Source organism: Sporobacter termitidis DSM 10068 (assembly GCF_900130065.1).
Classification (GTDB): domain Bacteria; phylum Bacillota; class Clostridia; order Oscillospirales; family Oscillospiraceae; genus Sporobacter; species Sporobacter termitidis.
The window spans coordinates 1-54,454 of the sequence record NZ_FQXV01000002.1 but is presented as its reverse complement, the minus strand read 5'-3'; the positions used below and the strand labels follow the sequence as shown (position 1 = coordinate 54,454).

Annotated in this window: 70 protein-coding genes and 1 riboswitch (1 of these 71 cut by a window edge); of the genes, 55 read left to right on the top strand and 15 right to left on the bottom strand. The window is 57.3% G+C overall.

Annotated elements, in window-relative coordinates; genetic code table 11:
• Positions 1-673, top strand: partial view of a DNA/RNA nuclease SfsA gene (gene sfsA, locus BUB60_RS03855; protein ID WP_073076345.1) — the 3' portion only. 47 nt of this gene lie to the left of the window's left edge; only the last 673 of its 720 coding nucleotides appear in the window; its start codon lies beyond the left edge, outside the window; it ends in the stop codon at positions 671-673.
• Between the two features lie 30 nt (positions 674-703).
• Here sfsA and BUB60_RS03850 read toward each other — a convergent pair whose 3' ends face one another.
• The 5 genes from BUB60_RS03850 to BUB60_RS03830 form a co-directional block, all read right to left on the bottom strand.
• The gene (locus BUB60_RS03850; protein WP_073076344.1) at positions 704-1,528 is read right to left on the bottom strand and encodes a CPBP family intramembrane glutamic endopeptidase; all 825 of its coding nucleotides are present in this window, start codon (positions 1,526-1,528) and stop codon (positions 704-706) included.
• 100 nt (positions 1,529-1,628) lie between these two features.
• Complete coding sequence (locus BUB60_RS03845; RefSeq protein ID WP_073076343.1) at positions 1,629-2,501, bottom strand: helix-turn-helix domain-containing protein; 873 nt, start codon at positions 2,499-2,501, stop codon at positions 1,629-1,631.
• Positions 2,502-2,564: 63 nt separating this feature from the next.
• On the bottom strand, positions 2,565-2,885 hold the full coding sequence (locus BUB60_RS03840; protein WP_073076342.1) for an MGMT family protein: 321 nt from the start codon (positions 2,883-2,885) through the stop codon (positions 2,565-2,567).
• Positions 2,882-3,931, bottom strand: a complete 1,050-nt coding sequence (locus BUB60_RS03835; RefSeq protein ID WP_143162257.1) for a serine hydrolase domain-containing protein — start codon at positions 3,929-3,931, stop codon at positions 2,882-2,884. The genes BUB60_RS03840 and BUB60_RS03835 overlap by 4 nt, the downstream gene beginning before the upstream one ends.
• Before the next feature lie 179 nt (positions 3,932-4,110).
• Entirely contained in the window at positions 4,111-4,920 is an 810-nt protein-coding gene (locus tag BUB60_RS03830) for a MerR family transcriptional regulator (RefSeq protein WP_073076340.1), read from the bottom strand.
• A 349-nt stretch (positions 4,921-5,269) separates the two neighbouring features.
• On the opposite strand from BUB60_RS03830, the gene BUB60_RS03825 reads away from it, so the two are divergent.
• The 7 genes from BUB60_RS03825 (at position 5,270) to mobB (ending at position 11,140) form a co-directional block, all read left to right on the top strand.
• Positions 5,270-6,157 carry a cyclase family protein gene (locus BUB60_RS03825; RefSeq protein ID WP_073076339.1) on the top strand — a complete coding sequence of 296 codons (888 nt, stop codon included), beginning with the start codon at positions 5,270-5,272 and terminating at the stop codon, positions 6,155-6,157.
• A 78-nt stretch (positions 6,158-6,235) separates the two neighbouring features.
• Complete coding sequence (locus BUB60_RS03820; RefSeq protein ID WP_073076338.1) at positions 6,236-7,201, top strand: 3-hydroxyacyl-CoA dehydrogenase family protein; 966 nt, start codon at positions 6,236-6,238, stop codon at positions 7,199-7,201.
• A gap of 36 nt (positions 7,202-7,237) precedes the next feature.
• On the top strand, positions 7,238-8,149 hold the full coding sequence (locus BUB60_RS03815) for a beta-keto acid cleavage family enzyme (RefSeq protein ID WP_073076337.1): 912 nt from the start codon (positions 7,238-7,240) through the stop codon (positions 8,147-8,149).
• Between the two features lie 72 nt (positions 8,150-8,221).
• Positions 8,222-8,869: a CoA transferase subunit A gene (locus tag BUB60_RS03810; protein ID WP_073076336.1), complete on the top strand. Its 648-nt coding sequence runs from the start codon at positions 8,222-8,224 to the stop codon at positions 8,867-8,869.
• A 14-nt stretch (positions 8,870-8,883) separates the two neighbouring features.
• On the top strand, positions 8,884-9,549 hold the full coding sequence (locus BUB60_RS03805) for a 3-oxoacid CoA-transferase subunit B (protein WP_073076335.1): 666 nt from the start codon (positions 8,884-8,886) through the stop codon (positions 9,547-9,549).
• 195 nt (positions 9,550-9,744) lie between these two features.
• On the top strand, positions 9,745-10,653 hold the full coding sequence (locus BUB60_RS03800) for a LysR family transcriptional regulator (protein WP_073076334.1): 909 nt from the start codon (positions 9,745-9,747) through the stop codon (positions 10,651-10,653).
• Between the two features lies 1 nt (position 10,654).
• On the top strand, positions 10,655-11,140 hold the full coding sequence (mobB, locus tag BUB60_RS03795; RefSeq protein WP_073076333.1) for a molybdopterin-guanine dinucleotide biosynthesis protein B: 486 nt from the start codon (positions 10,655-10,657) through the stop codon (positions 11,138-11,140).
• Between the two features lie 242 nt (positions 11,141-11,382).
• Here the strand turns inward: mobB and BUB60_RS03790 are convergent, their stop codons facing one another.
• The 4 genes from BUB60_RS03790 to BUB60_RS03775 form a co-directional block, all read right to left on the bottom strand.
• A complete protein-coding gene (locus BUB60_RS03790; RefSeq protein WP_084726226.1) occupies positions 11,383-12,093 on the bottom strand; it encodes an MBL fold metallo-hydrolase in 711 nt (236 codons plus the stop codon).
• A 135-nt stretch (positions 12,094-12,228) separates the two neighbouring features.
• Entirely contained in the window at positions 12,229-13,596 is a 1,368-nt protein-coding gene (locus BUB60_RS03785; protein WP_073076331.1) for a sugar ABC transporter substrate-binding protein, read from the bottom strand.
• A gap of 61 nt (positions 13,597-13,657) precedes the next feature.
• Complete coding sequence (locus BUB60_RS03780; protein ID WP_159435338.1) at positions 13,658-14,695, bottom strand: ABC transporter permease; 1,038 nt, start codon at positions 14,693-14,695, stop codon at positions 13,658-13,660.
• The gene (locus BUB60_RS03775) at positions 14,679-16,217 is read right to left on the bottom strand and encodes a sugar ABC transporter ATP-binding protein (RefSeq protein ID WP_073076330.1); all 1,539 of its coding nucleotides are present in this window, start codon (positions 16,215-16,217) and stop codon (positions 14,679-14,681) included. Before BUB60_RS03775 ends, BUB60_RS03780 begins: the two co-directional genes overlap by 17 nt.
• A gap of 385 nt (positions 16,218-16,602) precedes the next feature.
• Here BUB60_RS03775 and BUB60_RS03770 point away from each other — a divergent pair, with 385 nt between their 5' ends.
• A complete protein-coding gene (locus tag BUB60_RS03770) occupies positions 16,603-17,142 on the top strand; it encodes a stage V sporulation T C-terminal domain-containing protein (RefSeq protein WP_073076329.1) in 540 nt (179 codons plus the stop codon).
• Positions 17,143-17,351: 209 nt separating this feature from the next.
• Here BUB60_RS03770 and BUB60_RS03765 read toward each other — a convergent pair whose 3' ends face one another.
• Positions 17,352-18,071 carry an alpha/beta hydrolase gene (locus BUB60_RS03765; RefSeq protein ID WP_073076328.1) on the bottom strand — a complete coding sequence of 240 codons (720 nt, stop codon included), beginning with the start codon at positions 18,069-18,071 and terminating at the stop codon, positions 17,352-17,354.
• 216 nt (positions 18,072-18,287) lie between these two features.
• Here BUB60_RS03765 and BUB60_RS03760 point away from each other — a divergent pair, with 216 nt between their 5' ends.
• The 4 genes from BUB60_RS03760 to BUB60_RS03745 all read left to right on the top strand — a co-directional run bounded on the left by BUB60_RS03760 (position 18,288) and on the right by BUB60_RS03745 (position 21,707).
• On the top strand, positions 18,288-18,965 hold the full coding sequence (locus tag BUB60_RS03760) for a response regulator transcription factor (RefSeq protein WP_073076327.1): 678 nt from the start codon (positions 18,288-18,290) through the stop codon (positions 18,963-18,965).
• Between the two features lie 30 nt (positions 18,966-18,995).
• A complete protein-coding gene (locus tag BUB60_RS03755; protein ID WP_073076326.1) occupies positions 18,996-20,363 on the top strand; it encodes a sensor histidine kinase in 1,368 nt (455 codons plus the stop codon).
• Entirely contained in the window at positions 20,363-20,908 is a 546-nt protein-coding gene (gene yfcE / locus BUB60_RS03750; protein WP_073076588.1) for a phosphodiesterase, read from the top strand. The genes BUB60_RS03755 and yfcE overlap by 1 nt, the downstream gene beginning before the upstream one ends.
• A gap of 160 nt (positions 20,909-21,068) precedes the next feature.
• Positions 21,069-21,707 (top strand): DUF3786 domain-containing protein, encoded by a 639-nt coding sequence (locus tag BUB60_RS03745; protein ID WP_073076325.1) that lies wholly within the window; start codon positions 21,069-21,071, stop codon positions 21,705-21,707.
• Positions 21,708-21,782: 75 nt separating this feature from the next.
• Here the strand turns inward: BUB60_RS03745 and hpf are convergent, their stop codons facing one another.
• Both hpf and BUB60_RS03735 read right to left on the bottom strand, forming a co-directional pair.
• The gene (gene hpf, locus BUB60_RS03740; RefSeq protein WP_073076324.1) at positions 21,783-22,331 is read right to left on the bottom strand and encodes a ribosome hibernation-promoting factor, HPF/YfiA family; all 549 of its coding nucleotides are present in this window, start codon (positions 22,329-22,331) and stop codon (positions 21,783-21,785) included.
• A 404-nt stretch (positions 22,332-22,735) separates the two neighbouring features.
• Positions 22,736-23,578 (bottom strand): fumarate hydratase, encoded by an 843-nt coding sequence (locus BUB60_RS03735; protein WP_073076323.1) that lies wholly within the window; start codon positions 23,576-23,578, stop codon positions 22,736-22,738.
• A 145-nt stretch (positions 23,579-23,723) separates the two neighbouring features.
• Between BUB60_RS03735 and BUB60_RS03730 the strand changes: the two genes are divergently transcribed.
• Entirely contained in the window at positions 23,724-24,557 is an 834-nt protein-coding gene (locus tag BUB60_RS03730; RefSeq protein WP_073076322.1) for a deoxyribonuclease IV, read from the top strand.
• A gap of 107 nt (positions 24,558-24,664) precedes the next feature.
• Here the strand turns inward: BUB60_RS03730 and BUB60_RS03725 are convergent, their stop codons facing one another.
• Together BUB60_RS03725 and proS are read right to left on the bottom strand one after the other, a co-directional pair.
• Entirely contained in the window at positions 24,665-25,927 is a 1,263-nt protein-coding gene (locus BUB60_RS03725; protein ID WP_073076321.1) for a DUF2225 domain-containing protein, read from the bottom strand.
• 75 nt (positions 25,928-26,002) lie between these two features.
• Positions 26,003-26,086: riboswitch (cyclic di-GMP riboswitch) on the bottom strand.
• Positions 26,087-26,177: 91 nt separating this feature from the next.
• A complete protein-coding gene (proS, locus tag BUB60_RS03720) occupies positions 26,178-27,614 on the bottom strand; it encodes a proline--tRNA ligase (RefSeq protein WP_073076320.1) in 1,437 nt (478 codons plus the stop codon).
• Between the two features lie 170 nt (positions 27,615-27,784).
• Between proS and BUB60_RS03715 the strand changes: the two genes are divergently transcribed.
• The 41 genes from BUB60_RS03715 (at position 27,785) to spoVAC (ending at position 53,154) form a co-directional block, all read left to right on the top strand.
• Complete coding sequence (locus BUB60_RS03715; protein ID WP_073076319.1) at positions 27,785-28,090, top strand: carboxypeptidase-like regulatory domain-containing protein; 306 nt, start codon at positions 27,785-27,787, stop codon at positions 28,088-28,090.
• Positions 28,091-28,227: 137 nt separating this feature from the next.
• Positions 28,228-29,196, top strand: a complete 969-nt coding sequence (dusB, locus tag BUB60_RS03710) for a tRNA dihydrouridine synthase DusB (RefSeq protein WP_073076318.1) — start codon at positions 28,228-28,230, stop codon at positions 29,194-29,196.
• Between the two features lie 4 nt (positions 29,197-29,200).
• Positions 29,201-29,824 carry an RNA polymerase sigma factor gene (locus BUB60_RS03705; RefSeq protein ID WP_073076317.1) on the top strand — a complete coding sequence of 208 codons (624 nt, stop codon included), beginning with the start codon at positions 29,201-29,203 and terminating at the stop codon, positions 29,822-29,824.
• Positions 29,817-30,716 (top strand): zf-HC2 domain-containing protein, encoded by a 900-nt coding sequence (locus tag BUB60_RS03700; protein WP_073076316.1) that lies wholly within the window; start codon positions 29,817-29,819, stop codon positions 30,714-30,716. Before BUB60_RS03705 ends, BUB60_RS03700 begins: the two co-directional genes overlap by 8 nt.
• A gap of 206 nt (positions 30,717-30,922) precedes the next feature.
• The gene (locus tag BUB60_RS03695; RefSeq protein WP_073076315.1) at positions 30,923-31,768 is read left to right on the top strand and encodes a DegV family protein; all 846 of its coding nucleotides are present in this window, start codon (positions 30,923-30,925) and stop codon (positions 31,766-31,768) included.
• Between the two features lie 17 nt (positions 31,769-31,785).
• Entirely contained in the window at positions 31,786-32,883 is a 1,098-nt protein-coding gene (gene ychF, locus BUB60_RS03690) for a redox-regulated ATPase YchF (RefSeq protein ID WP_073076314.1), read from the top strand.
• Complete coding sequence (locus tag BUB60_RS03685) at positions 32,880-33,605, top strand: heparan-alpha-glucosaminide N-acetyltransferase (protein ID WP_073076313.1); 726 nt, start codon at positions 32,880-32,882, stop codon at positions 33,603-33,605. The genes ychF and BUB60_RS03685 overlap by 4 nt, the downstream gene beginning before the upstream one ends.
• 26 nt (positions 33,606-33,631) lie before the next feature.
• Positions 33,632-36,052: a ferrous iron transport protein B gene (feoB, locus tag BUB60_RS03680; protein WP_073076312.1), complete on the top strand. Its 2,421-nt coding sequence runs from the start codon at positions 33,632-33,634 to the stop codon at positions 36,050-36,052.
• A 451-nt stretch (positions 36,053-36,503) separates the two neighbouring features.
• The gene (gene rpsJ / locus BUB60_RS03675; protein ID WP_073076311.1) at positions 36,504-36,824 is read left to right on the top strand and encodes a 30S ribosomal protein S10; all 321 of its coding nucleotides are present in this window, start codon (positions 36,504-36,506) and stop codon (positions 36,822-36,824) included.
• A gap of 130 nt (positions 36,825-36,954) precedes the next feature.
• Positions 36,955-37,650, top strand: coding sequence for a 50S ribosomal protein L3 (rplC, locus tag BUB60_RS03670; RefSeq protein WP_073076310.1), 696 nt, complete (start codon positions 36,955-36,957; stop codon positions 37,648-37,650).
• A 15-nt stretch (positions 37,651-37,665) separates the two neighbouring features.
• Positions 37,666-38,289, top strand: coding sequence for a 50S ribosomal protein L4 (gene rplD, locus BUB60_RS03665; protein WP_073076309.1), 624 nt, complete (start codon positions 37,666-37,668; stop codon positions 38,287-38,289).
• Complete coding sequence (rplW, locus tag BUB60_RS03660) at positions 38,289-38,585, top strand: 50S ribosomal protein L23 (RefSeq protein ID WP_073076308.1); 297 nt, start codon at positions 38,289-38,291, stop codon at positions 38,583-38,585. The genes rplD and rplW overlap by 1 nt, the downstream gene beginning before the upstream one ends.
• 15 nt (positions 38,586-38,600) lie before the next feature.
• Positions 38,601-39,437 carry a 50S ribosomal protein L2 gene (gene rplB / locus BUB60_RS03655; RefSeq protein WP_073076307.1) on the top strand — a complete coding sequence of 279 codons (837 nt, stop codon included), beginning with the start codon at positions 38,601-38,603 and terminating at the stop codon, positions 39,435-39,437.
• A 22-nt stretch (positions 39,438-39,459) separates the two neighbouring features.
• Positions 39,460-39,732, top strand: coding sequence for a 30S ribosomal protein S19 (gene rpsS / locus BUB60_RS03650; RefSeq protein WP_073076306.1), 273 nt, complete (start codon positions 39,460-39,462; stop codon positions 39,730-39,732).
• Positions 39,733-39,746: 14 nt separating this feature from the next.
• Positions 39,747-40,082: a 50S ribosomal protein L22 gene (gene rplV, locus BUB60_RS03645; protein ID WP_073076305.1), complete on the top strand. Its 336-nt coding sequence runs from the start codon at positions 39,747-39,749 to the stop codon at positions 40,080-40,082.
• 10 nt (positions 40,083-40,092) lie between these two features.
• Positions 40,093-41,082, top strand: a complete 990-nt coding sequence (rpsC, locus tag BUB60_RS03640; protein ID WP_073076304.1) for a 30S ribosomal protein S3 — start codon at positions 40,093-40,095, stop codon at positions 41,080-41,082.
• Positions 41,082-41,507, top strand: a complete 426-nt coding sequence (rplP, locus tag BUB60_RS03635) for a 50S ribosomal protein L16 (RefSeq protein ID WP_073076303.1) — start codon at positions 41,082-41,084, stop codon at positions 41,505-41,507. Before rpsC ends, rplP begins: the two co-directional genes overlap by 1 nt.
• Before the next feature lies 1 nt (position 41,508).
• Positions 41,509-41,703, top strand: coding sequence for a 50S ribosomal protein L29 (rpmC, locus tag BUB60_RS03630; protein ID WP_073076302.1), 195 nt, complete (start codon positions 41,509-41,511; stop codon positions 41,701-41,703).
• A 13-nt stretch (positions 41,704-41,716) separates the two neighbouring features.
• Entirely contained in the window at positions 41,717-41,980 is a 264-nt protein-coding gene (gene rpsQ, locus BUB60_RS03625; RefSeq protein ID WP_073076301.1) for a 30S ribosomal protein S17, read from the top strand.
• 12 nt (positions 41,981-41,992) lie between these two features.
• The gene (gene rplN, locus BUB60_RS03620) at positions 41,993-42,361 is read left to right on the top strand and encodes a 50S ribosomal protein L14 (RefSeq protein ID WP_073076300.1); all 369 of its coding nucleotides are present in this window, start codon (positions 41,993-41,995) and stop codon (positions 42,359-42,361) included.
• Between the two features lie 12 nt (positions 42,362-42,373).
• Positions 42,374-42,682: a 50S ribosomal protein L24 gene (gene rplX / locus BUB60_RS03615; RefSeq protein WP_073076299.1), complete on the top strand. Its 309-nt coding sequence runs from the start codon at positions 42,374-42,376 to the stop codon at positions 42,680-42,682.
• Between the two features lie 18 nt (positions 42,683-42,700).
• Positions 42,701-43,243, top strand: coding sequence for a 50S ribosomal protein L5 (gene rplE, locus BUB60_RS03610; RefSeq protein WP_073076298.1), 543 nt, complete (start codon positions 42,701-42,703; stop codon positions 43,241-43,243).
• A gap of 14 nt (positions 43,244-43,257) precedes the next feature.
• Positions 43,258-43,443: a type Z 30S ribosomal protein S14 gene (locus BUB60_RS03605; RefSeq protein WP_073076297.1), complete on the top strand. Its 186-nt coding sequence runs from the start codon at positions 43,258-43,260 to the stop codon at positions 43,441-43,443.
• A 287-nt stretch (positions 43,444-43,730) separates the two neighbouring features.
• A complete protein-coding gene (rpsH, locus tag BUB60_RS03600) occupies positions 43,731-44,126 on the top strand; it encodes a 30S ribosomal protein S8 (RefSeq protein WP_073076296.1) in 396 nt (131 codons plus the stop codon).
• A 12-nt stretch (positions 44,127-44,138) separates the two neighbouring features.
• A complete protein-coding gene (gene rplF, locus BUB60_RS03595; RefSeq protein ID WP_073076295.1) occupies positions 44,139-44,684 on the top strand; it encodes a 50S ribosomal protein L6 in 546 nt (181 codons plus the stop codon).
• Between the two features lie 16 nt (positions 44,685-44,700).
• Positions 44,701-45,060 carry a 50S ribosomal protein L18 gene (gene rplR / locus BUB60_RS03590; protein WP_073076294.1) on the top strand — a complete coding sequence of 120 codons (360 nt, stop codon included), beginning with the start codon at positions 44,701-44,703 and terminating at the stop codon, positions 45,058-45,060.
• Positions 45,061-45,077: 17 nt separating this feature from the next.
• Entirely contained in the window at positions 45,078-45,602 is a 525-nt protein-coding gene (gene rpsE, locus BUB60_RS03585; RefSeq protein WP_073076293.1) for a 30S ribosomal protein S5, read from the top strand.
• Between the two features lie 13 nt (positions 45,603-45,615).
• Entirely contained in the window at positions 45,616-45,795 is a 180-nt protein-coding gene (gene rpmD / locus BUB60_RS03580; RefSeq protein WP_073076292.1) for a 50S ribosomal protein L30, read from the top strand.
• 15 nt (positions 45,796-45,810) lie between these two features.
• Complete coding sequence (rplO, locus tag BUB60_RS03575; protein WP_073076291.1) at positions 45,811-46,251, top strand: 50S ribosomal protein L15; 441 nt, start codon at positions 45,811-45,813, stop codon at positions 46,249-46,251.
• Positions 46,252-47,538: a preprotein translocase subunit SecY gene (gene secY, locus BUB60_RS03570; RefSeq protein WP_073076290.1), complete on the top strand. Its 1,287-nt coding sequence runs from the start codon at positions 46,252-46,254 to the stop codon at positions 47,536-47,538. It begins immediately after the preceding gene.
• A gap of 11 nt (positions 47,539-47,549) precedes the next feature.
• Positions 47,550-48,212 carry an adenylate kinase gene (locus BUB60_RS03565; protein ID WP_073076289.1) on the top strand — a complete coding sequence of 221 codons (663 nt, stop codon included), beginning with the start codon at positions 47,550-47,552 and terminating at the stop codon, positions 48,210-48,212.
• A complete protein-coding gene (gene map, locus BUB60_RS03560) occupies positions 48,181-48,936 on the top strand; it encodes a type I methionyl aminopeptidase (RefSeq protein ID WP_073076288.1) in 756 nt (251 codons plus the stop codon). Before BUB60_RS03565 ends, map begins: the two co-directional genes overlap by 32 nt.
• A 2-nt stretch (positions 48,937-48,938) precedes the next feature.
• Positions 48,939-49,226 carry a KOW domain-containing RNA-binding protein gene (locus tag BUB60_RS03555; RefSeq protein WP_073076287.1) on the top strand — a complete coding sequence of 96 codons (288 nt, stop codon included), beginning with the start codon at positions 48,939-48,941 and terminating at the stop codon, positions 49,224-49,226.
• A 1-nt stretch (position 49,227) separates the two neighbouring features.
• A complete protein-coding gene (gene infA, locus BUB60_RS03550) occupies positions 49,228-49,446 on the top strand; it encodes a translation initiation factor IF-1 (RefSeq protein WP_073076286.1) in 219 nt (72 codons plus the stop codon).
• 131 nt (positions 49,447-49,577) lie between these two features.
• Positions 49,578-49,691: a 50S ribosomal protein L36 gene (gene rpmJ, locus BUB60_RS03545; protein ID WP_008982609.1), complete on the top strand. Its 114-nt coding sequence runs from the start codon at positions 49,578-49,580 to the stop codon at positions 49,689-49,691.
• Positions 49,692-49,732: 41 nt separating this feature from the next.
• Entirely contained in the window at positions 49,733-50,101 is a 369-nt protein-coding gene (rpsM, locus tag BUB60_RS03540; protein ID WP_073076285.1) for a 30S ribosomal protein S13, read from the top strand.
• A gap of 13 nt (positions 50,102-50,114) precedes the next feature.
• Positions 50,115-50,516 (top strand): 30S ribosomal protein S11, encoded by a 402-nt coding sequence (gene rpsK / locus BUB60_RS03535; RefSeq protein WP_073076284.1) that lies wholly within the window; start codon positions 50,115-50,117, stop codon positions 50,514-50,516.
• Between the two features lie 15 nt (positions 50,517-50,531).
• Complete coding sequence (gene rpsD, locus BUB60_RS03530; protein ID WP_073076283.1) at positions 50,532-51,158, top strand: 30S ribosomal protein S4; 627 nt, start codon at positions 50,532-50,534, stop codon at positions 51,156-51,158.
• Between the two features lie 73 nt (positions 51,159-51,231).
• A complete protein-coding gene (locus BUB60_RS03525; protein ID WP_073076282.1) occupies positions 51,232-52,182 on the top strand; it encodes a DNA-directed RNA polymerase subunit alpha in 951 nt (316 codons plus the stop codon).
• A gap of 30 nt (positions 52,183-52,212) precedes the next feature.
• A complete protein-coding gene (gene rplQ / locus BUB60_RS03520) occupies positions 52,213-52,557 on the top strand; it encodes a 50S ribosomal protein L17 (protein WP_073076281.1) in 345 nt (114 codons plus the stop codon).
• Positions 52,558-52,719: 162 nt separating this feature from the next.
• Positions 52,720-53,154, top strand: a complete 435-nt coding sequence (gene spoVAC, locus BUB60_RS03515) for a stage V sporulation protein AC (RefSeq protein ID WP_084726224.1) — start codon at positions 52,720-52,722, stop codon at positions 53,152-53,154.
• A gap of 69 nt (positions 53,155-53,223) precedes the next feature.
• Here the strand turns inward: spoVAC and BUB60_RS03510 are convergent.
• Positions 53,224-54,454 (bottom strand): 5-bromo-4-chloroindolyl phosphate hydrolysis family protein (locus BUB60_RS03510; RefSeq protein WP_073076279.1); only part of this gene is annotated, 1,231 nt, incomplete at its 5' end.

The following is a 54,454-nucleotide window of genomic DNA, read 5'->3' as shown; positions in this document are numbered from 1 at the left end:
CAGGTTTATTGCCAATATTGAGATTGACGGCGGGAGCGAGGTCTGCCATGTGAAAAATACGGGCCGCTGCCGGGAGCTGCTGATACCCGGGACGGCAGTGTTCGTGCAGGATTTCGGCGGCCCTCTGGGCCTGCCGCGCGCCCGGAAAACAAAGTATGACCTCATCGCCGTACAGAAGGGCGAGCGGCTGATCAATATGGATTCCGCCGCGCCGAATAAGGTCTTCGCCGAGTGGGTACGTGCCGGGGGACTGTTCCGGGAGGTCACGCTTCTCCGGCCGGAGTACCGCTATGGCAGCTCACGCTTTGATTTTTACATCGAGGCCGGCGGCCGCCGCGCCCTGGTGGAGGTCAAGGGCGTCACGCTGGAGGAGGACGGCGCGACCCGCTTTCCGGACGCACCCACGGAGCGGGGCGTCAAGCACCTCCGGGAGCTTGTTTCCGCCGCGGCGGCGGGCTACGATGCGTACGCTGTCTTTGTCATCCAGATGAAAGGCGTGCGTTATATGGAGCCCAACTGGGCCACGCACGAGGCCTTCGGCAGCGCGCTGCGGGATGCATATCAGGCGGGGGTCAACGTCCTGGCCGTCGATTGTTTTGTGACCGAGAACAGTATCACGGCGGCGGAGCCTGTGGAGGTGCGATTGGGCAGGGGCGTAACGCGCAACCATTAACTTACGGTGAGTTCTTATGACGCACCTGTTCTATAGGCTGCCGGCCTCGCTGTCCGTCATTGGTGATACGCGCGCCGGCCTGCCGTATAACACCTTTTTATAGTTTACCAGTATGGCGATAACCGCAGCTGCGAGATAAAGCGCGGAGGTAACAGCGAACGACGCGATCGACTGTTCGAGCGCAACGAGGCCCATCAGGAAATTCATCAAAAAGTGAATCAGTATGGGGATGAGTAAATTGTGGCTCAAGCTATAAAACATTGTTATAAGAATAGATGCCGAGGTTAAGGATACGGTGAACAGCAGCCCATACCCGGCCACCTCCCAGCCTGCGTATCCGCTTAAAAACCATAGCGGCAGATGCCAGAAAGACCAGACGATTCCGACGATTATCGCAGCTTTCAGCGGGCTGTACTTTTTTGTAAGCGCATTGAGCAGATAACCGCGCCAGCCGAGCTCTTCGCCTGTGGCTCCTGTTATAATCGAATTCAGCAGCAAAGCGCCAACGGCGCCTGGCGCTATCAATAATTTTTGAAGGGGAAGCTTGTCGGTTATATTGAAATACAGCAAGGTACCCACGCAGGTGAGGCCCAATACGGCAAGTATCCACAGGACTACTGAAATTTTAATTTTTCCCGAAAACTGGCGTTTTAGAAAAGGCAGCAGCTTTTCATTTTTATACAGCTTACCAAACATGAATAAAATGACGATTGTCGGAGACCATGCGGAAATTATCTGCAAAACCGACGCAACCTCATCAAGCTGCAGTACCATTAAAAACAAGCCTATGACGCCAATAAACGCCCAAAAAAATAAATATGTAAAGATTACATATTTCATAGAAGCATTTTTCATGCGATCACCTTCAAAATACGTCGTACAACAAGTAAATTTGCTGCCGGTTTGATTTTAAAGGTGGGGGTAACCCCCAGGTCAAGAGCTTTTTTAAGTTTTTTTAGTCTTCTTCAATTGGCGCCCATGCCTCGAAGAACAGGCGCTCCTTTTGGTCCTGAAAAGCCACTAAAGCTATATTAATATATACAACACCCTTGAGCTTAACATTGTGTGCATCCGCCCACCGATATCCGCGTTCATGGATTTCACCGATCATTGCGTCGTCCGCGTCATTAAATCTGCCTGATTCCGTCACGGTATACATGCAGCTGCCGATATCCAGCAGTCCCGGCGGGGCTTTCCGCTCAGGCGCGAGCTTATTGACGATATACATTTTTGTACCGGTATAGCCGGTGCGGTCAAATGTGATTTCCCTGAGCATCTTGCCAAATAAGTCCTCGGCATTTTGGTCCATGATGCCAAGGGCTTTTTCGGGGTACTCTTCAAATGCCGTTATGGCCGAGAGCTCTCCCAGTATTTCATATACAGGCGCTTTCCGAATGGAAAAAACATTAAGACTGCTCTCAAACTCCGCATGGAAATCGCTCGTTTCCTGAAGCATTTTCAGAATTCTCTGCTCTTCCCTGAGCTTGTTTTCTATTTCCACCCGTTTACGCTCAAGGACACCATATATCTCAGATAAGGATAAGCCCTCTATTATTTGATGTATTTCGCTCAGGGTCAACCCGCGTTTTTTATAAAAATCAACGATAAGCAATCGGGTAAAATCGTAAGTGCTGAACTCACGATAGTTGTTATCCTTATTCTGACGCGGCTTTAGTAACCCGATCTTCTCATAGTGCCGAATTGTTTCTCTCGTAAGACCCAAGCTGTTGTACAAGTCTCCCGCGCGAAAAACCTTTTTGGCATTTTCGTGGTCCAGCCGATTGATGCCCTTAGCTTTCAGAAGATTATTCCCGGCGTCATTTTCCACAAATACAGCTCCTTAATAATTGCGCGGCTCCGGGCCGTGCCGATACGGCTTGAGGCTGCGGCTTCAGCCGTCGTGCGGCCCGTACCACATGAAACGCTCCAGGTCCACGTTGCCGTCGGGCGTAAACGCCACGCCCTCCATTTCTAAAAGCAGCCGGTGCGATTCCTTCCCCAGCGGCATGAAAGCGTCGGCCAGGCCGCCGAAGCGGTTCACTACCCGGTGGCACGGCACATCGGCCCCGTCGGGACAGCCGCTCATGGCATAGCCCACGACGCGCGACAGCCGCGGGTTGCCGATGAGAAAAGCGATGCGCCCGTACGTGGTCACCCGTCCGTACGGAATCTGCCGGGCTATATTATAGATTTGTTCAAAGGTGTTGTTCATGCGTCTTTGTTGTGATTGGGCGCGCCGCTTTCATTTTGCAATGTCTTCATCAGCTTCACACCCATGACGGTTGACGGTATTCGGTATTTTGGCGAACAGTTTGACAGTATAACGACACCGATTTGCTTTTCCTTGTCAAAAGCTGCGTAGCTGTTGAAATAACTCGTCCCGCCGTTATGCCAGATAATATTGTTTTTTGTATCGATAATCCAGCCGATACCGGCGGCGTCAAGCCGGATGTCCAATTTTTCATACTGCTTTGGCGTGGCGCCGATTTGGGCCAGGATATCATGCCCCTGAGCCAAATAGGGAAGTTCGCCGGACATCTGCAGCTTGATATAGCGCATCATATCACTGACGGTCGATGTCAGAGCGCCGGCAGGCGCGTAAGCGTCGTCTTCTTTCCAGCGCCAATAACCGCTGAGGTCACCCGTCCCGTCGCTTACCCTGGTGTGCTCAAGCCTGAGATCATTGGCGAGATAGTCGTCCATGAGCTTTGTATAGCTTGCGCCGTATACCTTTCCCAATACTTCTCCGATGGCGGCCATGCCGAAATTGGAGTATTTATAAGCGTAATCCTTGTCCTCCAGCGCGATATCCGCCAGCCTCTTGACGAGCATCTCACGATCAATGCCATAATAACTGTTCTTCTGCCCGCTAAGAAAACCGGTGATCATCGGCCACTCAAGATAATATTCTTTATAGCCGGAGATATGGGTGACAAGTCGGTTCAGCGTCGGATAATAACCTCCGCCGGGCAGGGCGATATATTTGCTGATTTCATCGTTTAAATTGACTTTCCCCTCGCTGATGGCCTTGCAGAGCAGTGCCGCGGTAAAGGTTTTTGTCAATGAACCGATTTCATAAACATGGTCCTCGCCTGGCAAAACCGAACCGTTTTTTCCATAGACGGTATACGTCGTTTCCCCGTTCCGGATGATGCCGACGGTAATAAGCGCTTTATCGTTATTCCGGGTTGTATAGGCCATCATTTCATCAAAGGTCATGGAAGGCAGCAGGCTCATCCGATATGAAGCATATGCCATAAAGGCGCCTGCGCCAAGACAGAGAATTATGACGGCAATAATAATCAGCCGAATGGCTTTCTTTTTTATAAGCTTCACGAATTACACCGTCAATTCCGTAAAATCCGGGCGTTCAGGGCGCAGATATATTATGCCGTCAGGGCGGGGTTTCAAGGACTGGCCCGGCATTATTGAGACGGTCAGTTCTCTTCTATCGGCAGCCAGACTTCAAAAAAACCTGTAATCTCGTCGTTTTCAACGACGCTGCAGGCGAGGTTGCCGAAGGCGGTGCCGGCGACCTTCAGGCTGTTCTTTTCGGCATATTCAGTGAGAAAATCCAGGTGGCGCGCCGTAAACCGGTCCTTGCCCGTCGAGGTGAACGCCGAATGAATGCAAAGCTGGGAGGGGATGTGCTTGACAGGGGAGCTGATCTCGATATTGAATTCCTCGACGTACTGCATGCCGATGGAAAAGCCCCAGGCGTAATCGTCGCCCTCGCCCATGAGGCCGTCCTCCGGGACCTCGAAGTACCGCCGCGAAAACGGCATAAACTTAAGCCACTGCCTGTTCAGCGTCTGCAGCTCGGAGTCGTTGTCGTAGATGGTGTTATAGCGGTTTAAATAGCGGACAAACTCGGCGCTGCGGCGGATGTCGCACTGGCCGAGATAGCCGCGCAGGCTCTTGAGGCTTTCGGCATATTTTTGGATACGCTGCAGGAGCAGCTCCTGGTAATGGATGGCGGCAAGGAGCTCATCGCCCCGGGCGGAGAGATTGTCCACCAGCGCGTCGTATGTATTCTGCGATACGATGTGCGCCACCTGCTCGATCCCAAAACCGAAATTTTTAAACCAGAGGCAGTCAATGAGGAAATTGATATCCCAGGTATCGTAATATCTGTAATTATTGTACGGGTCCTTCTGCGGCGAGACGACGCCCTTTTCCTCGTAATACCGGATCAGGTCGGGTGAAATCCCGAGGATTCTGGCCACATCCCCGATCTTGTAACGCACTGGCTTAAACCTCCTTTACGGCAACACATATGACAAAAACGCGCCTTCAGGCGCCTTTTCCGGTCAGATGCGTAATTTTGCTGACATTGCTAATATTATATCAGGATAAACGCCTGATATAATTTACCGCCGGCGCGGGACGGGCCGCGGCTTAAATTACAGCGTATGGGCACATTGTGCCCATACGCGCGTATAATAGCCGCTCTTACAGCCATTATAATCTGATATTTATTGAAAGTCCAATAAAATTAAATAAATTCCCTTGACTTTGGAATAGTCCCAAGGTTTAGAATCTTAATAGTTATACGCGCAGTTAACAAAATTCTACAATATTATTGGAGGTTATCATATGGCTTACATGCCGCTCGACAAGAGCAAGATGTATCTTGACAGGAACAAGATGACGAAGATTTACGATCTGTCGCAGCCCTGGGGCGTCGACACCCCGCTGTGGCCCTTCCCCGGTCCCCGTCAGGACCTCATCTTCCCCCGCGGCCAGTATCTCGGACGTTTTCACAAGAGAACGATGACCTACACCGGCACGCTTCACGCCGGCACCCACATGGACGCGCCGAACCACGTGCTCCACGAGGAAGAGGTTGACCGCGAGAGAAACGGCTATTCCCTCAACGAGATCCCGCTGGAGTACTGCGTCGGCACCGGCGTCATCCTCGACATGCGTTACCTGAAGGACGAGTTCGAAAAGAAATGGAAGACGGGCTTTGAGGACGGCCTCTGGTATGAGCTGCAGCCCGAGGACTTCGAGAAAGCCGCCAAGAAGGACGGCCTCGAGATCCGCGAAAACGACTGGGTCGTTGTGAACACAGGCTTCCAGCACTACTGGAGAAAGAACAACGACAAGTATTACAACTACTATCCCGGCATGGGCCCCACCGTCGCCAAATGGCTCGTGCACGAAAAGAAAATCAAGGGCATTTCCGGCACATGGGGCGCCACTGACGCGCCGCTGTGGCACCATCCGCTCAAGGAGCAGATGCCTTGGCTCGATACGGCTTACCGTCAGGCAACCGGCAAGGATCCCACCAAGGAGTTCCCGGATTATGAGCCTTGCCACAGAATTTTCATGCAGGCGGGCTGCTGCACCGTCGAAAACGCCGGCGGCGATATCGACGACTGCACCGGCAAGCGCATGATCGTTGCCGCGTTCCCGTTCCGCTGTGAAATGGCCGACGGCGGTTTCGTCCGGCTGGTTGCTTGGGAACAAGGGGCTTTCTAAGCATAATATGACACTTTTGCCCCACAAGCGCTCCTTGTGGGGCAAAATTTTCAAAAAGAGGCTAAAGAGGTTTATTAAATGAAAACTATCAACGACATAAAAAAGATCGCCGTTCTCGGCGCGGGAACCATGGGACCGGGCATCGCCCAGACTTTTGCGATGGGCGGCTATGAGGTAACGATGTGGACCCGCAGCGAGGCTACCCGCGAGAAAGCCAAAGACGCGCTTAAATCCAGCCTGAAGACCTTTGCCGAAGAAGGCGAAATCAAGGCCGCGGATATCGACGCCATTTATGCAAGGATCAGCTTCAAGGAAAACGTTGCGGAAGCTGTCAAGGGCGCCGATTTTATTATGGAGACCATCGTTGAGAAGAGGGAAGCCAAGGAAGAGCTTTACGCACAGCTGGCCGAAATCCTGCCCAGCGACGTTATCGTTGCCTCCAATACCTCCGCGCTCAACATTTTCGAGGTCATTCCGGCGAAGCTGCTGCCCCAGCAGATCATCTGCCACTGGTATGCGCCGCCTCAGCTCATTCCTCTTGTTGAGGTCGTCAAGAGCGAGCAGGCTCCTCAGGAGTATGCGGACATCGCCGTCAGCATGCTCAAAAAATGCGGAAAAACCGCCGTTCTGATGAAGAAGTTTATCCAGGGCTATATCGTCAACCGCCTTCAGCAGTGCCTCAACCGCGAGGTGTTTTACCTTATGGATAACGGCTACTGCGACGCGGAGGCTATCGACCTCGCCGCAAAGGCGTCCTTCATTCCCCGCGCCGTTGTTCTCGGCCTCCTGAAGCGCGCTGACTTCGGAGGACTGGACATGACCGCCAACAACTACAAGAACCGCAGCTACACCATGCCGGAGCATGGAGACGAGCTGCCAACTTCTCTTGCCAAGCTGGTTGAAGCCGGCGATCTGGGAATCAAAACGGGAAAGGGCTTCTACGATTACGAGGGCGTCGACATCGGCGCGCTCAAGACGAAGCGCGACAAGCAGCTGTTTGAGGTTTTCCGCCTTGCCAAGAAGTTCATGGATGACCCTGTGTGATCCATTAAATCATAATTTGAAAGGAATACAATAGTCATGCCGAAGAGCAATAAAGTCATCATCCAGGTCTGCCTGTGCGGCGCCGGCACAAAAAAAGAGCAGGCGCCCACCGTCCCCTACACCGCTCAGGAGCTTTCCGAGCAGATCGTCGACTGCGCCAAGGCCGGCGCCTCCATCGCCCACATCCACGTCCGCGAGGATAAGCTGGTAAACGGCGAGATGCAGATCGGCTACAAGTCCATGAGCCTGCAGAAATTCACCGAGGCCGTTGAGACGACCCGCGAAGCCTGCAAAAAAGCCGGTGTGGACATCCTCATAAACCTCACCACCTCCGGCGGCGAATACGAGGACGTCAAGCGCATCCAGCATCTGGGCGCCCTGCGCCCCGAGATGTGTTCCTTTGACCCCAACACCATCAACTGGGCCAACAGCTACATCTTCGAGAACAGCCCCCGCTTTTTGAACCTTCTGAGCCAGGAAGTCGTCAAATATGACGTCAAGCCCGAGTTCGAGGTTTTCGATACGGGCCACGTCGACAGCGTTATGTATTATGTCAACAAGCACAACATCCCTCAGCCCCCGCACATCCAGTTCATCATGGGCGTGGGCGGTTCCATGCCCGGCACCACTGAGAACCTGGCCTTCCTTGTGGGCAAGCTCCCGAAGGGCGCCACATGGTCCGTGTCCGGTATCGGCAAAACGCATATGTCAATGATGCTCGCCGGCCTGGCGCTGGGCTGCGACGGCCTCCGCGTCGGCCTGGAGGACAACATCTACTATTCCAAGGGCGTTATCGCCACCAACGTGCAGCTCGTCGAGCGTGCCGTTGAGCTCTCCAAGCTGGCCGGCCGCGAAATCGCCACCGCCGAAGACGCCAGGGAGATTCTCGGCATCACCCGTAATTGCCTGCGCGACGAAGTCACCCACGAGGCGACCTTTAAGGGATAAATAAGGGAAACGATGCTCCGGGTATCCGCCGGGTGCCCGGAGCGCTCGGCATATGAAAGGAAACTGACCCCAATGGACAAAGTAGTCTCCATTGACAGAGCCCTGGAAAAGCTGCATGATGGCTTGACAATACTCATTCCCGGCTTTGTCAACACCGGCGTGCCCGAGACACTCATCAAGGGTGTCATCGACAAGGGCTATACAAATCTCAACGTCATATCGAACAATACCAGCATCAAAGGGCGCGGCATCGGGCTCCTGGTGCACGAGAACCGCATCAGGCATATCACCTGCTCGCACATCGGCAGCAATACGGAGACCGTGGAAAAGGTGGTCGCCGGCGAGATCGACGTTACCTTTGTTCCTCAGGGCACGCTGTGCGAGCGCGTCCGCGCGGGGGGCGCCGGCATCGGCGGCATCCTGACGCCGACAGGGCTCGGCACGCCGATCGCCGAAGGCAAGCCGGTCATCGAGGTCGACGGAAAAAAATATCTCCTCGAAAAGCCGCTGCATGCCGACGTGGCGTTCATACACGCCTGGAAGGCCGACAAAATGGGCAATCTCGTGTACCGCAGGACAGCACGCAACTTTAACCAGATTTTCGCCACCGCCGCGGACCTCGTCATCGTCGAGGCCGAGGAGATCGTCGAGGTCGGCGCGCTGGACCCGGACGTCATCCATACGCCGGGCTGTCTTGTCGACATGATCGTTCGGGCTTGAGGAGGGCATCGGATATGGAATTGCAAGGAAGAGATCTGATTGCTTACAGAACCGCCAGATTTTTTGAGGACGGCGATCTTGTAAACCTGGGCATCGGCATGCCGACCCAGTGCCTGAACTTTATTCCCCAGGGCATCGACGTCTGGATCGACTCGGAAAACGGCGTTATCGGACTGACCGGCGCGCCGCAGGAGGGCGAGGAGTTCGACCCCAATGTTGTCGATGCCTCCGGCGCCGTCTCAAAGCTGCGCACGGGCGGCTGCTGCTTCGACAGCTTTACGTCCTTCGGGCTTATTCGCGGCGGCCACGTCGCGGCGACGGTGCTGGGCGCCTACGAGGTCGACCAGGAGGGTAACCTCGCCAACTGGACGGTGCCGGGCAAGACGGTGGCCGGCATGGGCGGCGCCATGGACCTGGTTTCAGGCGCGCTGAAGGTCATCATCATGACCGAGCACTGCGACAAGAGAGGAAATCCCAAGATACTTAAAAAATGCACGCTCCCGCTGACGGCGGCGGCGGAGGTCGATTACATCGTCAGCGAGCTCTGCGTGCTGCACCGCACGGAAAAAGGACTGGTGCTGGAGGAGCTCGCTCCGGGCGTTACCGCACAGGACGTTATCTCCAAAACGGACGCAGTCCTCATCATCCCGGAGACGATCGGGAGCATGATCAAGGAATAAACGCCGGCCGGGCATGTCCGCGTGACAAAACCGCCCGGACAGCCGGCGGCAATCACAGAGAGGAGGGGGTGGGCCCCTCTTTTTCTGTAAAAGCCCCATCTTGTACGCGCCGCCTGCAAAATGACGACGCGGCGATTGATTAATTGCGCGCGCGCCTTTATAATACTAACAAACAGTGACCGGGGAGGTGCGCCTTTGATCAACGAGGTTGCCGCAAGATGCTTTCTCACGCTTGCAAAGACACTCAGCTTCACGGAGACGGCCAAGCTGATGTTCATGACGCAGCAGTCTGTCAGCAAATATATCGCCAAGTTTGAAGAAGACGTGGGCTTCAAGCTTTTTATCAGGACGCATCACTACGTGATGCTGACAAAGGCCGGGGAGTATTTCTATGAGCTGTTCGCCAAATTTGACGAGGACTTCCTGAAGGTCACTGAAAAGACGAAGCAATATTACAGCACCATGTACAACGCCATTCGCATCGGCTATCTGGAGTGGCTGGAGATATCGTCGGAGATCAGCGCGGCATTTAAGAATCTGAAAAAGGAAAACCCGGAGCTGCGCTTCATCGGCGAGATGCACCCGCAGTACCAGCTGATCGAGCTCTTTATGGGGCGAAAGCTCGATTTGATCATCACCTACGCCGAGTTTGCCCCGAAGGGCACCGGCATCAAAAAAATGAAGGTTCTGGAAACGCCGCTGGTGCTTCTCGTCTCGCCGGAAAATCCCAAGGCAAAAGAGGGCGCTACGGTGGACGATTTCAAGGGCGAGCCGTTTATCAAGGCGGCGGCCAGCCATGAGACGAATTCGGAAAGCCGCGCGCGGGCCAGAAGGCAGTGCCGGGAGCTGGGCTTTACGCCGTCTGAGATCATCATCTCTCCGAATATCGAGTCGGCCTATATGGCGACAGAATTTGGCCAGGGCATCATGGTCTCCACGATGCTCAGCCGGATGAGCCTGCACAGCGAGCTCATCTGCTATCCTATCGGCAAGGCGGAGGAGCTGCAGTGCTTTTGGCATGAGGACCAGGAGAATCCCGCCGTGGAGGCCTTTGCCTCAAATCTTGAAAAGACCCATCAGTCTGACGACCTTGGAGCGAAATAGTATGAACATACCCGTTTATTCTTTTGTGGCCTTCTCCAACACAGGCAAAACGACGCTGCTCGAAAAGCTCATACCGGAGCTCAAACACCGGGGCCTCCGGGTGGCGGTCGTCAAGCACGACGCCCACGAGTTTGACATCGACCACGAGGGCAAGGACAGCTGGCGCATGACCCGGGCCGGCGCCGACGTGACGGCGCTCTCCTCGGCCACAAAAGCCGTCATCATGGAAAACCGGTTTATCCCCATAGACGAGGTCATCGAGCGCATCAGCGATGTGGACGTCATCCTGACGGAGGGGTACAAGCACGGCCCCTGGCCCAAAATCGCCCTCCAGCGCGGCGGCAACGGAAAGCCGCTGCCACTCCCGTCCGAGGAGTGTCTGGCCATCCTGTCGGACGTGCCGGTGACAACAACAAGACCCATTCTCGGCCTCGACGAGATCGAAAAGCTCGCCGATATCATCCTCGCGGACATGAAGGCCAAGTAAACAGACCGAAAAACATAGGGGCAGACTTGTGTCTGCCCTTTTCGTTATGTAAAGTGCGTTTCCGCAGGGGATGCTGTTTTCAGCGTCCCGGCTCCATGCCGCGCCGGCAAGAGCGGCGAGGGCAGAGACCCCGCCCTACGGCGTGAGACAGGTCTGTGGGGTAAAGGCTCTGCTCCTGCCTCCTTTTTGTCCTCGTAGGGGGCGATGAACACATCACCCCTCGGTCATTCCGTATCAAATCGTCAGTCGATCGTAATCTCCTGCAAAGGCTCGGACAATACGCGGACATCCAGTGGAGAAAGCCCGGCGGCGGCTTTGAAGGCGGCGGGGCGCCAGCCCCGGCTGTCGTCCTGGGCAAAGGGCAGGTGGAAAGCGGCCGTGTGCACCGGGGTAAGCACGTCCCGCACAAAGGCGCGGGGTCCGGCGCGGGTGATCCACGGGAAGTTCAGGAGGGCCAGGTCCGTCCGGCGGCCGGCGGTCAGCTCCAGGAGCATGTCGGACGCGGCCGCGGCGCAGTCGCCCGGGACGAGAACGGTAAAGCCCCCGATGTCAATAAAATATCCGTAATGGTACAGCAGCTTATATTTCGCGCCGTCGTGGGGCAGGCGCATGGCGTCGACGGTAATGCCCGGCAGCGATACCGTCTGGCGTTGCCCGGCCAGCACCACCGTACCGCCCAGATAGCCGACCGGCGCGATAAAAACGCTGGACGGCCACCGGCGGCGCGCCTTTCGCCAAAGCGCCGGGGAGACGTGGTCATAGTGCGCGTGCGTGGCCAGCACCAGGTCGGGCGGCTTGTCCCGGTACCTGTCCCAGACCGCGTCCAGCACCTCCGGGGGAACGGCGCTGAAAACCGGCACCTTGTCGCAGTGCAGCGCGTCGATCACGAGTTCCTTGCCGCCGGCGGACACGATAACGCCCGCGTTGGCTGTCAGGGTAATTTTGCATTTCAATATATTTCACCTGTCGTCATTATAGCAAGCTCTCCCGATGAATAAAAGCGCGGATTGAGGCGGCGCAAAAAGCGGCGGATGGCGGAATCTTTTCCGCCATCCGCTCAATCTGTTTTTTGGGGGCTCTGTCAGGGCTCAGCCGGCGTTTGCGGCGTTGTATTCGTCGATGGTCTGGAGCGTCCAGTCCAGCATCGGGGCAAACTCCAGGTTCGGGTCGTAATACTGGTCCACGTTGTCCACGTTGACGCAGTAGGTGGGCGTGTAGGAATTGGCCGGCAGGTCGTTGGCGTCAAAGCCGTCCAGAATGCTGTGGATGAGGTCGACGACGCCGGCGCCGGTATAGTAAGGCGCGTTGGTGCCGCAGGCGAGAATTTTACCGGCCTTGATGTTGTCCAGGGTATACTTGGCGGCGTCGGCCCCGCAGGCGACCAGCATATCCTTGCCCGGGGTGACGCCGTGCTGCGACATTTCCTGCAGGACGCCGGGGGACAGGGAGTCCGTCTCCACGAAGACAAGGTTCATGTCGGGGTGCGCCGTGAGCAGGTCACCGGCGGCCGTCTGGCCGGAGTTGGCATCGGTGGCGCCGGCGGCGGCGTAGCCGACCAGGTCGAGGCTGCCGTCAACCTTCGAGGAACCGGAATCGCGGCATTTGACCCAGGCGTTGTAGCCGTCCAGCGTGGCGTCCCACTTGGAGGCGTAGGGCTTGCCGTTCAGCTCGGCCAGTTTGTAGAGATACCCGCTGACGACGCCGCAGGGGCGGCTGTTGGAGTCTGCGTCCCCGGCGCGGCTGATGACAAAGCCCATTTTGAGCTCCTTGCCCTCATAGTCCTTGGACAGCTTTTCCGCCAGGTACTGGCCCACCACAAAGCCGGACTCAAAGCTGCCGGAGAGGACGGTGGTGACCAGCGGATAATCCGCCTTGGCCGCGGTGGGCCCCACCACGATCACAGGGATGCCCTGGCTGACGGCCTGCTGATAGTAGCTGGCGGTGGCGTCGATGTCCACGGCGTTGACGACGAGGAAGTCGACCTGCTGGGTCAGAAAGTTCTCAATCTGGGTCATCTGGGCGTTGACGTCAAAGTTGGCGACCTGATAAAGCAGCTTGTAGCCGTACTGGTCACATTTCTGCTGGGCGGATTTCAGCATTTCCGTAAAGAAGCTGGAGCCCTGGGAGGCGCTGGCCCAGCCGATGGTGATGGTGTCGCTGTTTGTCTTCTTCATGGGCAGGGCCTTGCCGACATCGGCGCGGCTGTCCAGATGGGCCGGCTGCAGGCCGCCCAGAGGCAGCTTATCCTCCATGGACAGGAGCTGCTCCAGGGCGGACTGGGCCGACGGCGGCGAAGCGGCCGGCGACGCGGGGGACGCGCTGGCGGTTTCCTGCCCGGATGACGTCGGCGCGGCGTCGGGCGGGGTGGTATTACTTGTACCGGCACAGCCGGTGAACAGGGCGGCGAGCATCAGTACGGACAAGGCGAGCGCCGGGAGCTTCAGACGATTTTCCATTCTACTTTACCTCCTAATTCATTGTCCCTATATATGAAGGAGCGGTCCTCCTCATATATCTCTACGCGTGCTTCCTGCTGCTCAGGCTCTTCAGCAGCACGGCCAGAATGATGACCGCCGCCTTGACGACCATCTGCGGATAGGACGCCAGGTTGATGAGGTTCATGATATTCCCGATGACGGCGATGATGAAAACGCCGATCACTGTCATGACAACGGTGCCCTCGCCTCCCATCAGGCTCGCCCCGCCGATGACGACGCCGGCGATGGTGGACATGTTGTAGTCCACGCCCGCCGTCAGGGCCGAGGCGTTGCCCGAGCGCGCCGTGATGATCACGCCCGCCACGCCGCAGAGGATACCGGACAGCAGATAGACGAAAAACAGATGCTTTTTGGAGCTGATGCCGGCCAGCTGCACCGCCGACTCGTTGGAGCCGATGGCGTAGACCATCCGGCCGAAGGTGGTGTACCGCATCACAAAATAGAAGATGATGACGATGACAAGGGCGAAGATGACGGCATAGGGAATCCCCAGCACGGTGGTTCCCGTGGAGAAGCCCACAAGGTCGGCGTAGCCGCCGCTCTTATTATCCAGCATCAGGGTGTTGCCCTTTGTTATTATGTAAGCGATGCCCTCCCCGGCGTACATCATTGCCAGCGTCACGATAAAGGCCGGCATCCGGAGCCTGGCGATCAAGAAGCCGTTCAGGGCGCCGAACAGCGCGCCCACGCCCACGCCGATGGCAATGGCGGCCCAGGTGTCCCAGCCGCCGGAAGAGAGGCCCCATTTCATCATGGAATAGGCCACCATGATGCTGCTCACCGCCGCCACGGAGCATACCGACAGGTCAATGCCGCCCGTGATGATCACCATCAGCATGCCCATGGCGATGATCAGATACGGCACCTGCTGCCGCAGCAGGGTGAAAATGTTCGTCTTGGAAACAAACAGCGGGGACAGGACGGACGCGATGATGCACAGGATCACGAGAATGATGATGGCGTTGTAGCGCATCAGGAAGGCCCGCAGCGACATCCGCTGCACGCCGCCGTCGCTTTTGACCTCCGCCATGGTTTTTTCCTTACTCTTCAGTTCCATTTGTCTTGACCCCCATTGCATATTGAATGATGTTGAGCTCTGTGAGCTCTTCCCTTGCAAGCTCTCCCACGCTGCGCCCTTCCTTGATCACCACAGCTCTGTCGCACATGCCGATGATCTCCGTCATCTCCGAGGACACCATCACCACGGCGTATTTCCGCGACACCAGCTCGTTGATGATTTTAAAAATCTCGATCTTCGCGCCCACGTCCACGCCGCGGGTCGGTTCGTCCAGGAACAGGACCCTTGAGTTGGCCGCCAGCATCTTGGCGATGGCCACCTTTTGCTGGTTGCCGCCCGAAAGGCTCTCCACATTGTTCATGGGGGAAGCCGTTTTGATGACGAGCTCGGAAATATATTTCTCCACCACCGGCGTTTCCCGCCTTTTCAGGACCCAGCCGGCCCGGGAGACAGTTTTTAAGCAGGACAGCGTAATGTTCTGGTAGATGGGCCGCCGGAGCAGCACGCCCTGATTCTTCCGGTCCTCCGGCAGAAAACCGATGCCGTGGGCGTACGCCTCCTTCGTCGAGCCCAGATGCAATCGCTTCCCCCGCAGCGTCACTGTTCCGCCGTCCAGCCTGTCGATGCCGAGAATGGCCCGGATACATTCGGTGCGCCCGGCGCCCACAAGCCCGCTGAGGCCCAGAATCTCCCCCTCCCGGACGCTGAAGGAGATGTCGCGCACCGCCGTGCCGGCCCGGATATGCTCCGCCGTCAGCACCACCTCGCCGATATCCGGCACCCGCGGCGGGAAAAAGCTGCTCAGATCGCGCCCGATCATCAGCGACACCAGCCCGTTTTTGTCGATGGCCTCTTTATCCACCGTGGTGACGTACTGGCCGTCCTTCAGCACGGTGATCCTGTCGCAGATACGGAAAATCTCGTCCAGCCGGTGGGAGACGTAGATGATGGACACGCCTTGTTCCTTCAGCTTCAAAAGCAGCCGGAAAAGCTGCTCCACCTCCTTGTTGGTCATCACGGCGGTCGGTTCGTCCAGCACCAGGACGGAGGCGTTCCGCGTCAGTGCCTTGCAGATTTCCACCACCTGCTGGTAGGCCACCGACAAATCGCCCACCCGCGCGGTGACGTCGATATTGCCGAAGCCGATATTCTCCAGAAACTCTCTGGCCTTCTTCCGCATCGCTTTCCAGTTGACGAAGCTCTTGTCGCGGAAATCGTCCAGCAGGATATTTTCCGCCACCGATAGATGCTGCACCAGCGCGAATTCCTGATAAATCACCGAAACGCCGGCCAGGATGCCGTCCTTCGGGTCGCCGAAGCATACGGTTTTGCCGTTTAGCCGCACCTCGCCGCTGTCGGGCATATGTACGCCGGAGAGCACGCGGATCAGCGTCGATTTCCCGGCGCCGTTCTCACCCACCAGCGCGTGAATTTCGCCGGGCAGCACCTGCAGCTGCACATCCTGCAGCGCCCGGACGCCTTCAAAGCTCTTGCAGATGTGCCGCATATCCACCCGATAACCGTTTTCGGACTCTACCGCCGCCGCCCGGCTTTCCGCCATGACTTTCACACCTTTCCAAAGATTTATAAACAGCCGCCGCTGAAAGAATATTCCGTAAATTTATATATGAGCATTAAGGTAATAATTTACATTATAGTAATTATTATACAATAAGATAAGCCCGGTGAAAAGAGGTTTTTTATGAAACGGACAAAGGCCGGACGGCGCGACAATAAAAATCCCGCATGAAAGCAGCACTTTACATGCGGGAGCGATTGTAAATAAGTGGGCCTTTTAACAGGGGGAAGCTGCGTATACTATGCATTATTTGCCGCGAAAAAACAGATATTTGGTCTGATGGCAAATGAAGGCAAACAAAAATGCGCTGAATAGTCAGAATAATACTGTGGATACTAATGTTGTAAAACAAGGGAGGGTCATAAATATGAAAGCAACCGGAATCGTGCGCCGTATCGACGATCTTGGACGCGTCGTTATTCCGAAGGAGATCCGCCGTACCATGCGTATCCGCGAGGGCGACCCGCTGGAGATATATACGGAGAAAGACGGCGAAGTGATTTTTAAAAAATACTCGCCCATGGGCGAGTGGTCGGAAAGCGCCAACCAGATTTGCGAGACGCTGTATAAAACGGCAGGCTGCTGCGCCACAGTCGCGGACAGGGACACATATATTTCCGTCTGCGGCGTGCCGAAGCGGGAGTTGGCCGACAAGCACATCTCCAGCGATCTGGAGCAGCTGATGGAGGCGCGGCGCCTCTACCAGCGCAAGAGCGGCGAAAAGGGCCTGCCTGTCATCGACAGCAGCGATAAATACGTCATCGAAACGGCGGCGCCAATCATTTCCGAAGGCGACGTGATGGGCTGTGTCGTCTTCTTCTCGGAGGGGGACAAGCTCCTCGGCGAGGTCGAGTACAAGCTCGCCCAGACGGTTGCCGGTTTCCTCGGCAAGCAGATGGAGAGCTAAAGGCGCACAGATTAACAGACAAGGTTACGGCCTTTGGGCCGTAACCTTGTCTGCAATTTGGTGAAAAAGTTTGCGCACAGGTAAGCTCAGCTGCTCACTGTGCGGGCGGTGTCATTTCCGACGTATACGCCGCCGGAAATGACGGACTTTATTTTATTTCCGCCGTCGCGGCGAAAACTCTGCGAGGCTTTTTCCGACAACCGGAGACCTTAACGAGAAAGCCAGGTCATGGCGGCGGAGACGCGGGCGGGGACGGCGGAAAAATGGCCGCCGTCGTGCCAGATGAGCGCCGTTTCCGCCACGTTCGCGTCGGCGGAAAGGCGCGCGTGGGCGGCCCGGGTGGCATCGCCGACAGCGGCCATGCGGGGATTTCTCGCTTTTTCCTCCTTCTTGCCGAGGCTCAGATAGATTCTGGAACCTGGGCGAGGGCTGTTTGCGGCCATAAATTCCGGCCAGCCGTCGTACCACATGGAGCCTGAGCAGCAGCCGCAGGCGATGAAAGCGTCGGTGACGTACATGGCGTACAGCGCCGCGAGCCCCGCCAGCGAATATCCCAGGACGGCACGGCCGTGGGCGCCTGCTTGAACGGGGAACTCTCCTTCAATAAATGGCATCAGGTCTTCTGTCAGCCAGCGCAGCAGGTCCGACGCTCCGCCGGTAAACGGCGGCTCGCTGTCCAGAAGGGGCGGCGCGGGCCACGGCGCGTAGTCGCTGTTCCAGTGCCGGGTGCCGGCGGCAACGGCGATAAAGGGGCGGCACTCTCCGCTTTCGGTGGCCGCCTCCGCGCGCTCCGCCGGGCCGGTCAGCTCCAGCCCGGGGTCGGGGCCGGCCAGCATATAGACGACCGGGATAAGCCGATCCGCCGTTTTTGGCAGATAGACGGAAACGGGCCGCCCGTCCTTTTGAAAATGCGTGATCGTACCTTTCATTGCCGCCTCCCGCAGATTATGTTTTTCTGCTTATTCTATCATATTTTTCATGGCTGCGCCGGGATTTATGCCGCCGCGGCGCCCGGAAGACTTTAAAACTGCGCGCCGGTGTGTTACTATGGCGTCAAGGCCGTATTTTACCCGGATTTAACACATTTGTGATATCAAATTGATGTGGACTTGGTAATATTAGAAACTCGATAAGGGGGGAGATAAATGATCTATTTTGTCGAAGATGACAACAGTATCCGCGAGCTTGTGATTTACACGCTCAACAGCACCGGTCTGGAGGCCGTCGGCTTTGAAAAGCCCTCGGATTTCTGGCGCGCCATGGATAACGCCCTTCCGAGCCTCGTTTTGCTGGATATCATGCTGCCGGAAGAAGACGGGCTTGAAATTTTGAAAAAGCTTCGGAGCGCGGCGGCCACAAAGAAGCTGCCCGTCATGATGCTGACCGCGAAGGGCAGCGAATACGATAAGGTTCTCGGCCTCGATTCCGGCGCCGACGATTATGTGCCGAAGCCGTTCGGCATGATCGAGCTGATGGCGCGCATCAAGGCGCTCCTGCGCCGGACGGAGGAGGTGGACACCCCGTCGGAGCACACGCTGGGGAGCCTGTATGTCTGCCCCTCAAAGCATATCGTCAGGGTGGACGGGCAAAACGTCTCGCTGACGCTGAAGGAATTTGAAATGCTGTGCCTTCTCCTGGACAACCATGACATCGTCCTCACGCGGGACCAGATCCTCAACAGGGTCTGGGGGTACTCCTTTGACGGCGAGAGCCGGACGGTGGACGTTCACATCAGGACGCTGCGGCAGAAGCTGGGGCACGCGGGCGATTATATCGAGACGGTGCGCGGGATCGGGTATAAAATCAGCACAACGGGTTTTTGATTTAAAATATCGGCGGACGGGAGGCTACATATGAGCAAACGGATTTTTCAGGGGATATTTCTCGTCGCCGTCGCCGTATTCCTGGCATGTTTGCTGCTTATCCTGGGCGTCGTCTACAGCTATTATTCCGGCGAGTACGGGGACCGGATGGAAAAAGAAACGGCCTTTATCACCCGGGCGGTGGAGCTGAACGGCCTGGATTATCTGAACGGAATGCCGGCACAGACCGAGCTGCGTGTTACCTGGATCGCCGCCGACGGCACGGTGCTTTACGACAACTTTGCCGACCCCGCCACGATGGAGAATCACGGCAGCCGGCCGGAGGTTCAGGCCGCGCTGGCCACCGGCGTCGGACGGAGCGACCGCGATTCAAAAACACTGTCCGAGCAGATGATTTACTACGCGCTCCGGCTCAACGACGGCACCGTCCTCAGGACGGCGGAGGCGGAAAAAACGATGTTTACGCTGCTGCCGGGCCTTGTGGAGCCGTTTGTCATCGTCCTGGTGACCGCCGTGGTGTTCTCCCTCCTGCTGGCCTTCAGGATATCCAGGTCGATCATCAGGCCGATCAACGCCATCGATTTTGAGCATCCGGAACGCAGCAGGGTCTATCCGGAGCTGAGCCCTCTCATCTCCAGGATCGCCCAGCAGAACAGCATCATCGCCAAGCAGATGGACGAGCTGAAGATCGAGCACGAGGCCCGGGAAAAAATGCGCCGCGAATTTACGGCCAATGTCTCCCACGAGCTCAAAACGCCCCTGACCTCCATTTCCGGCTTTGCCGAGATCATGAAGGGAGGGCTTGTGAAAAGCGAGGACATCCCGCGCTTTTCCGGGTATATTTACGATGAGGCCCAGCGCCTCATTTCTCTGGTGGGCGACATCATCAAGCTCTCGCAGCTGGACGACAACGAGCTGCCCGTCAAAAAGGTCCGCCTGGATTTATATGACGCTTGCGCGTCCGTTGTGGCGTCCTTAAAGCCGGCGGCCGACGCCAAGGGGGTCAGGTTCGTCCTGTCGGGAGAGCACGCGGAGATATTCGGCGCCGAGCAGATCGTCGACGAGATCATCCACAACCTGTGCGATAACGCCATTAAATATAATAAGGACAACGGCAGCGTCTTCGTCTCGGTCACAAAGCGGGAGGGGGAGGTGGAGCTCTCCGTCTCCGATACCGGCATCGGCATACCCAAGAGTGAGCAGACGCGTGTTTTCGAACGATTTTACCGGGTCAACAAGAGCAATTCAAAGCAGCTGGGCGGCACGGGCCTCGGCCTTTCCATCGTCAAGCACGGCGCCGCCTATCACAACGCAAAGATCATCCTCGAGAGCGTCCCCGACGTGGGGACGACCGTCAAAATCGTTTTTAAAACGGAAACGGCGAAGGGACAGCAATGATGAAACTGATGATCGCATCCGATATCCACGGCTCGGCGTATTATGGCGAAAAGCTAATACAGGCTTTCGACAAGGAAAAGGCGGACAGGCTGCTCCTTCTGGGCGACCTTTTGTATCACGGCCCGAGAAACGACCTGCCGGAGGATTACCGGCCCAAAAGAGTCATCGAGCTGCTCAACGGTCTTAAAGCGCATATCCTGTGTGTGCGCGGGAACTGCGAGGCCGAGGTGGATCAGGCGGTGCTGGAGTTCCCCGTCCTGGCGGAGTACTGTGTCCTCTGGCTCGGCGGGCGCATGATCTTTGCCACCCACGGGCACCGCTTCGACAAGGACAACCCGCCGCCGCTGCACAAGGGCGATATTCTGCTGTACGGCCACACCCACGTCCCGCTGTGCGAGGTTGGGGAAACCTTCATCAGCCTGAACCCCGGCTCCGTCTCTATCCCGAAGGAGAACAGCCCCCACAGCTACATGACGCTGGAGGACGGTTTGTTTAAGTGGAAGGATATCGAGGGGGATACCTACCGGAGCTTTGCGCCGGACTGAAATTTAAGTTGAATTCTTATAAAAACCGCGGCAAATTGGCTTGAAAGCACAGCGCTTTATTCGTACACTTGTATTCGGAAGACACAAGTAAGATGGCTCGGTGCCTGAAACGCGCTATTTGGGTCTGCCGGCATATCTGATTGCAGCGGGGGGTTAAATAATGACTTTAAAGCAGAACAACTACGCAATAGCCGCGGAAAACGCCAGATTGTTATTTCTGAAAGAGGACCAGGAAAAGTTGATTCAAAAGTTCCGCCTGAAGGCTGACGATACGTATTTATATCTGCGCTTTTTGGACATGACCTATCGCATTGAGCGGAACAGCGGCCATGCCCAGCGGACCGCGGATAACGGCGGCTATATCGACGACAAGGATTATAACACGGTGCTGTCTATATACGACTACCTGTGCTGGTCCCGGGAGGACCGCCAATTGTCCGGCAGGTGGATATCCATGCAGAATATGGGGCACTCGTTTCATACGAACCTGCTGGAGGGGGACGGGAGCCTGTATGCGAAATACGCGCAGGCGTTCTCGGGATATAAAGAGGAGCTCGACAAGGTGTGCAAACAGCTGGGCGGGCATAAAATGTCGGTCGGCGACGTGGGGTATATCCTGCCGGCCTTTGACGAGCTGCCGGTTTATTTTCAGTTTTGGGACGGAGACGACGAATTCCCTCCCACGGTTGCGTTTCTGTGGGACGCAAATACGACGCAGTATATTCATTACGAAACCACATATTATGTTTTAAGTATGATCCTGGACCGGATGCGGGAGCTTTTCACCGCCGCGGCCTAACAATAAAAATGAAACGGGAGTGCCTCAAACGAGGCACTCCCGGATTTTTGATAAAATTTTGCCGAAAACAGGCTGTCAGTCGGCACCCTCGATCAGGCCGTAGCCGCCGCTTTTGCGCCGGTAGACCACAGAGAAGGCGTCGCGGTTATCCTGATTCCTGAAGACAAAGAACTCGTGATCCAGAAGGTTCATCTGCAAAATCGCCTCTTCCGCCGTCATGGGCTTGATGGGGAAGCGCTTTGTACGCATGATCTGGAAGTCTGCCTCGCCCCCGTCGTCGTCGGACGCGGCATAGCTGACGGAGGGCTTTACCTCGCGCTCCAGGGCGCCGTCGCGGAGCCGCTTGGCCAGGCGCGATTTGTTCTTGCGTATCTGGCTTTCAATGCCGGCCACGGCAGAGTCGATCGAGGCGTGCATATCGCCGGTGGCCTCGCTGACGCGGTAGAACATGCCGTTGTTGTTGATGGTGACCTCCGCCCTGTGGCGGCCCCTTTCGATGCCGAATGTGACAAATGCCTCCGACTCGATTTTGAAGAAGCGGTCCAGCTTGCCGATCTTTTTCTCGGCATACTCCCGGAGTTCGTCAGAGACCTGTACCTTCTTTTCTGTAAATGTGAATTTCATTCGAGTCATCTCCTTCTATAAAGTGTTGTATGGACGATGAGAGCTGTTTGTCCATAATCTATTATACCACGGACAGCCCCGCCGCGATAGGTTTTGCCAGATTTTTACCATATATATAATAATGCCTGCATTCGCAGGCATTATGCAGCCTGTAGATAAACTTGTTTTCGAGATAAAAGCTTCGCAGAATTTCCGCCGCGCACGGCGGAAACAAGATGGAATCTGTCATTTCCGGCGGCGTGTACGTCGAAAATGACACTTCTCATGCTGGGAGCGGCTGAGCGAGCTGCATGCGGTTTTTTGTCGGCAAAGCCCGGAGGGCTTTGCCGACAGGCTAAATAATGCCTGCATTCGCAGGCATTATACCAGGGGCCATTGCTTTATTATGTCGGAAAACGGGGCGCTTACAAAACGCAGGCGGCGTGCCGGGTGGCGTGGCAGCTCATGTTGACGACGCAGGGCAGACCGGCGATGTGCGTCGGGTACGTCTCGATATTGACCTTGACGGCCGTGAACCGCCCGCCGAAGCCCTGCGGGCCGATGCCGAGGCGGTTCACCTTTTCCAGCACCCGCGCCTCCATGTCGGCGTAAAACTTGTCGCCGTTGGCGCTGCCCATATCCCGCAGGAGTGCTCGCTTGGCCAAAAGCGCCGCCTGCTCGATCGTCCCGCCGAGCCCTACGCCGATGACGACGGGCGGGCAGGGGTTGGAGCCGGCTCCACTCATGACGTCCACGATAAAATCCTCTATCGTTTCCAGCTTATCCGACGGCAGGAACATGCGCATGGCGCTCATGTTTTCGCTGCCAAAGCCCTTAGGGGCTACCGTCAGGCTGATTTTGTCGCCGGCCACCAGCCGGAGATGCAGCACCGCGGGGGTGTTGTCCTCCGTATTCTCCCGCCGGAGCGGGTCCTTTACCACGGATTTTCTGAGATAGCCGTTCGTATATCCCCGCCGGACGCCCTCGTTGACGGCGTCCTCCAGGAGCCCGCCGGTGATGTGGACCTCCTGCCCGATATCGGCAAAGACAACGGCCATGCCCGTGTCCTGGCAGATCGGAATGCCTGTTTCGGCGGCCAGCTTAAAGTTTGCCACGATATCGCGGAGCGCCTCGGCGCCGGCAGGAGACTCCTCACGCCCGGCTGCGTCCTCCAAAAGTGCGCAAAGGTCTTTGGGCAAATGTACCGCCGCCTCGATGCAAAGCCGCTCCACGGCCTCGGCGATAACAGAACAGTCGATCTCTCTCATAGGAATCCTCCGAAGATTTTAACGAAATAGCTTGCTAATGATATTTTAGCATTCGGCCATAGATTCCACAATGACTTTAATGCCCGGACGTGTTACAATTGTGGCAGGAGCATTAAATACATCAGAACGAAAGGATTCAATATATATGTTCAAGATCGGCTGCCATTTGTCGACGTCCGGCGGATATCTGGCCATGGGGAAAAACGCCGTATCCATCGACGCGAATGTTTTTCAGTTTTTTACCCGCAACCCCCGCGGCGGCGCGGCAAAGGCCATCGATGAAAAGGATATCGCGGCGTTTCAGGCGCTGGCGAAGGAGCATGGTATTTCGGACCTGCTGGCCCACGCGCCGTACACCCTGAACGCCTGCTCGGACAAGGCGCATATCCGGCAGTTTGCCCGGGAGACGATGGCCGACGATATCCGGCGCATGGAATATCTGCCCGGCAACATGTATAATTTCCACCCCGGCGCCCATATGGGCCAGGGGATGGAGGCCGGCATCGGCATGATCGCGGAAATCCTCAACGAGGTGCTGTACCCCGAACAGACGACGATGGTCCTTTTAGAGACGATGGCGGGCAAGGGCACCGAGGTGGGCGGCCGCTTCGAGCACCTGCGGGCGATCATCGACAAGGTCATGCTCAGCGATAAGATGGGCGTGTGCCTGGACACCTGCCACATCTATGACGCCGGCTACGACATCGCCGGGGACCTCGACAGCGTTCTGGCGGAGTTTGACCGCGTGATCGGCCTTGAGCGCCTGCGCGCCATTCACTTGAACGACAGCAAAAACCCATTCAGCAGCCATAAGGACCGCCACGAAACGATCGGCAACGGTTCCCTCGGGGTCGAGGTGCTGAAAACGGTCATCAACCACCCCAGGCTAAAGCATCTGCCGTTTTACCTGGAGACGCCCAACGAGCTCGAAGGCTACGGCCGGGAGATCGCGCTGCTGCGGGGGCTGTACGAGGAATAAAAGCCGAAATGACCGGCAAGGGCAGAGCCCTTGCCCTACAACGGAACGACGGTCCGCAATCTGTAGGGCAAGGGCCCTGCCCTTGCCGATTTACCCTATCAGTTCAGTTATTTCTTGTCTGCGGCCATTTCCCGGATTTCGTAGGACCTGTTCTCCGCGTGGTTTTTCAGGGCGGGGCTGCCGCCCGGGCAGGTCCGGGCTTTATTGAAAAAGGTGATGGCGTTTTTGAGATCGTTCTGCTTCAGGTACAGCTCTCCGATCAGCACGCAGATCTGCTGCTCCTGCGCCGGAGGAACGCCGATCCGCGAATAGGCGTAAAGATAATTGTCCAGCGCTTTCACGGCCGTTTGATTTTCCATGTCCGCGTCGCCGGCGTCGCCGTAGACACGGCTGAGCTTGTACTGGAGCTTTGCCGCCACAAGCTGATATTTCGTAAAGGCCACCGGCGCGCAGAAGAGCGCAAGGTAGAATCCGGCAAAGACAGATACCGTTGTTTTGCCGGCGCCGAAGTCGATCCCCACGTTATTCTGCAGCATTTCCAGCGCCTTGACGATTTCGCCTTTCGGTTTCTCAGGCGCGTCGAAGATGTCCGACAGGGCGCTGTACAGGCAGTGCGGGCATGTCAGAACCTCGTAGTAAAGGGGCTCGATCCCTTTATAGTGGTAGCGCAGGTCACTGTCCGTGGCAGCCACAACGAGCTTGGACGGCCTGACGGCGAGCGCCGTAAACGTCTGGCGGCAGACCGGGCAGGTGTGGGTTTTATTCATGAGGATCGCGCTGTTTTGCTCGGCCAGAGACAATTCGTAATCGCCGTGGTTCTCGGGGAAGAGCGCAAACTTGCCGTTTTGCGCCGTGACGGGCGACAGTTCGGCCGCCGGCTTCGCTTTTTCCGGGGCGGCTGCGGGCACAGCCGGCGCCGGGCGCGCCGCGCCTGTCGGCTTTTTTTCAGGCGGCTTCGCGTCGGTACGGCGCTTTTGGCCGGCATTGGCGGCTTTCGCATCTCCAGCGTCATCCGCAGGCTGCTCCAGGCGGATAAAGAGCTCCTTTAAAAGCTCAAAGGCCAGCGCGGGCTCCTCCTGAAAAAATTCGGTGATATCATTCCGCTCGACGGGAATGATGATCGATTCGTCCAGGGATACTGCCGTATAGGCGGCCTCCTTGTCCTGCAGAAGGCCGGGATCGCCGAAAAGGTCGCCCGTACTGAGCTCCCTGATCATCTCGGCACCCGTCTGGCTGTAGTTGACGAAGACGCCGACCTCGCCCTTGACGATGACAAACAGGACATTGTCGGATCCGCTGCCCGTAATAACGGTGCCCGCGGAGCATTTTTTTACCCGCGAAATGTTTTTGATTGTCGTGATGTTAACCAAAACAGTCCCCCCAAACGTACGCTAAAAAAAGCTGCATGCCTAAGAAAGGCACACAGCTTTATAAACCATGTCCTCTTCGGCGGCCCGGCGATCATGGCGCTATGCTTTAGACCCGTGGCTTTGCGTCACCGGCTTTCGCCGGTTTTGCCGTTTCAGAGTTGAAATTAAAATTATGTTACTACAAATTACTACAAATTACAACATTTTTCATGTTAAATTATAGCTGCTATCAATGGAATTCGGCGTTAAATCAGTACGCCACGCCCCAAATGACCATCTTTTTGGCGGGTTTCCCGCAGCAGACGCAGGTATCGGCAACATGCTCCTGTTCAAAGGGCATGCAGCGGGATGAGACGCCGGCATCCTCTTTCATTTTCAGCTCGCAGGCCAGGTCGCCGCACCACATGGTTTTCACAAAACCGCCCTTTTCGGCCACGATGGTCCGGGCTTCCTCCAGCGTTTTTGCCGGGCGCGTGTTGTCGATGAGATTTTTCTTCGCCTTTTCATAAAGCCCCCGATGAACGTCGCCCAGAAGCGCCGGAATCCTCGTTTCAAGCTCGGCGAGGGCCACCGTGATCTTTTCCCCGCTGTCGCGCCGGACGGCCACGCACTGGCCGTTTTCAATGTCCTTCGGCCCGATCTCCAGCCGCAGGGGAACGCCCTTCATTTCATATTCGGCAAATTTCCAGCCCGGGCTCTGGTCGGACACGTCGCTTTTGACGCGGATGCCGGCCGCCTTCAGGCGCGATACAAGCTCGGCGGCTTTATCCAGAACGCCCTCCTTGTGCATGGCGACGGGGATCACCATGACCTGGATCGGGGCAATCCTCGGGGGAAGGACGAGGCCGGAATTGTCGCCGTGGGTCATGATGAGGCCGCCGATGATGCGCGTGGACATGCCCCAGGAGGTCTGGTGCGGGTAGGCAAGCTTGTTTTCCTTATCGGCGAACTGGATGCCGAAGGCTCTTGCGAAGCCGTCTCCGAAATAGTGGGAGGTGCCGCCCTGCAACGCCTTTTTGTCGTGCATCATGCATTCGACGGTGTAGGTGTCCACGGCGCCGGCAAACTTCTCCTTTTCCGTTTTCTGCCCCTTGATGACGGGCATGGCGAGGCTGTTTTCGCAGAAATCGGCATAGACGTTCAGCATCTGCTGCGTCTCGGCTTCCGCCTCTTCGGGCGTGGCGTGGAGGGTATGCCCCTCCTGCCAGTGGAACTCGCGGCCCCGGAGGAACGGGCGCGTCGTCTTCTCCCAGCGCAGGACGCTGCACCACTGGTTGTACAGCATCGGCAGGTCGCGCCAGGAACGCAGGACATGACTCCAATGGTCGCAGAAAAGCGTCTCGGACGTGGGGCGGACGCAAAGCCGCTCGGCGAGCTCCTCGGCGCCGCCGTGGGTGACCCAGGCGACCTCCGGGGCAAAGCCCTCCACGTGATCCTTTTCCTTCTGCAAGAGGCTTTCGGGGATCAAAACGGGCATAGAGACGTTTTCGTGCCCGAGCTCCTTAAAGCGCGTGTCCAGAATTGATTGGATGTTTTCCCAGATGGCGTAGGCATACGGTCGCAGGATAAAGAAGCCCTTGACGCCGGAGTAGTCTATAAGCTCCGCCTTTGTCACGACGTCTGTAAACCATTGGGCAAAATCAACGTCCATATCGGTGATCTGCTCGACCTTCTTATCCTTTGCCATCGAAAAAACTCCTTTTCCTTGTATATTCCCCCGCCTTCGGCGGGGGAATATGATATTTCAGCGTACTAGTCAGTGTAATGAATTCTTCATGGAATGTCAAGCACGGAAAGCCCGTCCCGGCAATAGTATATCTCAGACAACGCAAGCGCCAGACAAGGGAGTTGAAAAGGTTGAGCTCGGTTGCAAAATTTTATATAAAACCCGCCGAGGGCGAGCATATTGAGACAACGGTAAAGGTCGAACAGGAAAAAGCCGCGGCCGTCTGCGGGACGGTGCGGGACAAAGGCGGAACGGCCGTGGAGAACGCGCTCGTGCTACTGTTCCGGTCGGGGCAGGACAAAAAGCTCATCGACAGGCAATTCACGGATGAGGAGGGACAATTTTCCTTCGGACCCATTGAGGGCAATGTGCTGTATCTCATAAAAGTCTATAAAAACAGCATCAAAATACGTGAATTGGAGATTGTGGCCGACTGAAATTATATAAAACGCCGGCAGCTGCCGCGGCGCGCCCCGATGGGGACAGCGCCGCGGCGATTGACTTTCCGCCCTGTTTTGAATACAATAAACCTGCTGCTTGTATCATTAAAAAAGAACGCGCGGGGGTGAGGGTGTTGCAGATCGGAAATATTCAGATCGATTCCAGACTGGCGCTGGCGCCGATGGCCGGCGTGTGTGATCTGGCCTTCCGGGAGATCTGCCGTTCCTTCGGCGCGGCGCTGACATATACGGAAATGGTGAGCGCCAAGGCGCTCGTCTACCAGGACTCGAAAACGCGCGCCCTCCTCCGCCTGGGGGCCCGCGAGCACCCGGCCGCCGCCCAGATTTTCGGCAGCGACGCCGATTGCATGGGACAGGCCGCCGCGCTGGCACAAGAGATTTCCGGGGCCGATATCATCGACATCAATATGGGCTGCCCCGTGGGGAAGATCGTGAAGGCCGGCGATGGCAGCGCCCTGATGCTGGACCCTGACAAGGCGATGAAAATCATCGCCCGGGTGAAGGAGAGCGTCGACTCCCCGGTGACGGTGAAGATTCGAAAGGGCTGGGACAAGGGCAAGGTCAACGCCGTGGAGTTTGCGCAGATGGCCGAGGCCTCGGGCGCCGCCGCCGTCGCCGTCCACGGGCGGACGCGCGTGCAGATGTACGCCGGCACGGCGGACTGGGATATCATCCGGGAGGTCAAGAAAAACGTTTCGATCCCCGTTCTCGCCAACGGCGACGTCTTCACGGCGGAGGACGCCGTCAGGATACTTAAATATACCGGTGCCGACATGGTGATGATCGGCCGCGGCGCCTTCGGGAATCCCTGGATATTCGAGCAGGCGCGGGCCGCGCTGGAGGGAAAGCCAGTCCCCCCGCTCCCGCCGCTCAGCGCCCGGGTCGATACGGCGGTGCGGCAATTCGAGCTGGCAAAGGAATTCAAAGGCGAACGCATTGCGTGCCTCGAGGCCAGAAAACATTTTGCCTGGTACCTGCGGGGCGTGCCCCACGCAGGCTTTTTCAGGGAAAAAATATCGAAGATCGAGACGATGGCCGATATCTGCAAGGTCAGCGACACCATAAAAAGAGAGCTGAGGTGACTGTATGACAGCAGCGGAAGAACTGGAAATTATCGACAGAGTACGCGGCGGCGACAGGTCGGCCTTTGAGGCGCTCGTACTGGACAATCAGAAAAAGGTATACAATCTGGCGCTGAAGATGACCGGCAACGAAAACGACGCGCTGGACATCGCCCAGGAATCGTTCATCAAGGCCTATACGGGGCTCAAAAGCTTCAGGGGCGACAGCCGGTTTTCCGTCTGGCTGTACAGGCTTGTCTATAACCTCTGCATCGATTTCAGCCGGAAAAAGCAGAGGACAGACACCACGTCACTGACTTATGTTAACGACGACGGAGAATATGCCGACATGGAGGTCCCGGATCTGCGTTACGCGCCGGAGGTTGCCTCGGAAAAGCGGGAGCTCCGCGCGGCGGTGTCAAAGGGTATCCAAGCGTTGCCGCCGAAGCACAGGGAAATCCTCGTGATGCGCGAGGTAACGGGCATGAGCTACGAGGACATTGCTATCACGCTCAACATCAGCGAGGGTACCGTGAAGTCCCGCCTGTCGCGCGCGCGGATGAACCTCGCCGCGCTCCTGAGCCAGTACGGAACTTTTTATGGTAACAGCCGTCATAAGGATAGTAAGGAGGTGGAGGAGCGTGGCTGAGTGTAAAAAATACATGGACCTGATCAGCGGCTTTGCCGACGGCGAGCTGGCCGACGGGGAGAAAGCGGGACTGGAGCGGCATCTTGCAGAGTGCCCGGAGTGCCAGGCGCTCCTGTCCGCCTACAGGAGCATTTCCGAAGCGGCGGAAGAAGCTATGGAAGAGCCTCCCGAGGAGCTTGCCGGCCTCGTCATGGCGCGCATTATGGCGCTGCCGGAGGGCGCCGCGGCTGAATCGGGCCGCAGGACCCGGAAAACCATTATGCCGGTCATCATCAGTTTTGTCGCGGCAGCGGCATGCCTGGCGCTGGTATTTATCGTCAAGCCACAACTGTTTGGCTTTTCAGGCTCCTCAGGGGCGGCGCCCAACGCGGCCGCGCCGGAGGCGGCAGCCGTATCCCCGCCGGCGTTGTCCGACGCCGGTGAGGACCAGTACGCGCAAATGAAGATTGCCCCGGCGGGTCAGGCGGACGCCACAGACGACTATGGCGCAGAATCGACGCAGGACACTGAGGGGAGCGCGGCCTCCCCGACCCAGACAGCCGCCGGGTCGGCTGAAAAGAGCACGGGTACGGCGACAGCCACCGCCGCCGGTACTGCGGGAAGCACGACGGCAAGCCCGGAGCCGAGTATCGAGCCGCATTTGATGCTGGGCGCTGTTCAAAGTACGGAAGCGGATACGGTAAAACTGGAAAAATACTACGCCGTCATCACCATCAAAGGGCAGCTGCCGGACATTTTGCAGGCGGAGCAGCAGACGGATAACGGCGACGGCACCTTTAACATCGAGGTATCCGTCCAGACGGCGGAGCAGCTCATCAGCGAGAAGTACGAGGCCGTCCTGGGCAGCGGGGACGCGACGACGGCGCTGGTCGTCTACACCCCGGCGTCATAAAATCAGCTTTATAAACGCCTCCGGAGCCGGGCTCCGGAGGCATTTTTTATGTCCGATTCGACAGTTTTGACCGGGATTTAAGCGGCGAATGAACAAAATATTTGCTCCTGTACGTTAAATGACGTATAATCATTCTGCGTTTCATCGGGAGAATCATATAATGTCTTGAGTTACTGTTCCTTTTATCCCATTGAAAGGAGAAAGAAATGGTTAGAATTATCACGGACAGCACCAGCGACATCACGCAGGAGGACGCCGCGCGCCTGAATGTGACTGTCGTCCCGCTGACCGTGTTCTTCGGGAGCGAAGCTTATAAGGACGGCATCGATCTGACGAAAAAGGATTTCTTTGAAAAGCTGGCCGTCGCGGAGACGCTGCCGACGACCTCCCAGATTCCGCCCGGCGAATTCACGCCCCTGTTTCAGCGGTATATCGACGCGGGCGACGAGATCGTCGGGATTTTTATCTCCTCAAAGCTGTCGGGCACCTGCCAGTCCGCCGAGGTGGCGCGGGGGCTTGTCAGCGAAGAAAAAATCCACGTCATCGATTCGCTGACGGCCACCTTCGAGCTGGCACTCCTCGTCTTCGAGGCCATCCGGTTCCGGGATGAGGGGAAAAGCGCCGCCGAGATCGCGGAAAGCATCAGCGGCCTTGTAAAGCGGGTACGTCTGCTGGCCGCCGTCGACACGCTGAAATATCTCCGCATGAGCGGGCGCATCTCGACGACGACCGCCTTTGTGGGCGGGCTTTTGGGCATCAACCCGATCATCGCCATCACCGACGGGCTGGTGGTATCGGTGGGCAAAACGCGCGGCCTCAGGGCCGGGCTGAATTTTATTGCCGACCGGATGACGCTGGACCCGCCGGATACGGCGCATACGGTCGTATTCGGACACACGAACGCCCCTCAGGCCCTCCGGGAAACGGCGGATTACCTGACGGCGCAGTTTCACATCGCGAATTATCATGAGATGGACATCGGCATCACCGTTGGGACGCACGTCGGCCCCGGCGCCGCCGGTATCGCTTATATAGCGCGTGCAAAAGAATAGAAGAGAGGAATGTACCAATGAAACTCGGCATCGTCGGACTGCCCAATGTGGGCAAGTCCACCTTGTTTAACGCCATCACAAACGCCGGCGCGGAAAGCGCAAATTACCCCTTCTGCACCATCGACCCCAATGTGGGCGTCGTTGCCGTGCCCGACGAGCGGCTGGATTTTCTCCGGGACCTGTATTCGCCAAAAAAATACACCCCGGCCGTGATAGAATTTGTTGACATCGCGGGGCTTGTCCGCGGCGCCTCCAAGGGCGAGGGGCTCGGCAACAAGTTTTTGTCGAACATCCGCGCCACCGACGCCGTCGTGCACGTGGTCCGCTGCTTTGACGACGCGGACGTGGTGCATGTGGAGGGCGGCGCCGATCCGCTCCGGGACATCGAGATCATCAATATCGAGCTTATCATGGCCGATATGGAGATGGTGGAGCGGCGCATCGACAAGGCCAAAAAGGCCGGCAAGGGCGGCGACAAAAAGTTCCTGCACGAGGCGGAGGTATTCGAAGGCCTCCTGGCCCATTTGAACGACGGCAAAGCCGCCCGCAGCTACGACGGCGCGCCGGAGGATATGGAACTCATCGCCACCTCGGAGCTGCTCTCCCTCAAGCCGGTCATTTACGCGGCCAACATGGACGAAAAGAGCTTTGCCGCGGGCTATGAGAAAAATGCCTATTATCAAACCGTCAAAACGTACGCCGACGGCGAGGAGTCCCAGGTGCTGCCCATCTGCGCCAAAACGGAGCAGGAGATCGCGGAGCTTCCCGACGAGGACAAGCAGCTCTTCCTGGAGGAGCTGGGCATCAGGGAGTCGGGCCTGGACAGGCTCATCAAGTGCTCCTACAGCCTTCTCGGCCTCATCTCCTTCCTGACGGCGGGATCGGACGAGGTCCGGGCCTGGACGATCAGAAGAGGCACCAAGGCCCCGCAGGCGGCGGGGAAAATCCACTCCGACTTTGAGCGCGGCTTTATCCGGGCCGAGGTCGTGGCCTTTGACGATCTGAAAGCCTGCGGCACCATGGCCGTGGCGCGGGAGCGCGGCCTCATCCGCTCCGAGGGCAAGGAGTACGTCATGAAGGACGGCGACGTCGTCACCTACAGATTCAACGTATGACGCCTGTGGAACAGACCCCGGCGAGAAAACGCATCGATATCATCGACGCGCTGCGCGGCCTTTCCGTTATACTCATGGTCTTTGACCACCTGATGTATGATTTGGTGGTATTTATGGGCGCGCCGTCCTGGTTTTTCTCGAATCCGGTCTTCAATTTTCTGCATTATGTTTTCGCCGGGCTCTTCATTTTTCTTTCCGGCGTGTCCTCGCAGTTTTCAAGGAGCAATGTCAAACGCGGCATTAAGGTGTTCGCCATTGCCATCGGCTTTACCATTGTGACGTCGCTGCCGTTTATCGATGAACCCATTCGGTTCGGCGTCCTGCACCTTTTGGGATTCTGCATGATCTTTTACGGGCTGACGCGCAGGGCTTGGGATGCTATTCCGCGGATCGTTGCACCTGTCGTTTATATTGTTCTGCTCGTGGGCACGGCGCTGGCCACAGGCTATATCAAAATCGACGCGTCGTTCCTGTGGATGCTCGGGTGGTACCAGTGGGGCTTCTTCAGCGCCGATTATTTCCCGATCTTCCCCTGGCTCTTCGTTTTCCTCCTGGGGACATGGGCCGGCGTTTACGTTGCGGAGCGGAAGCTGCCCGAGTGGTTTTATGAAAAAAAGATCGCCTTTCTGCCGGCGGTGGGCAAAAAATCGCTGCTCATCTATGTGCTGCACCAGCCGGTCCTGTACGGCGTCATCATGGGGATTCTTTATCTGAAGGGGTAGCGTGGGATCGCTGAAGGGGCGGTTCTATGACAGCGGCGGAGAAAACGCTTCAGGGGCTTTATCCGGGCCAGACCGGAATCATACTTTCCGTGGGGAATCAGTCGGGCGCCGTCAAGCGGCGCCTTGTTGATATGGGGCTGACCCCGGGCACGGCCGTGACCGTCAAGAGGATCGCTCCCTTCGGCGACCCCATCGAGGTCCGGCTCCGGGGGTACGAGCTGTCGCTCCGCCGGGACGACGCGGCCCAGATCGTCCTCGGCGACCTGCCCCCCCGGCGGCGGGATAAGATATCCTCGCGCATTTCCTATGACACAAGGCGGCCCGACCCCGAGACGCTGCGGCGCATGCGGTACGCCCGCGCGGCGGAACGCGGCGTCCGGGCCGCCGCTTATGAAAGCGACAGGGACGACGGCTCGCGGACGATCGCCCTGGTTGGCAATCCCAACAGCGGAAAGACGACGCTTTATAACGCCCTCACCGGGTCCAGTCAGTCTGTGGGCAACTGGCCCGGCGTCACGGTGGAGAAAAAGGAGGGCGCGGCGAAGCTGGGCGGCGGGGAGATCAGAATTATCGACCTGCCGGGCGTCTATTCCCTGTCCCCGTACTCCATGGAGGAGATCGTCACCAGAGACTGCATCCTGGGCACGGCGGACAGCGGCCGCCCGGACGCCGTCATCAATATCGTCGACGCCACGAATATCGAGCGGAACCTGTACCTGACGGTGCAGCTTCTTGAGTTGGAGCGGCCGATGGTTCTGGCGCTCAACTTTATGGACGAGGCGCGCAAAAACGGGGATACCATCGATACGGCACGTCTGGCGGAAGCGCTCGGCGTCCCGGTGGTGCCCATCTCGGCCAAGACGGGCGAAAATATTGATGCGCTGCTGCGCGCGGCAGACCGGCAGACGCGCCGCGGTTATACGCTGGAGCCCGACGGCCTCTACGACGGTATGACCCGGGATATCCTCGGCCGCATAGGCCGTCTCGTCCGTCAGCCGGCGGAAGCGGCGGGAATTCCCGTCCACTGGGCCGCCGTCAAGCTTTTGGAGGGCGACAATGTCGTCCTGGAGACCCTGGACCCGGATGGGGACGCCCGCGCCGCCATCGAGGATCTGGCGGACGAATACGCGGCCTCCGGCCCCGGCGACCGGGAGACGCTGATCGCCGACAGCCGCTACCGTTACATAGAAAAGACGGTCAGGGACGCCGTCCGAAAGGGCCCGGCGCGCCGCGCCGAGACGGTGACCGACCGCATCGACAAAATCGTCACCCACCGAATTCTCGCCGCGCCCGTCTTTCTGCTGCTGATGCTTGTGATGTTCGCCCTGACGTTCGGGCCGCCGGGCAAGACGCTCTCCGACGGCGTGGCGTTCATTATCGGTAACTTTTCCGGCTGGCTGAGGACGGCCCTCGCCGGCATGGGCACCGCGCCCTGGCTTATAAGCCTTCTGACCGACGGCGTCATCGCCGGCGTCGGCGGTGTTTTGAATTTCCTGCCCCAGATCGCGCTTTTATTCTTCTGCCTGTCGCTTCTGGAGGACTCGGGCTATATGGCGCGGGCGGCGTTCATCACCGACCGGCTGCTGCGCCGTTTCGGCCTGTCAGGCAAGGCGTTTATTCCGATGCTCATGGGCTTTGGCTGCTCGGTGCCGGCGGTCATGGGCGCGCGCACCATGGAAAGTGACAAGGATCGGAAGATGACGATCATGCTGGTGCCGTTCATGAGCTGCTCGGCCAAGCTCCCCGTCTACGGGCTCCTCTCTGCGGCCTTCTTCGGCGCCTGGGCGGGAATCGTCGTCTTTTCGCTTTATCTGCTTGGAATGGCGATGGCCGTCGCCTCGGGAATTTTTTTCAGGCGGACGATCTTCGCCGGGGAACCGGCCCCCTTTGTGATGGAGCTGCCGCCCTACAGGCTGCCGACGCTGGGCAACGCGCTTGTACACGTCTGGGACCGGGTCAAGAGTTTTCTCGTCCGCGCCGGGACGCTGATATTTCTCATGAGCGTCGTCCTCTGGTTCCTCAGAAATTTCAACGGCCGCCTGCAGCTGGTGGCGGATAGCGCCGACGGGATTCTGGCCGGGATCGGCGCGTTTATCGCGCCTGTCTTCAGGCCGATGGGCTTCGGCGTGTGGCAGGCCTCCGTGGCGCTGTTGACGGGGCTCATCGCCAAGGAGGCCGTCGTGGCCTCGCTGTCCATGCTCTACGGCTTTTCCCTGACGGCCGGCGGCCTTGCCGTCGCCTCGGCGATGACAGGCTTTACGCCGCTGGCGGCGTATGCGTACCTGGTATTTATATTATTGTATATCCCCTGCGTGGCCGCCGTTTCCACGATCTGCCGGGAAATGAACAGCCTTAAATGGACGGCCCTCTCCGCCGCCTGGCAGCTTTTCGTGGCGTATGTGACGTCGATGGCGGTATATCAGATAGGGCGTTTATTCGGATTGTGACGCGGCTGCGGCGCTCGCTTGCATAAAAATTGTCAGGACAGACAAAATATTCGTGGAATAATTTCCGTAAAATTAATTTTTACGAATTTTTGTCTTGACAGCGAATATATTATTTGATATTCTAACAGGGCGCCTTATGGGGGTATTATGCCTATGGGGGCGCAAAATGCGATGATTCGGGAGATTGCAGGCACTCGTCCTGGTCACTTCCGAGGAGTATGTCCGGTATCGGCTCCTTTGCCGGTACGCAATCGGGCGGCTGAGAAAGTACTGTTTAGAGGCGTATATCGCCATGATCAGAGACAAACCGGCCGGAAAACTACGCCGGTTTGATTTATGAGCAGGAATGATACGCACGGTTATGTGTACAGAATTTTCTCTTCCGTACGGGTTTGCAGACGCGGCTTTCCGCCACGCAGTCAAAAATCCTACAAATCAGGAGGAAAAGAAAATGGCAACAGCAACAAACAAAAAAATGATCCGCATCAGGCTCAAGGCCTACGATCACCAGCTCATCGACCAGGCCGCGGGCCAGATCGTTGAGACGGCGAAGAGGACGGACGCGAAGGTCTCCGGCCCCATTCCCCTGCCGACAAAAAAGGAAATCGTGACGATTCTGCGCGCCGTTCATAAATACAAGGACAGCCGTGAGCAGTTCGAGCGCCTGACGCATAAGAGGCTCATCGACATCATGAGCCCCACACAGAAGACGGTGGAGGCCCTGATGGCGCTGGAGCTGCCGGCGGGCGTCGAAATCGAGATCAAGCTGTAATAGTCCCCGCACATTAATTCAGTTGGCACCCGTTGCCCGCTTTCTTGGCGGGCGGGGTCATGTTGGCAGGCGCACATTGAGAGTTGCATGGGTGCTTGTCAACCAATAACCTTAACAAGGAGGAAGAGATATGGAAAAGGCGATCATCGGCAAAAAGGTCGGCATGACGCAGATCTTCGATGATAACGGCAAAGTCGTTCCGGTCACAGTTATTGAGGCCGGGCCCTGCGTCGTGGTGCAGAAGAAGAGCGAGGACAAGGACGGCTACAGCGCCGTGCAGCTCGGTTTTCAGGACGAAAAAGAAAGAAAGCTCGGAAAGCCTGAGGTCGGTCACCTGAAGAAGGCCGGCGTTGCTCTCAAGAAGCATCTCAAAGAGTTTCAGCTGGCCGGCACGGCCAATATGAACGTCGGCGACGAGCTGAAGGCGGATGTCTTCACCGAGGGCGACAAGGTTGACATCACGGGTATTTCAAAAGGTAAAGGCTATGCCGGCGTCATCAAGCGCTGGGGCGCCCAGCGCACGCCCACGTCGCACGGCGGCGGCCCTGTGCACCGCCACGCCGGTTCAATGGGCTCCAATACGGACCCGTCAAGGATATTCAAGGGCAAGATCGGCGCCGGTCACCTGGGCGCCGAGCAGATTACCGTACAGAACCTCGACGTCGTCAAGGTTGACGCCGAGCTCAATCTGATCGCCGTCAGAGGCGCGATCCCCGGCCCCAAGGGCGGCATCGTCTATATTAAGAGCACCGTCAAGAACAACCGCGTCAAGAATACCGCCGTGACGGTGAGCATCAACCCGCAAAAGAAATCGGCCAGAGGCTAGAAAGGAGAGAGTCAGATGCCTACAATCAAAGTTTTAAACATGGCAGGCCAGGTGACCGGCGAGGTCGAGCTCTCCGAAGCCGTTTTCGGCGTCACGCCGAATACGCAGGCCATCCATGAATCTGTTAAAAACCATCTTGCCAACGCCCGCCAGGGCACGCAGTCGGCGCTCACGCGCGCCGAGGTTTCCGGCGGCGGCATGAAGCCTTATCGCCAGAAGGGCACCGGCCGCGCCCGCCAGGGCTCCACCAGGGCCCCGCAGTTCACCCACGGCGGCATCGCGTTCGCGCCCAAGCCGCGCGACTACGGCTACGCCATCAATAAGAAGCTCAGGAAGCTGGCACTGAAGTCCGCCCTCTCGCAGAAGGTTATCGACAACGCCGTCGTCGTCGTCGACAATATCGAGCTGGACAACATCAAGACCCAGGATTTCGTTAAATTCCTGAAGGCCGTCGGTGTCAGCGGCAAGGCCATAGTGGTGACGCCCGAGGTGCGCGACACCGTTGTCAAGAGTGCCCGGAACATCCCCGGCGTCCAGACAACGATCGCCACGATCCTGAACACCTATGATATCATGAACGCCACGACGTTTATCGTCGACAAGGCGGCGCTCCAAACGATCGAGGAGGTGTACGCATAATGAAGTCCGTTTACGATATTGTCATCCGCCCGATCATCACCGAGCAGTCGATGGAGCAGGGTGATATCAATAAATATGCCTTTGAGGTCGCCAAGGACGCCAACAAGATCGAGATCAAGAAGGCTGTCGAAGAGATCTTCGGCGTCAAGGTCCTCAAGGTCACGACGCTGAACATGCAGGGCAAGTTCAAGCGCACCGGCCGATATCCGCAGGGCCAGCGTCCCTCGTGGAAAAAGGCCGTGGTCAGGCTCACCCAAGACAGCAAAACGATCGAATTCTTCGAAGGAATGGTTTAAGGGAGGTAAAGCGATATGTCTGTAAAATCTTATAAGCCCACCACTCCGTCGAGAAGGCACATGACCGTTTCCGGCTTCGACGGTATCGATAAGAAGGCAAAGCCGGAGCGGAGTCTGGTGGAGGTGCTGAAAAAGCACGCCGGCCGCAACAGCTACGGTCACATCACGGTCCGCCACAAGGGCGGCGGCAACCGCAGGAAATACAGGATCATCGATTTCAAACGGGACAAGAAGGAAGCCGCCGGCACGGTCCTGCGCCTGGAGTACGACCCCAACCGTTCGGCCAACATCGCGCTGATCGAATATCCGGACGGCGAGCGCCGCTACATCCTCGCGCCCGTCGGCCTGGGCGCCGGCGACACGGTCATCTCCTCCGAGACGGCCGACATCAAGCCGGGCAACGCGCTGCCCATCGCCTCTATCCCGGTCGGCACGGTCATCCATAACATCGAGCTTTATCCCGGCAAGGGCGCGCAGCTGGTCCGTTCGGCCGGTACCGCCGCCCAGCTGATGGCGAAGGAAGGCGAGCTGGCCCAGGTCAGGCTCCCGTCGGGCGAGTTCCGCTATATCCGCATGAACTGCATCGCCACCATCGGACAGGTCGGCAATCTGGATCACTCCAACATCAACCTCGGCAAGGCCGGCCGCAAGCGCCATATGGGCATCCGCCCGACGGTCCGCGGCTCGGTCATGAACCCGAACGACCACCCGCACGGCGGCGGCGAGGGCAAGAGCCCGGTCGGCCGTCCCGGCCCGGTCACCCCGTGGGGCAAGCCGGCCCTCGGTTATAAGACACGCAAGACGAAGAACCCGACAAGCAAGTTCATCGTCAAGCGCCGCAACGCGAAATAAGGTAAGGAGGTTCAAAAATAATATGAGCAGAAGTATTAAGAAGGGCCCCTTTGCCGCTCCCGAGCTCCTCAAAAGGGTCGATGAAATGAACAAGGCCGGCGACAAGAAGGTCCTCAAGACCTGGTCCCGCGCTTCCACCATATTCCCATCCTTCGTCGGGCACACCATCGCGGTGCACGACGGCCGCCGCCATGTCCCGGTCTACATCACCGAAGATATGGTCGGCCACAAGCTGGGCGAATTCGCGCCGACGCGCACCTTCAGGGGCCACGCCGGCAGCAGAACGACAAGATAAGGAGGTAGACCGATATGGATGCCAAGGCACATTTGAAATACGCACGCATTTCCCCGAGAAAGGTCCAGATCGTCTGCGACCTTATCAGGGGCAAGGACACAAAAACAGCGCAGGCCATACTCATGGCGACGCCCAAGGCCGCGTCCGAGCTCATGCTGAAGCTCCTCAAAAGCGCTGTCTCCAATGCTGAGAACAACCACAATCTTGATCCCGACAATCTCTTTGTCTCCCAGACCTTTGCCAACCCCGGTCCCATCCAGAAGAGGATGATGCCCAGGGCGCAGGGCAGAGGCTACAGGATCAACAAGAGAACGTCGCACATCACGATTGTCGTGAGCGAAAAGGAGTAGGGGGTAGCTTATGGGACAGAAAGTTAATCCGCACGGGTTCCGTGTAGGCGTCATCAAAGACTGGGATTCCCGCTGGTATGCCAGAAACGACAAAGTGGGCGATCTGATCGTTGAAGACTACAATATCCGCAAATATCTGAAAGGGCTCCTGTATTCCGCAAGCGTTCCGAAGATTGAGATCGAGCGCGACAACGCCAAGATCAAGATCCTCATCCACTGCGCCCGCCCCGGCGTCGTCATCGGCAAGGGCGGACAGGAGATCGAAAAGCTGCGCGTCAACCTGGAGAAACGTGTCGGGAAGCCCGTGTCGCTCTCCATCGTCGAAGTAAAGAGCCCGGATACGAACGCCCAGCTCGTCGCCGAGAGCATCGCGGCAAAGCTGGAGAAGCGCATCGGCTTCCGCCGCGCCATGAAAAACGCCATGCAGCGCGCCATGCGCCTCGGCGTCCGAGGCATCAAGGTGATGGTCGCCGGCCGCCTGGGCGGCGCTGAAATCGCCAGAAGCGAGACGTATCATGAGGGTACTATTCCGCTGCAGACGCTGCGCGCCGATATCGAGTACGGCTTTGCCGAAGCGGCGACCACCTATGGCCGCATCGGTGTCAAGGTCTGGATTTACAACGGCGAGATCCTGAACCAGACGCTCCGCACCACACCGCGGACAATGGATACGTCGAGACCGCCGAGAGAGCGCCGTCAGAACGACCGCGGCGACAGAGGCGGTTATAACCGCGGCGGCCAGGGCGGCTACAATCGTGGCGGTCAGGGCGGCTACAACCGTCCGGCTGGCCAGGGCGGTTACAATCGCGGCCCGGGTCAGGGCGGCTATAATCGTCCCGCAGGCCAGGGCGGCTATAACAACCGTCCGGCTGGTCAGGGCGGCTACAACCACGGCGGCCAGGGCGGCTATAATCGTCCGGCAGGCCAGGGCGCCGCTGCGGGCAGCACTCCGCCCGCCGCTCCGGCTCCGCAAGCTCCGAAAGAGGGAGGCGCACAGTAATGCTTTTACCGAAAAGAGTAAAATACCGTAAGGTTATGAGAGGCCGCATGACGGGCAAGGCCACCCGCGGCAACGTCGTGGTTTACGGCGATTATGGACTGCAGGCTCTGGAGCCCGCGTGGATCACCTCCAACCAGATTGAGGCCGCCCGTATCGCCATGACGCGCTACACAAAGCGCGGCGGTAAGGTCTGGATCAAGATTTTCCCTGACAAGCCGGTAACCGCAAAGCCCGCCGAGACCCGCATGGGCTCCGGTAAAGGCTCGCCCGAGTATTGGGTTTCCGTTGTCAAGCCCGGCAGAGTTCTGTTTGAAATTTCCGGCGTGTCCGAGGAGGCCGCGCGTGAAGCAATCCGTCTCGCAGGTCACAAGCTGCCGCTGAAGACCAAGTTCATCAAACGCGAGACCGAGACAGGTGGTGAATAAGATGAAGGCAAATGAGGTACGTAAACTCTCCGCCTCCGAGCTGGAGGAAAAGCTCACAGGCCTTAAGAAGGATTTATTCTTCCTGAGGATGCAGCACGCGACAAACCAGCTTGACAATCCGATCAAGATCTCCCAGGTCAAAAAGGATATTGCCCGAGTCAAGACAGTTATTCGCCAGAAGCAGCTCGGGCTGTAGGAGGAGTTAGCAGATGAACGAAGTAAGAACAGGTTCCAGAAAGACAAGGGTTGGCAGGGTTGTGTCCGACAAAATGGATAAGACGATCGTGGTCGCCGTTGAGGACCGCGTCCAACATCCTCTCTATAAGAAGATTATCAAAAGAACATATAAACTGAAAGCTCACGATGAAAACAACGAGTGCGGCATCGGCGACAGAGTCCGCGTTATGGAGACGCGCCCCCTGTCCAAGGATAAGCGCTGGCGTCTCGTTGAGATCATCGAGAAGGCAAAATAAGGAGGCGCCAACATGATACAACAGGAATCATATCTGAAGGTCGCCGACAACACCGGCGCCAAAGAAATCAAATGCATCCGCGTTCTTGGCGGCTCCAAACGGAAATACGGCAACATCGGCGATGTCATCGTCGCGTCCGTCCGTAAGGCCTCGCCCGGCGGCACCGTTAAAAAGGGCGATGTGGTCAAGGCCGTTATCGTGCGCTCCGCCAGGGGCGTGCACCGTACCGACGGTACGTATGTCCGCTTCGACGAAAACGCGGCCGTGCTCATCAAGGACGATAAAAATCCCAGAGGAACCCGTATCTTCGGGCCTGTGGCCAGAGAGCTCCGCGACAAGGATTATATGAAGATCCTGTCCCTCGCTCCCGAAGTGATATAGGGAGGGTACGAAATGGATATCAGAAAAAATGATACGGTCGTTGTCCTTTCCGGCAAAGACAAAGGCAAGGAAGGCAAGATCATCGACGTTAACCCCAGGGAAGGGAAAGTGATCGTCGAGGGCGTCAACAAGGCCAAGCGCCACAAGAAGCCCCGCAAGCAGGGCGATACCGGCGGGATCATCTCCAAGGAGACCCCCATCTACGCCAGCAAGGTCATGCGCGTTTGCCCGAAGTGCAGCAAGCCCACAAGAGCCGCCCACAGCTTTGCAAAAGACGGCGGCAAGGTCCGCGTCTGCAAAAAGTGCGGCGCAGAAATATAACGGGGAGGAGAGACTGACATGACAAGAATGAAGAAAAAGTATAACGAAGAAGTCGCTCCTGCCCTGATGAAGAAATTCCAGTACAAGAGCGTCATGCAGATACCGAAGCTCAACAAGGTCGTCGTCAATGTCGGCTGCGGCGATGCCCGCGACAACACGAAGGCGATCGAGGCCGTCGTCAAGGACATCACGGCGATCACGGGCCAGAAGGCCGTCATCACCAAGGCCAGGAAATCTGTGGCCAACTTCAAGCTCCGCGAGGGCATGCCGGTTGGCGTCAAGGTCACGCTCCGCCAGGATAAGATGTGGGAGTTCCTTGACAGGCTCTTCAACGTCGCGCTCCCCCGCGTCCGTGACTTCCGGGGTATTTCCGCCAACTCCTTTGACGGCCGCGGCAACTACGCCCTCGGCGTCAAGGAGCAGCTGATCTTCCCTGAGATCGATTACGACAAGATCGAGAAGATCCGCGGCATGGACATTGCCATCTGCACGACGGCCGGGACCGATGAAGAAGCCAGAGAGCTCTTGACGCTCATGGGCGCGCCGTTTATTCAGGCGTAAGGAGGAGAAGCAAAATGGCAAAGAAATCAATGATTTTAAAGCAGCAGAGAGAGCCCAAGTTCTCCACCAGAGGCTACAACCGCTGTAAGATCTGCGGCAGACCGCACGCCTACCTGAGGGATTACGGCATCTGCAGAATCTGCTTCCGCAACCTGGCCTATAAGGGCCAGATCCCCGGCGTTCGCAAGGCGTCTTGGTAAATTTTCCTTTATACTTCGCCTCGCGCCCTTGCAGTATCTTTATACAGCGGCGGTCGCTCGGCTTCGTCTAAAGGAAAATTTCCCTAAGCCGCATGAGGTGCGGCGCAAAAGCGCTTCGCTGAAAATCCCCGGTCCCGCAGATATAGCGGCTGCTTTCTGCGAGAAAGGTTTCATCAAATAAACGCATAACGGATGGCGAAAGGTCTGCCCTTCAGGCAGATACCTCGTCACGACAACAGGTCCCGGCGCGAAGGCGCCCGCCTGTAACTCTAATAAGGAGGAAAACTATGCAGATTACAGATCCTATTGCCGACATGCTCACACGTATCCGCAACGCCAGCTCCGCCAAGCATGCCACGGTAGACATCCCGGCTTCCAACATGAAGAAGGCAATCGCCGAGATCCTGCTCGAAGAAGGGTATATCAAGAATTATCAGCTCATCAACGACGGCATCCAGGGCGTCATCAAAGTCACGCTCAAGTATAACGGCAACGAAAAGGCCATCACCGGCCTGCGCCGCGTGAGCAAACCCGGCCTGCGCATGTATGCCGGCGCCGAGGAGCTGCCCCAGGTCCTCAAAGGGCTTGGCATCGCTATCATTTCAACATCCAGGGGCGTCATGACCGACAAGAAAGCCAGATCGGCGCATGTCGGCGGCGAAGTCCTTGCGTTCGTTTGGTAAGGGGGAGAATGAATGTCTAGAATAGGAAGAGCTCCCATTACCATCCCCGCCGGCGTTGACGTCAAGGTTTCCGACGTAAACGTCGTGACCGTGAAGGGTCCCAAGGGGACGCTTGAGAGCGCGCTGAATCCCGACATCAAGGTCGACGTCGAAGCCGGCGTCGTCAAGCTGTCGCGGCCGTCCGATCTCCAGAAGCACCGGTCTTTGCACGGCCTGTCGAGAACACTCGTGGCCAACATGATCACCGGCGTGACACAGGGCTTCAAAAAGGAGCTCGACGTGAACGGCGTCGGCTACAGGGCTTCAAAAGAGGGCAATAAGCTCGTCATGAACCTGGGCTTTTCGCATCAGGTCATCGTCGAGGAGACAAAGAATATTAAGATCGACGTCCCGGCCCCCAACAAGATCGTTATAAGCGGCATCGACAAGCAGGCCGTCGGCCAGTTTGCCGCAGATGTCCGGGGCAAGAGACCGCCCGAGCCGTACAAGGGCAAGGGTATCAAATACGCCGATGAGGTCATTCGCCGCAAAGAAGGCAAGACCGGTGCCAAAAAGTAAAGGGAGGTGTGCCTAAATGATAAAAAGACCTAATATAAACGCGCAGCGTTTAAAGCGCCACAAGAGAGTCAGAAGCAAGATCTCGGGCACGCCCGAGCGCCCGCGGCTCGACGTTTTCCGCAGTGAGAAAAATATCTATGCCCAGCTCATCGACGACGTCAGCATGACGACGATCTGCGCCGCATCCTCGGTCGAAAAAGGCTTCGAGGGCTCCGGCAGCAACAAGGAAGGCGCGAAAAAGGTCGGCCTCCTGATTGCCGAGCGTGCCAAGGCCAAGGGCATCGAGACCGTCGTGTTTGACCGCGGCGGCTATGTCTACCACGGCCGTGTCCAGGAACTGGCAGAGGGAGCCCGCGAGGGCGGCCTGAACTTTTAACGGGGGGAGGAAACAACATGGCTTACAATAACAACAGAAGAGATAACAGAAGAGAAGAAGTACAGTCCGAGTTTTCGGAAAAGGTCGTTTCCTTGAACCGTGTCTCGAAAACTGTCAAAGGCGGACGTATCTTCAAGTTCGCGGCGCTGTGCGTCGTGGGCGACGGCAAGGGCCGGGTCGGTTTCGGCCTCGGTAAGGCCGGCGAAGTCTCCGAGGCCATCCGCAAGGGCATCGAGGACGCCAAGAAGAATATCGTCACCATCACGATGACCGGCACAACGATCCCGCACGAGGTCGTCGGCGAGTTCGGCGCCGGAAGAGTGCTCTTGAAGCCGGCCCCGGCCGGTACCGGCGTTATCGCCGGCGGCGCTGTCCGCGCTGTCGTCGAGGCGGCCGGAATCCATGACATCAGAACAAAATGCCTGCGCTCAAACAATCCTCAGAACGTCGTCGCTGCGACGATGGTGGGCCTGAAGTCGCTTCGCGACGCCGCTCAGGTCGCCAGGACAAGAGGAAAGAGCGTTGAAGAAATCCAGGGTTAGGGGGGCATGCGTTATGGCAAATTTGAAGATTAAGCTGGTTAAGAGCTTAAGCGGCAGACTTGAGAAACATGTCGCCACCGCCAAGTCCTTGGGACTGACGAAAATCGGCAGCGAAACCGTGCAGCCCGACAACCCGCAGACAAGAGGCAAGATCGCGCTTATCGGTTATCTTGTCTCCGTTACAGAAGAATAAGGAGGCGCAGGGTTAATGAATTTGCATGATCTTTCACCCGCCCCGGGTTCGACGCATGTGGCCAAGCGCAAAGGCCGCGGCATCGGCACAGGCAACGGCAAAACGGCCGGCCGAGGGCATAAGGGCCAGAAAGCGCGTTCCGGCGGCGGCGTCCGCGTCGGGTTTGAAGGCGGCCAGATGCCTTTGGTCCGCCGTGTCCCGAAGCGCGGCTTCAACAACATATTCGCCAAACCTCTCGAGGCGGTCAACGTCTCGGCGTTAAACGCGTTTGACGACGGTGCGGAGATCGGTGCCCAGGAGCTTTTGGCCGCCGGCGTCCTCTCTAAATGTGCGTACGGCGTCAAGATACTCGGCAACGGCAGCATCACGAAAAAACTTATGGTCAAGGCCTCCGCCTTTTCAGAGTCGGCAAAGGAGAAAATCGAAGCCGCCGGCGGAAAGGCTGAGGTGGTTTAGGTGCTTCAGACGATACGTAATGCATGGAAAATAGACGACATCAGGAGAAAGCTCATCTTCATGCTTTTCATCCTGCTGCTTTACCGTCTGGGAAACGCGGTGCCCGTTCCGTATGTCGATCTTGGAAAGCTCAGCACGTACTTTGATTCATTGCAGAATACGGTTCTGGGCCTGTACAACGTCATGTCGGGCAGCGCTTTCTCGCGAGCTACCATATTCGCATTATCCATCCAGCCGTATATTAACGCATCTATTATCATCCAGCTTCTGACGATCGCCATCCCCGCCCTGGAACGTCTTCAGAAAGAAGGCGGTGAGGAAGGCAAGAAAAAGCTCGAAAAAATCACGCGCTACTCCACGCTCCTTATCGGCCTTATCCAGGGCTTTGGCTACTATATCCTTATCAAGAACAATGGCATGCTGGCGCCTGACGGCGTCGGTATCTGGCCGGCGATCGTCATCATCGCCTCGTTCACCGCGGGCAGTTGCCTGCTGATGTGGATGGGCGAGCAGATCACTGAATTCGGCATCGGCAACGGTATCTCGATCATCCTGTTTGTCAGCATTTGCTCGAGGTTTCCCAACAATCTGGTGCAGGCGGTCACGAAGGTTCAGCAGGATCCGTCCTCCCTTCTGCTGCACATCCTGCTCCTCCTCGGCGTGCTGCTCATCATCGTGCTGATCGTCATCGTCACCCAGTCGGAGCGGCGCATCCCGGTACAGTATGCCAAGCGCGTCGTTGGCCGCAAGATGTATGGCGGCCAGTCAACGCACCTGCCGATGAAGGTCAACATGTCAGGCGTTCTGCCGATCGTCTTTGCACAGTCGATCGCCTCCCTCCCGGCGACCATCGCGGCATTTGTGCCGGCCTGGTCCAACGGCTGGTTTATCAAGGCGTTCAACACGAATACCTGGACGTACGCGGTCATATACTTCCTGCTGATCGTCTTCTTCGCCTACTTCTACTCGACGATCCAGTTTAACCCCATCGAGGTTGCAAACAACCTCAAGAAGAACGGCGGATTCATCCCCGGCTTCCGGGCCGGTAAACCGACAAGCGAGTTTATCCAGAAGGTCCTGACGAAGATCACGCTGTTCGGCGCGCTGTATCTCTCCGTTATCGCGATTGCGCCGATTATTATCAGCCTGTTCTCGGAGACAGCGCGCAATCAGGGAATTTCCCTGGGCGGCACGTCGGTCATCATCGTTGTCGGCGTGGCACTGGATACAATGAAGCAGATCGAGGCCCAAATGCTCATGCGCCATTACAAGGGCTTCCTTGAATAGGAGTGCTCTCTATGAAAATGATTCTTTTGGGAGCGCCGGGCGCCGGCAAAGGCACCCAGGCTGAAATCATCAGCAAAAAGCTCTCAATCCCGACGATTTCAACAGGCAATATCCTGAGGGCGGCCATCAAAAACGGTACGCCCGTCGGGCTGAAGGTCAAAGCCTATATGGAGTCCGGGGCGCTTGTCCCCGACGAGGTGATCATCGGGATCATGAAGGAACGCCTGGCTGAGCCGGATTGCCTGGGCGGCTACATCCTCGACGGTATGCCGAGGACGATCGCCCAGGCGGAGGCGCTGGAGGATGCCGGCATCGACGTCGATGTCGCCATCGAGATCCAGGCGTCCGACGACAGTATCGCGGCGCGATTGACGGGACGGCGCACCTGCCTTACCTGCGGTGCGACCTACCACGTCGAGACGAACCCGCCGAAGAAGGAAAACGTCTGTGACAAATGCGGCGGCGCGCTGATCAGGCGTCACGACGATGAGCCGGAGACGGTGAAGCACCGCCTGAAGGTCTACCACAAGGAGACCGAACCGCTCATTGACTTCTACAGGTCGAGGGAAAAACTCCGGTCGGTCGCCGATAATAGCATCGAGGAGACGGCCGCCGAGATATTTGTGACTCTGGGGATAAAAAATGATAAAGCTGAAGTCCTCAAGAGAGGTTGAGCTCATGCGCCGGGCGGGAAGAGTTACCGCCGAGGCGCTCCGGCTGGCCGGTACCATGGCCAAAGTCGGCGTTACAACAAAAGAAATCGATACGGCGGTCTATGAGTTCATCAAATCGCGCGGCGCGGAGCCCACGTTTCTGAACTACAACGGCTTTCCCGCCAGCATCTGCGCTTCCGTCAACGAGCAGATCATCCACGGTATTCCGGGAGATCGCGTCCTGCGCGACGGCGACATCATCAGTGTCGACGTCGGCGCCACGCTGGACGGCTATGTGGGGGACTCGGCGCGCACCTTCCCGGTCGGACGGTGCAGCAAGGAGGCGCTCAGGCTCATAGACGTCACAAAAAAGAGCTTCTTCGAAGGTATCCGGTACGCCAGGGAAGGCTACAGGATTTCCGATATCTCGCATGCCGTGCAGAGCTTTGTCGAGTCAAACGGCTTCTCCGTTGTCCGCGAATACGTGGGACACGGCGTGGGCTCCAACATGCATGAGCCGCCTGAGGTGCCGAACTTCGGCAGCCCGGGGCACGGCGTCCGCGTGGTGCGGGGCATGACCATCGCCGTTGAGCCGATGGTAAACGCCGGCGGACCGGCCGTGAAGGTTCTGGGCGACAGATGGACCGTTGTCACGCGCGACGGAAGCCTGTCGGCCCATTACGAGAACACCCTTCTCGTCACCGACGGAGAGCCGGAAATTCTCACGGTGGCAGGGAATGTTTGACCATGGACATCGAGCGGTCGGACATTGTCGTGGCCCTATGCGGCAGGGACAAGGGGAAAATCTTCTTCGTTGTCGGCATGGAGGAAATATACGCGCTTCTCTGCGATGGCAAATCGCGCCGGATCGACAAACCGAAACGGAAAAAGCTCAAGCACGTCCGGTTCGAATCGAAGAGCGACTGCCGGACCGCTGCGAAGATCAAAAACGGCGACAAGGTCACCAACAGCGAAGTGCGGAAAGCCCTCGCCGAGTACGCATCAATATATCGCGGAGAAAAAGGAGGTATGTAAAATGGCGAAAGACGATATGATCGAGCTTGAAGGCACAGTTGTGGAATCGCTGCCCAACACCATGTTTCAGGTGGACATTGGCGGCGGTCACACGATACTGGCGCATATCTCCGGAAAGCTCCGAATGAATTTTATCCGAATCCTGCCGGGAGACAAGGTGACGGTACAGATGTCCCCCTACGACTTAACGCGCGGCAGGATTACATGGCGCAGCAAATAACCCGGAGCACGTGTTGCGGCGTATTACAGCAAAACTGATATGAGTCCCGATAATATCTTGTCATTTCCCCGGCGAGGGATGATAAGCGACGTCAAGAGTTTAATTCTTCGCCGGAGAAATGGATGTTTCATATGAAAGTAAGACCGTCCGTTAAGCCCATGTGCGAGAAGTGCAAGGTCATTAAACGCAAGGGCAAAGTCATGGTAATCTGCGAAAACCCCAAACATAAGCAAAGACAGGGTTAACTTCTGATTCCTCATTTGAACGAAAGGAATGATTGAAAAGTATGGCACGTATTTCCGGCGTTGACCTGCCCAAGGACAAAAGGATCGAAATCGGTTTGACATATGTCTACGGCATCGGCAGGACGAGCGCCAAGAAGATTCTGGAGGCAACCGGTATCAATCCCGACACGAGAGTCAAGAATCTCACCGAGGCGGAAGAGACAGCCCTGCGTGAGATCATCGATAAGAACTATACGGTAGAGGGCGACCTCCGGCGCACCGTGGCGCTGGACATCAAGCGCCTGACCGAGATCGGCTGCTATCGCGGCACACGCCACAGAAGGGGTCTCCCCGTCCGCGGCCAGAGAAGTAAGACAAACGCGCGCACCCGCAAGGGACCGAAGCGCACGATCGCCAACAAGAAGAAGTAAGGGAGGGGTTTGAATGGCAGCACCCGCTAAAGGCAAAAAGGTCGTTAAAAGGCGCCGTGAGCGCAAAAATATCGAAAAGGGCGCAGTTCATATCAGCTCGTCCTTCAACAATACAATGGTCACCATTACGGATACCGGCGGAAATGCCCTCTCCTGGGCGTCGGCCGGCGGAATGGGGTTCAGGGGAAGCAGAAAGTCCACGCCCTTTGCCGCGCAGACAGCCGCCGAGACCGCGGCGAAAGCGGCGATGGAGCACGGGCTCAAGACCGTCGAGGTCTTTGTCAAGGGCCCCGGCTCGGGCCGCGAGGCAGCCATCCGCGCGCTGCAGTCGGCCGGTCTTGAGGTCACGATGATCAAAGACGTGACGCCGATTCCCCACAACGGCTGCCGTCCGCCGAAAAGACGCAGAGTTTAAGGAGGAAATGATACTATGGCAAGATATACCGATGCAGTTTGCCGCCTCTGCCGCAGGGAAGGCCAGAAGCTTTTCCTGAAGGGTGACAGGTGCTATACGGAAAAGTGCGCCGTTGACCGCAGACAGTACGCCCCCGGGCAGCATGGCCAGGGCAGGGCGAAAACGTCCGAATACGGCACGCAGCTCCGTGAAAAGCAAAAAGCGAAAAGATATTACGGCGTCCTTGAGAGCCAGTTCCGGAATTATTTCGATATGGCCATCAAGATGAAGGGAAAAACGGGTGAAAACCTCCTGTCCCTCCTGGAGCGCCGCCTTGACAATACGGTCTACCGGCTTGGCTTTGCCATGAGCCGCGCTGAGGCCAGGCAGCTTGTCCTGCACGGGCATTTCACAGTCGACGGCAGAAAGGTGAACATTCCTTCTTTCATCGTGAAGCCGGGTATGGTGATCGCTCTCCGGGATCAGAGCCGCAGCCTTGACAAATTCAAATCGGTGATCGAGGCAAACTCCTTCAGGCAGCCGCCGAAGTGGCTTGACTACAATGCTTCCCTGCTGGCGGCCAAGGTCCTCGAAAATCCGACCAGGGAAGAGATTGACCTGCCCGTTCAGGAGCAGCTGATCGTCGAGCTCTACTCGAAGTAACAAACAAGCCCTCAAATTGGATAGCTGATACACGTAGGCGCGTCATCGCGCTGATCATTGAAGGAGGGTATATATGGTAGAAATAGAGAGACCGCGTATTGAATGTATTGAGACGCCCGGCGATGACTCTTATGGCAAGTATGTTGTTGAACCACTTGAACGCGGTTACGGCACGACCTTAGGAAACTCCCTTCGCAGGATTCTTCTGTCCTCTCTCCCCGGTACAGCGGTCACGACGGTGAAAATCGCCGGAATACAGCACGAGTTCTCGACCATACCGGGCGTTAAGGAAGACGTCACCGAGATTATATTAAACATCAAACAAATCATCGCGCGGCTCCACAGCCAAAGGACGAAGACAATATATATAGAGGCCTCCGGCGAGGGCGAAGTGACCGCCGGAGACATCAAGCCCGACAGCGAGGTCGAAGTCCTGAATCCCGAGCTCCATATCGCCACGCTGGGCCCCGAGGCGGCGCTCAGTATCGAGATGACGATCGGGCACGGCAGAGGCTATGTCTCGGCTGAAAGGAACAAGCTCCAGCAGCCGATCATCGGCGTCATCCCGATCGACTCGATCTACACGCCGGTTCAGAAGGTTAACTATGCGGTTGAAAACACGCGTGTGGGCAACATGACGGACTTCGACAAGCTGACGCTGGAGGTCTGGACGGACAAGACGATCTCGGCCAGAGATGCCGTCTCCCTGGGCGCGAAGATTCTCTGCGACCATTTCGCGCTGTTCACGGACCTGTCCGAGACGATCAGCAGCAAATCCACGGTCGTTGAAAAGGCCGAGACCCAGAGAGACAAGGTGCTGGAGATGACGATCGAGGAGCTTGACCTCTCGGTCCGGAGCTTCAATTGTCTCAAGCGCGCCAACATCAATACGGTGGAGGACCTGATCTCCAAGTCCGAGGATGAGATGATCAAGGTCAGAAACCTTGGACGCAAGTCGCTGGAGGAAGTTGTCCATAAGCTGGCGATGATGGGGCTCTCCCTGCAATCCGACGACAACGGCTAAGCAACACATCTCATAAAGGAGGCAAACGATATGCCTGTTATACGTAAACTCGGCAAAACAACCGACCAGCGCATTGCGATGCTGAGGCAGCAGGTCACCGATTTCCTTGACAAGGGCAACATGGAGACGACCGTGGCCCGCGCAAAGGAGATCGCACCGCTGGCCGAAAAAATGATTACCCTTGGAAAGAAGAACACGCTGGCGTCCAGGCGTCAGGCGATGTCGTTCATCACAAGAGAAGATGTTATGACCAAGGTCTTCAAGGAGCTGGCGCCGCAGTATTCCGCGCGGAACGGCGGCTACACCCGCATCACGCGCATTGGAACACGCCGCGGCGACGCCGCCGAGATGGCGGTCATTGAGCTGGTGAAATAAAGTAAAAGGCAAAACGGCAAGGGCAGAGCCCTTGTCCTACGGCGCACGGTAAACCCGGCGTATCGCTGTAGGGCAAGGGCTCTGCCCTTGCCGTGCGCGGGGAGCTTTTTTTGAATAATCATCTGTCATCAGGAAAATCTATCAACGAGGTGAGAAATACAGATGAAGATGACAAAAAATGAGTACAGCAGGTATGTGGAAAGAAAAGCGCCCAAATCGCCGCTTGCCCTCAATATGCTGAAGGCCTTCGTCTCCGGCGGGCTGATCTGCTGCATCGGCGAGGCGATTTTAAACGGCTTCAGCACGATCCTGCCGAAGGACGGCGCCGGCGCGGCCACCTCGGTCACACTCGTTTTCCTGGGTGCGCTGCTCACGGGCCTGAAGGTTTATGACAACATGGCGAAATTTGCCGGCGCCGGTACTCTGGTGCCGATTACAGGTTTTGCGAACTCCGTCGCGGCGCCGGCGCTGGAATTCAAAAGCGAGGGCTTCGTTATGGGCATGAGCGCAAAAATGTTTATTATTGCCGGCCCCGTCATCGTTTTCGGCATCATCGCGTCGGTCGTCTACGGCGTTATATATTGTCTGGTTAAGTGAAGTGAGCCGACAAGGGACGCGAAAACGAAAAAAGGGCGGCCATCGGCCGCCCATACATATTAAGGATTTTCAGTGTCCGCCGGCCGCTTTCATAATGCCGCCGTCGCTGGTGAGGCCGTCCTGCTCCATCAGGTTCTCCAGTACGTTGATGTCGGCGGAGATGTCCAACTTATCCGACTTGAACAGATTGTCCAGCTGCTGCTCATAGCCGGCCGCCAGCGTGTCGAGAATCCTCTCGATATCCTGCTTGGTCGAGGTGATGTTTTCTCCGTCGATGCCCTGACGTTCCAGCGTCTGATAAGAATGCAGGAGCTTCAGCGTGGTCGGCAGGTAATAGGTCATGAAGCGGCGGATCTGGGGCAGCTTTTCCGGCTTTTCCTCCACAAGCCTGAAAATTTTGGCCGTCAGTTCCTCAATGCGTCCGATCTTTTCGCAGATGGTCGGGTCGGAGGTCTGAGAGCAGAGCATGTGGAGCTCATTGATAACCGCCACGTACTGGTTGCCGCTGCCGGCAGATGCCGACGCGTCGCTTTCCTCCGCCGCGGCGGTATTGCGCGCCTTTTCCGCAGCCTCGAGAGACAGAACGAGACTGTCAAGTCCACTGTCAATATAGGCGTTTTCGCCGAAAAAGCCGCTGTCGATCATGGCCTGCAGTGATTTGCGCGTCTTTTTTGGGGACTCGCCCACAGCTTTGGAAATCTCGGTGACAGGCATGATCTCCCGACTGCCGATGACGGCGGCGTACTTGTTGAAACGGCTGATGCGCTTGAGCACGGTGCCGCGTATTCCACCGGACAGGACGGCGCCCAGAAGCGAAAATGCGCCGAAGATCGTCATGCCCAGATTCGTTGCGCTGATGCCGGCGGTCGCCAGGGCGCTGATACCGGAGGAAAGAAAGATCACGCCAAGAATACCTAAGACGACGGCCAGCACCGTTAAGGCGATGGCAAGGTTTCTGGCGGGCGTCTGTTTCTTTTCAGCCGATTTGCCCGGCTTCCCGCGGCGCACTGCTTCCGCCTGCGCGTGAGGTTGCCCGCTGGGAGCGGTCCGGGCGGACGCCGCTGTGCCCGCGGCCTGATATGGCGGCCGGAACGGCGCGGCTTGCTTATAATAGCCTCGCGGATTTGAGGCGTACCCGGACTGCGCCTCCTGCCGGTACTGGGGCGGTCTTTGCTGATATGCGGCCCCGCGGCTGCCAGAGGACGATTTCCTGCCGCGCGCGCCGACAAAGACCTTCCTGAGCAGCAAGATCAGCCCCAGCGGCGGAAAGGCAACAAGGCAGGCAATGACGATCAGCCAG

Bases quoted from the DNA above. Each gene is read 5' to 3' on its own strand.
- spoVAC (WP_084726224.1), top strand. From the start codon at position 52,720: ATGAAGATGACAAAAAATGAGTACAGCAGGTATGTGGAAAGAAAAGCG.
- BUB60_RS03770 (WP_073076329.1), top strand. From the start codon at position 16,603: ATGAAAGCAACCGGAATCGTGCGCCGTATCGACGATCTTGGACGCGTC.
- BUB60_RS03785 (WP_073076331.1), bottom strand. From the start codon at position 13,596: ATGGAAAATCGTCTGAAGCTCCCGGCGCTCGCCTTGTCCGTACTGATG.
- rplQ (WP_073076281.1), top strand. From the start codon at position 52,213: ATGCCTGTTATACGTAAACTCGGCAAAACAACCGACCAGCGCATTGCG.
- BUB60_RS03780 (WP_159435338.1), bottom strand. From the start codon at position 14,695: ATGGAACTGAAGAGTAAGGAAAAAACCATGGCGGAGGTCAAAAGCGAC.
- rplN (WP_073076300.1), top strand. From the start codon at position 41,993: ATGATACAACAGGAATCATATCTGAAGGTCGCCGACAACACCGGCGCC.
- map (WP_073076288.1), top strand. From the start codon at position 48,181: ATGATAAAGCTGAAGTCCTCAAGAGAGGTTGAGCTCATGCGCCGGGCG.
- BUB60_RS03755 (WP_073076326.1), top strand. From the start codon at position 18,996: ATGAGCAAACGGATTTTTCAGGGGATATTTCTCGTCGCCGTCGCCGTA.
- ychF (WP_073076314.1), top strand. From the start codon at position 31,786: ATGAAACTCGGCATCGTCGGACTGCCCAATGTGGGCAAGTCCACCTTG.
- hpf (WP_073076324.1), bottom strand. From the start codon at position 22,331: ATGAAATTCACATTTACAGAAAAGAAGGTACAGGTCTCTGACGAACTC.
- BUB60_RS03840 (WP_073076342.1), bottom strand. From the start codon at position 2,885: ATGAACAACACCTTTGAACAAATCTATAATATAGCCCGGCAGATTCCG.
- rplW (WP_073076308.1), top strand. From the start codon at position 38,289: ATGAAGTCCGTTTACGATATTGTCATCCGCCCGATCATCACCGAGCAG.
- BUB60_RS03760 (WP_073076327.1), top strand. From the start codon at position 18,288: ATGATCTATTTTGTCGAAGATGACAACAGTATCCGCGAGCTTGTGATT.
- BUB60_RS03825 (WP_073076339.1), top strand. From the start codon at position 5,270: ATGGCTTACATGCCGCTCGACAAGAGCAAGATGTATCTTGACAGGAAC.
- BUB60_RS03525 (WP_073076282.1), top strand. From the start codon at position 51,232: ATGGTAGAAATAGAGAGACCGCGTATTGAATGTATTGAGACGCCCGGC.
- BUB60_RS03815 (WP_073076337.1), top strand. From the start codon at position 7,238: ATGCCGAAGAGCAATAAAGTCATCATCCAGGTCTGCCTGTGCGGCGCC.
- feoB (WP_073076312.1), top strand. From the start codon at position 33,632: ATGACAGCGGCGGAGAAAACGCTTCAGGGGCTTTATCCGGGCCAGACC.
- rplF (WP_073076295.1), top strand. From the start codon at position 44,139: ATGTCTAGAATAGGAAGAGCTCCCATTACCATCCCCGCCGGCGTTGAC.
- rpsC (WP_073076304.1), top strand. From the start codon at position 40,093: ATGGGACAGAAAGTTAATCCGCACGGGTTCCGTGTAGGCGTCATCAAA.
- BUB60_RS03745 (WP_073076325.1), top strand. From the start codon at position 21,069: ATGACTTTAAAGCAGAACAACTACGCAATAGCCGCGGAAAACGCCAGA.
- BUB60_RS03805 (WP_073076335.1), top strand. From the start codon at position 8,884: ATGGAATTGCAAGGAAGAGATCTGATTGCTTACAGAACCGCCAGATTT.
- rpsJ (WP_073076311.1), top strand. From the start codon at position 36,504: ATGGCAACAGCAACAAACAAAAAAATGATCCGCATCAGGCTCAAGGCC.
- BUB60_RS03850 (WP_073076344.1), bottom strand. From the start codon at position 1,528: ATGAAAAATGCTTCTATGAAATATGTAATCTTTACATATTTATTTTTT.
- proS (WP_073076320.1), bottom strand. From the start codon at position 27,614: ATGGCAAAGGATAAGAAGGTCGAGCAGATCACCGATATGGACGTTGAT.
- rplE (WP_073076298.1), top strand. From the start codon at position 42,701: ATGACAAGAATGAAGAAAAAGTATAACGAAGAAGTCGCTCCTGCCCTG.
- rplX (WP_073076299.1), top strand. From the start codon at position 42,374: ATGGATATCAGAAAAAATGATACGGTCGTTGTCCTTTCCGGCAAAGAC.
- rplO (WP_073076291.1), top strand. From the start codon at position 45,811: ATGAATTTGCATGATCTTTCACCCGCCCCGGGTTCGACGCATGTGGCC.
- rplR (WP_073076294.1), top strand. From the start codon at position 44,701: ATGATAAAAAGACCTAATATAAACGCGCAGCGTTTAAAGCGCCACAAG.
- BUB60_RS03820 (WP_073076338.1), top strand. From the start codon at position 6,236: ATGAAAACTATCAACGACATAAAAAAGATCGCCGTTCTCGGCGCGGGA.
- rpsE (WP_073076293.1), top strand. From the start codon at position 45,078: ATGGCTTACAATAACAACAGAAGAGATAACAGAAGAGAAGAAGTACAG.
- infA (WP_073076286.1), top strand. From the start codon at position 49,228: ATGGCGAAAGACGATATGATCGAGCTTGAAGGCACAGTTGTGGAATCG.
- BUB60_RS03835 (WP_143162257.1), bottom strand. From the start codon at position 3,931: ATGGCATATGCTTCATATCGGATGAGCCTGCTGCCTTCCATGACCTTT.
- rpsH (WP_073076296.1), top strand. From the start codon at position 43,731: ATGCAGATTACAGATCCTATTGCCGACATGCTCACACGTATCCGCAAC.
- BUB60_RS03735 (WP_073076323.1), bottom strand. From the start codon at position 23,578: ATGAGAGAGATCGACTGTTCTGTTATCGCCGAGGCCGTGGAGCGGCTT.
- rpsM (WP_073076285.1), top strand. From the start codon at position 49,733: ATGGCACGTATTTCCGGCGTTGACCTGCCCAAGGACAAAAGGATCGAA.
- rpsS (WP_073076306.1), top strand. From the start codon at position 39,460: ATGAGCAGAAGTATTAAGAAGGGCCCCTTTGCCGCTCCCGAGCTCCTC.
- rplD (WP_073076309.1), top strand. From the start codon at position 37,666: ATGCCTACAATCAAAGTTTTAAACATGGCAGGCCAGGTGACCGGCGAG.
- BUB60_RS03605 (WP_073076297.1), top strand. From the start codon at position 43,258: ATGGCAAAGAAATCAATGATTTTAAAGCAGCAGAGAGAGCCCAAGTTC.
- BUB60_RS03555 (WP_073076287.1), top strand. From the start codon at position 48,939: ATGGACATCGAGCGGTCGGACATTGTCGTGGCCCTATGCGGCAGGGAC.
- mobB (WP_073076333.1), top strand. From the start codon at position 10,655: ATGAACATACCCGTTTATTCTTTTGTGGCCTTCTCCAACACAGGCAAA.
- BUB60_RS03730 (WP_073076322.1), top strand. From the start codon at position 23,724: ATGTTCAAGATCGGCTGCCATTTGTCGACGTCCGGCGGATATCTGGCC.
- rplP (WP_073076303.1), top strand. From the start codon at position 41,082: ATGCTTTTACCGAAAAGAGTAAAATACCGTAAGGTTATGAGAGGCCGC.
- rpmD (WP_073076292.1), top strand. From the start codon at position 45,616: ATGGCAAATTTGAAGATTAAGCTGGTTAAGAGCTTAAGCGGCAGACTT.
- BUB60_RS03695 (WP_073076315.1), top strand. From the start codon at position 30,923: ATGGTTAGAATTATCACGGACAGCACCAGCGACATCACGCAGGAGGAC.
- rpmC (WP_073076302.1), top strand. From the start codon at position 41,509: ATGAAGGCAAATGAGGTACGTAAACTCTCCGCCTCCGAGCTGGAGGAA.
- rplB (WP_073076307.1), top strand. From the start codon at position 38,601: ATGTCTGTAAAATCTTATAAGCCCACCACTCCGTCGAGAAGGCACATG.
- BUB60_RS03765 (WP_073076328.1), bottom strand. From the start codon at position 18,071: ATGAAAGGTACGATCACGCATTTTCAAAAGGACGGGCGGCCCGTTTCC.
- rpsK (WP_073076284.1), top strand. From the start codon at position 50,115: ATGGCAGCACCCGCTAAAGGCAAAAAGGTCGTTAAAAGGCGCCGTGAG.
- BUB60_RS03810 (WP_073076336.1), top strand. From the start codon at position 8,222: ATGGACAAAGTAGTCTCCATTGACAGAGCCCTGGAAAAGCTGCATGAT.
- rpmJ (WP_008982609.1), top strand. From the start codon at position 49,578: ATGAAAGTAAGACCGTCCGTTAAGCCCATGTGCGAGAAGTGCAAGGTC.
- BUB60_RS03685 (WP_073076313.1), top strand. From the start codon at position 32,880: ATGACGCCTGTGGAACAGACCCCGGCGAGAAAACGCATCGATATCATC.
- rplC (WP_073076310.1), top strand. From the start codon at position 36,955: ATGGAAAAGGCGATCATCGGCAAAAAGGTCGGCATGACGCAGATCTTC.
- BUB60_RS03565 (WP_073076289.1), top strand. From the start codon at position 47,550: ATGAAAATGATTCTTTTGGGAGCGCCGGGCGCCGGCAAAGGCACCCAG.
- rpsQ (WP_073076301.1), top strand. From the start codon at position 41,717: ATGAACGAAGTAAGAACAGGTTCCAGAAAGACAAGGGTTGGCAGGGTT.
- BUB60_RS03775 (WP_073076330.1), bottom strand. From the start codon at position 16,217: ATGGCGGAAAGCCGGGCGGCGGCGGTAGAGTCCGAAAACGGTTATCGG.
- yfcE (WP_073076588.1), top strand. From the start codon at position 20,363: ATGAAACTGATGATCGCATCCGATATCCACGGCTCGGCGTATTATGGC.
- rplV (WP_073076305.1), top strand. From the start codon at position 39,747: ATGGATGCCAAGGCACATTTGAAATACGCACGCATTTCCCCGAGAAAG.
- BUB60_RS03705 (WP_073076317.1), top strand. From the start codon at position 29,201: ATGACAGCAGCGGAAGAACTGGAAATTATCGACAGAGTACGCGGCGGC.
- rpsD (WP_073076283.1), top strand. From the start codon at position 50,532: ATGGCAAGATATACCGATGCAGTTTGCCGCCTCTGCCGCAGGGAAGGC.